At 64.3% G+C, this 42459-nt stretch carries 34 protein-coding genes and 1 tRNA gene; 20 read left to right on the top strand and 15 right to left on the bottom strand.

Going from position 1 to position 42459, the window contains the following annotated elements:
- The 3 genes from AAHM38_RS21285 to AAHM38_RS21275 all read left to right on the top strand — a co-directional run.
- On the top strand, positions 1-1654 hold a 1654-nt coding region (locus AAHM38_RS21285; RefSeq protein WP_287276969.1), incomplete at its 5' end, for an ATP-dependent nuclease.
- A 1-nt stretch (position 1655) separates the two neighbouring features.
- On the top strand, positions 1656-3377 hold the full coding sequence (locus tag AAHM38_RS21280) for a UvrD-helicase domain-containing protein (RefSeq protein WP_012762961.1): 1722 nt from the start codon (positions 1656-1658) through the stop codon (positions 3375-3377).
- A gap of 24 nt (positions 3378-3401) precedes the next feature.
- Positions 3402-4160, top strand: coding sequence for an HNH endonuclease (locus AAHM38_RS21275; RefSeq protein ID WP_012762960.1), 759 nt, complete (start codon positions 3402-3404; stop codon positions 4158-4160).
- A gap of 100 nt (positions 4161-4260) precedes the next feature.
- Here the strand turns inward: AAHM38_RS21275 and AAHM38_RS21270 are convergent, their stop codons facing one another.
- Entirely contained in the window at positions 4261-5634 is a 1374-nt protein-coding gene (locus tag AAHM38_RS21270; protein WP_146049737.1) for a hypothetical protein, read from the bottom strand.
- Between the two features lie 111 nt (positions 5635-5745).
- A complete protein-coding gene (locus AAHM38_RS21265) occupies positions 5746-6213 on the bottom strand; it encodes an HAD domain-containing protein (RefSeq protein ID WP_041668536.1) in 468 nt (155 codons plus the stop codon).
- Between the two features lie 249 nt (positions 6214-6462).
- Here AAHM38_RS21265 and AAHM38_RS21260 point away from each other — a divergent pair, with 249 nt between their 5' ends.
- On the top strand, positions 6463-8640 hold the full coding sequence (locus AAHM38_RS21260) for a DUF262 domain-containing protein (protein WP_012762956.1): 2178 nt from the start codon (positions 6463-6465) through the stop codon (positions 8638-8640).
- Between the two features lie 213 nt (positions 8641-8853).
- Here the strand turns inward: AAHM38_RS21260 and AAHM38_RS21255 are convergent, their stop codons facing one another.
- The 3 genes from AAHM38_RS21255 to ispB all read right to left on the bottom strand — a co-directional run bounded on the left by AAHM38_RS21255 (position 8854) and on the right by ispB (position 11654).
- The gene (locus AAHM38_RS21255; protein ID WP_012762955.1) at positions 8854-10449 is read right to left on the bottom strand and encodes a site-specific integrase; all 1596 of its coding nucleotides are present in this window, start codon (positions 10447-10449) and stop codon (positions 8854-8856) included.
- A gap of 172 nt (positions 10450-10621) precedes the next feature.
- Positions 10622-10698 (bottom strand) — tRNA-Pro (locus AAHM38_RS21250).
- Between the two features lie 26 nt (positions 10699-10724).
- Positions 10725-11654, bottom strand: coding sequence for an octaprenyl diphosphate synthase (ispB, locus tag AAHM38_RS21245; RefSeq protein ID WP_049779105.1), 930 nt, complete (start codon positions 11652-11654; stop codon positions 10725-10727).
- A 334-nt stretch (positions 11655-11988) separates the two neighbouring features.
- On the opposite strand from ispB, the gene rplU reads away from it, so the two are divergent.
- From rplU to proB, 4 genes are all read left to right on the top strand, one after another.
- Positions 11989-12300 (top strand): 50S ribosomal protein L21, encoded by a 312-nt coding sequence (gene rplU, locus AAHM38_RS21240; protein WP_004633023.1) that lies wholly within the window; start codon positions 11989-11991, stop codon positions 12298-12300.
- A gap of 37 nt (positions 12301-12337) precedes the next feature.
- A complete protein-coding gene (gene rpmA, locus AAHM38_RS21235) occupies positions 12338-12598 on the top strand; it encodes a 50S ribosomal protein L27 (protein WP_009241587.1) in 261 nt (86 codons plus the stop codon).
- 198 nt (positions 12599-12796) lie between these two features.
- Positions 12797-13891 carry a GTPase ObgE gene (obgE, locus tag AAHM38_RS21230; RefSeq protein WP_009241586.1) on the top strand — a complete coding sequence of 365 codons (1095 nt, stop codon included), beginning with the start codon at positions 12797-12799 and terminating at the stop codon, positions 13889-13891.
- Positions 13892-13924: 33 nt separating this feature from the next.
- Positions 13925-15049: a glutamate 5-kinase gene (gene proB / locus AAHM38_RS21225; RefSeq protein ID WP_012762953.1), complete on the top strand. Its 1125-nt coding sequence runs from the start codon at positions 13925-13927 to the stop codon at positions 15047-15049.
- A gap of 94 nt (positions 15050-15143) precedes the next feature.
- Here the strand turns inward: proB and AAHM38_RS21220 are convergent, their stop codons facing one another.
- Entirely contained in the window at positions 15144-15776 is a 633-nt protein-coding gene (locus tag AAHM38_RS21220; protein ID WP_012762952.1) for a CNP1-like family protein, read from the bottom strand.
- A gap of 5 nt (positions 15777-15781) precedes the next feature.
- Entirely contained in the window at positions 15782-16489 is a 708-nt protein-coding gene (locus tag AAHM38_RS21215) for an RNA pyrophosphohydrolase (RefSeq protein WP_012762951.1), read from the bottom strand.
- Positions 16490-16709: 220 nt separating this feature from the next.
- Between AAHM38_RS21215 and AAHM38_RS21210 the strand changes: the two genes are divergently transcribed.
- The 4 genes from AAHM38_RS21210 (at position 16710) to AAHM38_RS21195 (ending at position 20759) form a co-directional block, all read left to right on the top strand.
- Entirely contained in the window at positions 16710-18434 is a 1725-nt protein-coding gene (locus AAHM38_RS21210) for a proline--tRNA ligase (RefSeq protein WP_012762950.1), read from the top strand.
- Positions 18435-18457: 23 nt separating this feature from the next.
- Entirely contained in the window at positions 18458-19219 is a 762-nt protein-coding gene (locus AAHM38_RS21205; RefSeq protein ID WP_012762949.1) for a lytic transglycosylase domain-containing protein, read from the top strand.
- 66 nt (positions 19220-19285) lie between these two features.
- Positions 19286-20152: a 2OG-Fe(II) oxygenase gene (locus AAHM38_RS21200; RefSeq protein WP_009241580.1), complete on the top strand. Its 867-nt coding sequence runs from the start codon at positions 19286-19288 to the stop codon at positions 20150-20152.
- Positions 20153-20165: 13 nt separating this feature from the next.
- Positions 20166-20759 carry a MarC family protein gene (locus AAHM38_RS21195; RefSeq protein WP_009241579.1) on the top strand — a complete coding sequence of 198 codons (594 nt, stop codon included), beginning with the start codon at positions 20166-20168 and terminating at the stop codon, positions 20757-20759.
- Between the two features lie 65 nt (positions 20760-20824).
- Here the strand turns inward: AAHM38_RS21195 and AAHM38_RS21190 are convergent, their stop codons facing one another.
- Complete coding sequence (locus AAHM38_RS21190) at positions 20825-21373, bottom strand: hypoxanthine-guanine phosphoribosyltransferase (protein WP_012762948.1); 549 nt, start codon at positions 21371-21373, stop codon at positions 20825-20827.
- A 67-nt stretch (positions 21374-21440) separates the two neighbouring features.
- Positions 21441-22856: a signal recognition particle protein gene (ffh, locus tag AAHM38_RS21185; protein ID WP_012762947.1), complete on the bottom strand. Its 1416-nt coding sequence runs from the start codon at positions 22854-22856 to the stop codon at positions 21441-21443.
- 173 nt (positions 22857-23029) lie between these two features.
- On the opposite strand from ffh, the gene AAHM38_RS21180 reads away from it, so the two are divergent.
- Genes AAHM38_RS21180 through ampD form a run of 5 tightly spaced genes read left to right on the top strand, consistent with a single transcriptional unit; the run spans position 23030 to position 28543 of the window.
- Positions 23030-23938: a cytochrome C assembly family protein gene (locus AAHM38_RS21180; protein WP_012762946.1), complete on the top strand. Its 909-nt coding sequence runs from the start codon at positions 23030-23032 to the stop codon at positions 23936-23938.
- Between the two features lie 45 nt (positions 23939-23983).
- Positions 23984-24250 carry a hypothetical protein gene (locus AAHM38_RS21175; protein WP_012762945.1) on the top strand — a complete coding sequence of 89 codons (267 nt, stop codon included), beginning with the start codon at positions 23984-23986 and terminating at the stop codon, positions 24248-24250.
- Positions 24247-26286 (top strand): ATP-binding protein, encoded by a 2040-nt coding sequence (locus AAHM38_RS21170; protein WP_012762944.1) that lies wholly within the window; start codon positions 24247-24249, stop codon positions 26284-26286. The genes AAHM38_RS21175 and AAHM38_RS21170 overlap by 4 nt, the downstream gene beginning before the upstream one ends.
- A gap of 39 nt (positions 26287-26325) precedes the next feature.
- On the top strand, positions 26326-27954 hold the full coding sequence (locus AAHM38_RS21165; RefSeq protein ID WP_012762943.1) for a sigma-54-dependent transcriptional regulator: 1629 nt from the start codon (positions 26326-26328) through the stop codon (positions 27952-27954).
- A complete protein-coding gene (gene ampD / locus AAHM38_RS21160) occupies positions 27947-28543 on the top strand; it encodes a 1,6-anhydro-N-acetylmuramyl-L-alanine amidase AmpD (protein ID WP_012762942.1) in 597 nt (198 codons plus the stop codon). Before AAHM38_RS21165 ends, ampD begins: the two co-directional genes overlap by 8 nt.
- 72 nt (positions 28544-28615) lie before the next feature.
- On the opposite strand, the gene AAHM38_RS21155 is transcribed toward ampD, so the two are convergent.
- From AAHM38_RS21155 to AAHM38_RS21145, 3 genes are read right to left on the bottom strand one after another with little or no spacing between them, the layout of a single operon-like run.
- Positions 28616-30775, bottom strand: a complete 2160-nt coding sequence (locus tag AAHM38_RS21155; protein ID WP_012762941.1) for a phosphocholine-specific phospholipase C — start codon at positions 30773-30775, stop codon at positions 28616-28618.
- 36 nt (positions 30776-30811) lie between these two features.
- The gene (locus AAHM38_RS21150; RefSeq protein ID WP_012762940.1) at positions 30812-31012 is read right to left on the bottom strand and encodes a hypothetical protein; all 201 of its coding nucleotides are present in this window, start codon (positions 31010-31012) and stop codon (positions 30812-30814) included.
- Between the two features lie 30 nt (positions 31013-31042).
- The gene (locus AAHM38_RS21145) at positions 31043-33073 is read right to left on the bottom strand and encodes an alkaline phosphatase family protein (RefSeq protein ID WP_012762939.1); all 2031 of its coding nucleotides are present in this window, start codon (positions 33071-33073) and stop codon (positions 31043-31045) included.
- Positions 33074-33725: 652 nt separating this feature from the next.
- Between AAHM38_RS21145 and AAHM38_RS21140 the strand changes: the two genes are divergently transcribed.
- The 3 genes from AAHM38_RS21140 to AAHM38_RS21130 all read left to right on the top strand — a co-directional run bounded on the left by AAHM38_RS21140 (position 33726) and on the right by AAHM38_RS21130 (position 39282).
- Complete coding sequence (locus AAHM38_RS21140) at positions 33726-36710, top strand: ribonucleoside-diphosphate reductase subunit alpha (protein WP_012762938.1); 2985 nt, start codon at positions 33726-33728, stop codon at positions 36708-36710.
- A gap of 116 nt (positions 36711-36826) precedes the next feature.
- The gene (locus tag AAHM38_RS21135) at positions 36827-38035 is read left to right on the top strand and encodes a ribonucleotide-diphosphate reductase subunit beta (RefSeq protein WP_009241567.1); all 1209 of its coding nucleotides are present in this window, start codon (positions 36827-36829) and stop codon (positions 38033-38035) included.
- 164 nt (positions 38036-38199) lie between these two features.
- Entirely contained in the window at positions 38200-39282 is a 1083-nt protein-coding gene (locus AAHM38_RS21130) for a M14 family metallopeptidase (RefSeq protein WP_012762937.1), read from the top strand.
- Here the strand turns inward: AAHM38_RS21130 and AAHM38_RS21125 are convergent.
- The 3 genes from AAHM38_RS21125 to AAHM38_RS21115 all read right to left on the bottom strand — a co-directional run.
- Positions 39279-40178 (bottom strand): EamA family transporter, encoded by a 900-nt coding sequence (locus AAHM38_RS21125; protein WP_103519494.1) that lies wholly within the window; start codon positions 40176-40178, stop codon positions 39279-39281. The genes AAHM38_RS21130 and AAHM38_RS21125 overlap by 4 nt on opposite strands.
- Before the next feature lie 108 nt (positions 40179-40286).
- Positions 40287-41630, bottom strand: a complete 1344-nt coding sequence (locus AAHM38_RS21120) for a hypothetical protein (protein ID WP_012762935.1) — start codon at positions 41628-41630, stop codon at positions 40287-40289.
- A 118-nt stretch (positions 41631-41748) separates the two neighbouring features.
- The coding region (locus AAHM38_RS21115; protein WP_342234316.1) for a methyl-accepting chemotaxis protein at positions 41749-42459 on the bottom strand (711 nt) is incomplete at its 5' end.

Below are 42459 nucleotides of genomic sequence, written 5' to 3'. Positions count from 1 at the left end.
GCTCAACGTACTTGTTGGCCCCAACAACGCAGGCAAGACGGCGGTAGTTGATGCTTTGCGCGTGCTTCTCTCGGCAGGGGATGAGGGCGCGCTGCGGGTCAGCAGCTATGACCTTCATGTAACAGATGCAGGTGCGCAGTCGGCGCAGGCGACGTTCAGCTACGTCTTCGCTGGGCTGAGTAAGTCGGAAGAGGCGGATTTTCTGACCGCACTGAAACCGACGACCAACGCGAAGGGCGAAACGGAATACGAGGCGCACCTAACTGTTCGCTATTCGAATCCAGACGACAGTGGACGCTTGCGGGTCCGGCGTTGGTGCGGAGACCACGAGGACAATCCCATTGCATCCGAGATGCTGGAGGACCTGCGGGCCGTATATCTGCCACCCCTACGGGACCCCGCTCAAGGTCTGAGACCAAGTCGCAGCAGCCAACTTGCGCGCCTGGTGCAACGGCTGTCGGACGACGCAAGCCGTCAGGAGGTCGTCGAAACCCTCACCAAGCTGGACACTGAACTGCGTGCGAAGAAGCCCATCACCGACACCCAGGCCGCGATTACGAAGAGGCATACGGACATGCTCGGCAAGGTGTTGAGCCAAAAGCTGGCCGTTGGCTTGAGCCCGAGTGATTTCCAGCGCGTCGCGGCACGTTTGGCGTTAGCGGTTGCCGACTTCGACGTCGAGCAGAATGGACTCGGCTTCAATAACCTCATTTACATGGCGGTCGTGCTCAGCGAGCTTTCGTTGAACAAAGAGGCAGCCTACCGCGCACTCATCGTGGAAGAGCCTGAGGCGCATTTGCACCCCCAGCTTCAAGCGGTGTTGTTGCAGTATCTCAAATCAGTCGAGACACCCGCTGTCAACGAGAATCCAGTCCAGGTGTTCGTGACCAGCCACTCGCCGAACTTTGCTGCGCTCGCCGATATTGACTCCATCAGTTGCATCTATGAGGCGTCAGAAGCCGTTGGCTGTCTTGCCCCTAGGGAAATAGCTTTTGAGAAGCGGAAGAAGGAGAAGCTCCAGCGTTATCTCAACGTGACGAGAGCGGAAATCTTCTTCGCCAGACGAATCATCTTGGTTGAAGGCACTGCAGAGCTTTTTTTGGTCGAAGCCATGGCGCACAAACTCGGCATAGACTTGAGGAAGCACTCCGTCAGTGTCATCAGCACGGATGGCCTGAATTTCGATGCTTTCCTGCCGCTGTTTGGTGAGACGGCGCTAAAAGTACCAGTTGCTGTGGTCACCGACGGTGACCCCACAGGAATCTACCCTCAGCCTGGCGAGCATCATGAGCCGTCTGCAACGGCAAAGAGCATCCAAGCGCAATCAGACACCTTTGTCCGTCCGTTTCTTGCCGCGAAGACACTGGAGTACGACTTGGCAATGACTGCCACGAATCGTGCGACGATGCTTGAAGCCCTCAAAGACCTGCATCCTGGCATCGCAAAGGACTTGGCAGCGGACGTGGAAGCAGCCAAGGACGAGGATAAGGCCAAAGTGCTCTTCAAAGGAATGTTCGAGCGAGGAGAAGGCAAGGCGAACGTCCAGAAAGGTGCCTACGGTCAAGCGTTGGCCCAGGCGATTGTTTCGGACGGGCTTGATATCGAAGTGCCGGATTATCTTGCCGATGCCCTCAATTTCATTACGGCCGAATGATATGGGCTTCATCGCGACGCCAGAGCAGGAAGCCATCATTGGAGGGGACCTCGTCCCGCAATGTGTGATTGCCTGTCCGGGCAGCGGGAAGACAGTAACGGCAGTGCGCCGCTTGGTCGAGGTGCGGCGACGGCTCGGCGACAGTCATGGATATGTGGCGCTGTTTTCTTACTCGAACGTAGCCGTAGACACCTTCAAGCAAGAATTTGGCACGCTGTTGCGCACGCTGCCAGGCTTGTCGCAGCGTGTGCTTATTGGGACGGTCGACTCGTTCCTGACCACCTACGTTTTGCGACCACATGGAGCAAGGACAATGGGTGCATCAAGGAGCCCGTTCCTGGTTCATGGAACTGAGCCGTTTCTCAGGGGGTTCACCGTTTTCGACGGCAAGTATCCTCATCCCATCAGTGAGCTTCGTGTCCAATTCAAAAGCGATGGGACGCTTGAGTACTTACTGCAGGCGGCGGGCAAGCCCCCTGTACCGGTAGAGGCTTGGAAGGCTCAGGACGTTATTGAGAAACTCGGTAAAGCGGGCGCCTACACACATGAGCTTGGACGCTATTGGGCGTTGCGTGCACTGGCTGAGAAGGATTGGCTCCTGCAAGCGTTGTGCTACCGGTTTCCGCATATCTTGGTCGACGAGGCACAGGATGTCGGGCCGCTACATGGGGCTTTACTCGATGCACTCGCCGGGGGCGGTTCGACCGTCTCGCTAATCGGGGACCCCAACCAAGGTATCTACGAATTTGCTGGAGCAGATGGCAGCTTCCTGAGGGAGTACGGAACGAAGCCGAAGGTGGTGAACTTCTCCCTGTCTCAGAATCGTCGCTCGGTGAATTCTATAGTCAATGTCGCCAATCACCTCGCCGGAGCCGGCTGCACGCCGATTCGCGAACCTGGCCCGAGGAGGCATGGCGCGTTCCACCTGCCATACGATGAAGACAAGCTGGACGACCTGATGGCGACATTCGCGGGAATCCTCGAAGCCAATCAGTACGACAAGGAGGACGCGGTGGTTGTCTGTCGGGGTAACTCGACGGTTCAGCGTCTAACTGGGGGACAGAGCGATATCGGTGTCGGCGCGACGGGCCTGTTTGCGCGCGCCGCGATTTTTCGCGACCGTGGTGGCGATATTGCTGAGGCGTTCAGGTGTGTCGTTGACGCGTTCGTCAGACTTATCGAGAACGCGCCCAACGATTTCAAACAAGACGTGCTTACGTCGACTGCGGAAGGGAGCGCGCGACAAGCGCGTCGATTGCTTTGGGAGTTTCTTCGGTCGCCCGCTGAAGGGCTGCCAGCCGCCACATTGCAAGCCAAATCGACTTGGCACCCACAACTCAAGGCGCGCGTTGAGGCGTTGCTGGAAGCCGTGGAGAGTCAAACCGATATTGCACGGTCGCAGAACTGGGGGCGCAACCTTACCATCAAGGACCTCCCAGATAAGCCCTTATGGGAAACTGATTTGGTTGCGGCTGGGGGTGCAGGGATTCGCGTCGATACGGTGCATCAGGTGAAGGGGGAGGGGGTGACGGCCGTTCTCTACCTTGCTCGGACGGCTGACATCAACAAGTTGGTGGAAGGCACAACAACTGAAGACGGCCGAATCGGTTATGTCGCAGTAACACGGGCGCGAGACCTGCTCCTGCTCGCCGTTCCTAACACTGCCAAAAAGGCCTTATTGCAGGCAATCGAATCCAAAGGATTCGAGGCCTGGGTGGAATAGTCCGGTGTCGATGGGGGATGTGTGATGCTTGAACGAGTCAGAGTGGAAAAGGCGGCGGTGGATGCCGGCTTTGACATCACACCCATGGTGGAGGGGGGCTGGCTGATGTTCCGGTCCAGCGCTTTTCCATACGTTCTTGGTGTGTCCCAGGTGGTAGAAGGCAACTATTGTGTCGGGTTCTCCGATGCGGATTGGGGGAAAAAGACCGCAGCCGACTGTGCGGTTTCGTCGACGTTGCAAGAGGCGCCGCCCTGGGCCGCACGGGTAGAGGGAGTTGCCGACTATGAGGTTCTCTACCGTTTGCTGCTTCGCTCGGTTCCGATTGCCCGCGTCTTGGCCCGCGACGCGCCTGCGCGATTCGCTGCCGAAGTGAAAATGTTGCCGACATCGACGGAAGCCGAGCGGCTTGTCGTGCAGCGAGTTGGACAGAGCATCTTCCGCGATGCGCTCGTAGCGTACTGGCAGGGCCGTTGTGCGGTGACGGGGCTGGGGGTCGTGCCGCTCCTCAGAGCTTCCCACATCAAACCATGGGCGAAATGCGAGACCGACGACGAACGATTAGACGTCTTCAACGGACTCCTGCTGGCGCCGCACCTCGACGCCTTGTTTGATGGGGGTTGGATTACGTTTACGGATGCTGGTGAACTAGTGGTAAGCAGCCGATTGCCTGCTGACGCCGTAGCGCAACTTGGTATCAACCCCGCGTGGCAGCTTTCCGTCGTCTCAGCTTCTCATCAAGAGTATCTGCGGTATCACCGCACGCAGGTATTTCTCGCCGCCTGACCGAAACTGACTTGCTCCGTCGCCTTCGCCGTAGTGTTCACCGGGTTGGTGACAGTTATCGCGGATGACGGCCTCGACGCTGCGGGGGGGGGGGCCATATCTACGTCGCCGTGACCTTAGATGACCACTCAAACATTCCGCTAAAGCCGTCACACCAAAACGTGCTTTCCCGCTTGGGGAAGTAGTACGCGGTCCCTCCGGACTCGACCAAGCCACTTGTGGGTGCCCGAAGAGCGCTTCTGCTCACGAAGCCGACGCCAACGACATGGTTGCGCGTGTCAGAAGATAGGAATCGACTAGCCGCCACGCGCAGCGCAGTTGCGGGCTGAGATGAATCCTGGTCCTGTGCGGCAATGGAGCGCAACTGCTCACCATCAAGTCCATCAAAGCCGGTCAGGAGCATTCCAGCCCGCGTGCCGGTGAGTTGGTGTTTGGCGGCATCGCTCAGTGTGTTGAACACAGATGCCATGAACGCGTCGTCGCGCCGGCTTTGAATCGTCAAGGTCAACATTCCGCCTTCGCGCGTACCAATCACGATGGCCGAGCGGTTGTTGGTGCCGCTAATCGCGTCGACGGTTGCGCGCAGCTCGCTGGGGTCTGGCTGCGACCCCGTGACGGCCTGGGCGACATCAAACTCCGTCATCCTGACAGAGGTACCATCGGCCAGGTCACCCGTGCTCCCTGCGAAGATGATGTGTCCCAGCGCCTTGGCAAGGTCAACTTTCTCCCGGTGGGAACTCGGTAGACGGTCGGGAACTGTCACGACGACCGACAATCCTCGACGCAAACCGCTTGTGGTGGAACGCACGTGGGGCTTCAAGAGCGCGGCGAAGTCGATAATTTCACGGCGGTGAATTCTGCGTCCCTTATCCTCACCAATGGATTTGCACTCGACCTCTAAGGGGGCATGTCCATCACCTTCGACGAGCAGGTCGAAGGTGCCGGTACCATTGGTCTCCGGCCAAGAAATTCTCTGGCCACGCCTCGCAAAATGTGTCGCTGCGACCAATTCCAATCGAAGTCCCCGCATATCTGCAGGGTTCTTGAAGGCCCCGTGCAGGCGGCGACGAAAGCGCTCTGCATCGTCCTTCTTGGATGCGTCGAGGACGGATAGCGTCTGCGCCACCAGAGCCAAGGCTGGGTAAACATGATGATTCTCCGCTTCAGCCAGCGGGATACGCCCAAACCGGTGGACGAGTTCGCTCAAATGGTCGAGCTGAAACGCCATGTCGTTCTCGCGAACCAGATAGTCGTGTAGGAACACGTTTCCCTTCATCTCCTGTTTGCATTGCCGAACTCGCTTGCGCCAATGCTCTTCCCCAATGGCAGTGCAGAAGCGCTGAAACATCTCGGGAACCTGAGAGGTATGAACGTCAAGGGCGAGCATGAGAAATTTCTGTATTTGACAGGGATGTTCACCAGCAACATTGCCGGTCTCGGCGACGCCAGCGGTCGGAACTCGTGGCTGCTCCATGGTTTGTGGCGACAGGCGGGCTGATGTCACGCCATACGAATTATCTTCGTTTGAATAGTTATCCGGGGCCTGTATAGCGCGCCTCGCGTTAGCCGCCGCCGGGTGGGCGAACTACAACCGGTCGACGAGGTTTGTCAGCGCTGCGCGCAGTCTCGCCTGTACCGGCAGGGCGCTCAGGCCGGTATCAGACTCGCAGGCAATGAAGCGGACGTCGCGTCGGCTGGCCGCAACCACCGTGGGGTGGTCATCGACGGCAAGCCACGTCGTCAGCTTGCGGCGCCGTGCCTTGGTGAGAATCTCGTCGACCCGTGACGCACACCAGCGCTCCACCACACCGGTGAAACGGGGCGCCAACGGGCCGAGCGCACGCTTTAGGTTGTCATCGTCGAGCAAGCGCCGCCAGTCTGAACTGACGATGATGCGAACTTTGGGGTACGGCGCAAGGATGTCTTCCAACACTGGCCGCCAAGCGAACAGGCGCGGGTTTGCCATCAGGCGGCCGCCGCCATTGAGCGGCGGCTCGTCAACTGCGTGCAGGACACCATCGAAATCGAGGAATAGGACGCGAGACTCGGGCAAGGTGTCCCCGTGGTCGCTGCTATGCAAGCGGTTGGAAGTGAGACCTTTGCAGCGTACACGACCCCGGCGTTGCTATAAGTCGGTACGTGCGGCTCTTATTGGCCGTATCGGGGGCTGGCGCGCCGGGCTGCCGGGGCCCATTGGAATTGATGGGCCTGCTTTGAAAGTGCTAATCTGCCTTCCGGCGCCCGGGGGAGCCGTCGGGGCGGCGGCCGTTTTCCACAAAGCTAAACGAGGGGGAACATCGTCATGAGCACTGAGGTTAAGGTGTACACGCCGACACTCGTCGACCTTTGCTCGTGCCAGGCGCTTCGAACGCCCATCTTTCAGCGGCCGTACGGCTGGACCCCTGAAAAAGCGGTGGAGTATTTCCGAGATTTTCTGGCCAACCCCAAGGCCAATAACCTGTTTGGCTCGGTCTTCGGTTATTGCCAGACGCCCTGGAGCCGGGCTGCACCGAGTGCCAACGAGATGTTCGTCACAGACGGACAGCACCGGCTGGTGACGTCGACCGTAGTCGCGGTTGCCTTGCTAGCCGAGCGTGAATCGCGGCTCAAAGCCTACGAAGCGAAGTCAGAGCTGTCGGACGACACGCAGGACATACTCGGGGAGCTGAGCCGCAACCAAGACCACGTCGACGCGCTCGCAAAGATTGCCAACGCCAACATCGAGTTCATGGTCGATGAAGATGGGACGGTGGCAAACCTGCGCACGTTCCTCGTCGAGTCGGATGCCCGCATCAAAGCCCTCGAGGCCGAGATTGAAAAATCTCACGCGCACCTACTTGAAGTACGGAGCCAACGGACTACGAGAAACATCCCGCACCAAGCTCGCGAAAGGCTGCAGAGCAAACAGCGTACCGAGGGGTTGTCCGAGGCGGAAGAAAGGGAGCTTGCGCAGCTGACCAGTCTCACGCAGGAAATCCTCGCCGAACGGGCGGTGGTTGCGGAGGCGGTGCGGGAGACGCGTAACGAGGAGGCAAACCTCCGCGCCAAAATCGAGCAGATTGCCACCATCCCGCTGTACGCCGCGTTCGTGGGCATTCGGGAGCATCTCGATGCGCTTTCCCTGTCGGCGCTGTATCGACACTTCTCGCACTACGCCGAGCGTCAAACAACGTTCAGCCTTGCCCTACTGATTCTCGAGCCCAAGGGCAATAACGACGTTGACCGCATTGTACTGGATGACCAGGCGGCAGAGATTTTTGCGCAAATCAACGGCCAAACACGCCCGCTGACGTCGCCCGAACTCTTGAATTCGCTGTTCCGCAGCTTCAAGGGCTTCAAGACGGACAACCCGGGTGAAATCGCGGAGCGCGTCAAGAAGAGCGAAATTGTGGCGTTTGATGGCGAAAGCCTGTGTGACTATATCGCCCGCTACGAGAGCAAGGACGGTAACACCAAGGCGTCGCAATGGGTACGTCACCTCCTCGCCAAGGTGCGCTCTGTCGGCCGCAGCACGGCCAATGACGCTCAGCAAGCGGTGCTGAACAGTCTGCGCGCCCTCGACAGTTTTCAGAGTTATGTGCTCGACACGAGCAACCCCTCCCTGACGGGCTACGTCGACCTGTACAGGATGCTGGTGCGGATTCCCGTCTCGTCGTTATGGGTCTTGGTGGCACGTGTCTGGGAAGCCGAACAGGCGAATCCTCACCCCTTGGCCAAGAGCAATGCGGTCAAGGATTTGTTCAAGATGTTGCTGCTGCTGCGGGTAGCGAGCTATTCGAATCGCTCGACCATCAACCTCACGCGGGACCTGGCAAGCAAGCTGTCCCTGCAGGAGGCGTTTCTATATGTGGCGAATGGCCTCGGTTACAAGGCGCGCGGCGAGGCCGCCGGCGGTCATGCGATTACGCCGGACCTAGTCGCCTACGTCCGCACGGAGCTCCATGACACGCTGGTGGCCGGCGAATTTGGCTTGTCTCGCCAGCGAAATTTCGCCCGCGTGCTGCTGGCGGTCGCGGATTTTAGGTCCATGGGCGTCAAGCTCTCGTATACGCAGGTCGCCCAGTTCGAGTTCGAGCATGTGCTGCCCCAAGCTGTGGAAAGCATGCAAATTGGGCCCGGCGCAGAGAACGATGCTGACGTGCTGCAAGCCCAGACTGAAATTGAGCAAGTCTTGACGCTGGATGAGAAGGCGCGCGTGAGCCTCATCAATCGACTTGGCAATGGCGCCTTGCTCGAGAAGAGTTCCAATGGTTCGCTCGGCAAGCTTGCACCGTTGGAAAAGCTGCGCGCTATCGACCAGAAGGGCATGCACAACGGGTACTGGCCGTCCCACTTGCAGGCACTGCGCGACAGCAAGGGGATTGTGGGGCAGCGCTATATCGAGCAGCGCTCGCGCGATTTGGCCGAGCAAATCGTGGCATTCCTGTTGGACCTGAGCTTCTTGACGCAGGGGCAAGCGCCGGCCTTGGCGGCCGCCTGACCAGCGCGCCGCGCCAACTACCCAAAGCCAGGCCCCAGTGAGTGGCCGGGCGGTGTCACGGGCGCCCGGTTTGCCTAGACGCCATAGGCGCGAATCTAGTAGCCGACGACGGCTTCGGCGCTTCGCCACGCGACGTGCGCTCGTGGTGCTGGCGGCGCATGGCGCTGAGTCCTCCGGCGCAACCCGGGCCGATGCGCAGCCCGGGAACCCGCCTTAGCGGCCCGCGTGGATGCCGCCGGCGGCACGTGCGCCGGGGAACGTAATCACGTTGCTCACCAGTGCCGGCTTGCTGCGGGCCGGCTCAACCGGCTTCGGCTGCGCGGCTTCCGGCGCATCGGCCAGGATGGTGGCCACCGACAGCTCCTGGCCGGCCCGCAGGCGCAGGCGGCCACGGTGGACCTGGGTCGTCGAGCGCTGGCCACCATCGGCGAAGGCGGCGTCGAGCCGGTGCGCCAGCTTGGTGGTGCACAGGTGCGAATAACGCAGCAGCATGCGCACGTCGCGGTGCCCGCTGAACTCCTGCAGGTCGACCAGCGAGAACTGCCCGGTTTCGGCGGTTTGGCTGATGCCTTCGTGGCGCAGGTCGTGGATGTGCAGGTCCTCGATGGCAGCGCGCACGTAGATGCGCTTCCACGCCTTCTTGAGCGCGTCTTCGGACAGCGGAAAGACCCGGTCGTCGGTGCGTGGCAGGGCCTCCAGCAGTGCGACCAACTCCGCGCGCAGCGGCAGCTTGCGCGGGCGGCCGTTCTTGGTCTCCGGCAGATACACCGTGCGCGCTTCCAGGTCGACGTTGTCCCACGTCGTACCCAGGGTTTCGCCCCGGCGCGCGGCGGTCATGACTTGGAACTGGACGAGGGTCTCATACAGCGCGACGTGTTCATAGTCCTGCTCGGCCTGCGCGCGGCACTCGGCCAGGGCGTCCTTGATGAGGCCTTTCTTCTGATAGACCGTCGGGCGCAGCGCAGCCTGTGCCCGGGCGTCGCCCATCAGTTCCTGCGCCCGCAGCTCGATGGAGCGCAGGCGGTCTTCCTCGATGGCGGCAGCCAGCAGCCGCTCCCATTCGCCAGACTTGAGGCGCCGGTCACGTTCGTTGAAGTAGCGCGGGCGGCGCACGCCGGTCATCGGGTTGTCGTCGACGCGGTATTTCCAGACCTTGACCGCGACGTTGCAAATCGCCGACAGCACGTCGATTTCGCGGTCGACGGTGGCATCGGCCACCACGTCCAGGCGGTCGCGGATGTAGCCCTCGATATCCATCGTCTCGACCTGCGCGAACGGCTTTTCCATCCACTGCAGGCCGGTGGCCGGCACGCGCATCGCGCGACGGGCTGTGCCGGCGCGGCCGGTGGCGACTATTTCCGCCGCGCGCTGGGCGTCGCGTTGCGCCAGGTTGCCCGCCAGGTCATCGAGCCAACCCTGGCACTTGTAGCGCTCGACTTTGTGCCAGCCCTTGTGTTGCGGCCCCTCTTCTTCCATGTAGCGGCGAATCAGGTCGGCGAAGGTAACGTTGTGCGCCCGGGTGTAGTCGCGAAACAGGCCCGCGCGGCGTTCGGCTTCGATGCGGGCGACGGCGGACTCGGCCTCGGCCAGCGAGTCGACGGTGAACTGCTGTGCCTTGTGGCCCTTCTGGCGAATGCGCACGAGGAAGGTGTCCTCGAGCTGGCCTAGCTTGGGTTTGTAGCCCTGCTCGCGCAGCTCTACGCAGTACGCCTTGGCACGCTGGAGCTCGCTGAACGGAAAGGTGCGTTGCAGGGCGTCGTTGTTTTTGACGGAGACGACGTACTTGCTGCGGTTCTCGATGGTGGCCACGATGCGGTTTCCTAGTGAATGGATGGAAACCTGTGAAGCGAATGTTTTTAGCCATTCGCCCGGAGAGCCCGAAACGACGCGGTCGTGGCACAGAATTGGCACAGATGGCGACCAGAAAGCAAAAAGCCCAGCGATTGCTGGGCTTGATGTCCTTGATTTACAAGGAAAATTCTGGTCGGGGTGAGAGGATTCGAACCTCCGGCCTCTACGTCCCGAACGTAGCGCTCTACCAGGCTAAGCTACACCCCGATGCTTCTTCGCAGATCTCGTGCGTGTCAGGACTGACGTTGCAGCGAGAAAGCACACAAGTCTATCAGCGTCTGACGGAAAAGGGAAGGGGGTAATGCGTTTGCTGCAGCTTCGGCCGCTGCGGCTTCGCGCTCGGCGGCCTGACGCGTGTACTCCAGCGCGCCAGAAGCCTGAATCGCAGCGAAGATGGCGTCGAAATGTTCCGTGCCGCCTTGCTCGATGGCCTGGCGCACCAGCGCGCGCTGCTCTTCCGTGCCGTTCGATAGCAGATGGATCAGCGGCAGCGTCGGCTTGCCTTCGCGCAGGTCGTCTCCGGCGTTCTTGCCCATCTGGTCGGCGGTGGAGGTGTAGTCGAGCAGGTCGTCGATGATCTGGAACGCGGTGCCGATGCGGCGGCCGTATTCAGCAGCGGCTTCTTCAATGGCGGCGCCCGCGCCCGAGAGCACCGCGCCGATCTGGGCGGCTGCCTCGAACAGTTTGGCGGTCTTGTAGCGAATGACCTGCAGGTAACGCTCTTCCGTCACGTCCGGGTCGTGCATGTTCAGCAGTTGCAGAACTTCGCCTTCGGAAATGATGTTGGTTGCGTCGGCCAGGATCTGCATGATGCGCATGCTGTTCGCCTGCACCATCATCTGGAAGGCACGCGAGTACAGGAAGTCGCCCACCAGCACGCTGGCCGCATTGCCGAACACGGCGTTGGCGGTCTTGCGGCCGCGGCGCAGGTCCGATTCGTCAACCACGTCGTCGTGCAGCAGCGTGGCGGTGTGGATGAACTCGACCACGGCGGCCAGCTCATGCTGATGTTCACCCTTGTAGCCCAGCGCATTCGCCACCAGCAGCAGGATCACCGGACGCAGGCGCTTGCCACCGGCGCTGATGATGTACTCGCCAATCTGGTTGATCAGTACCACCTCCGAGCCAAGGCGGCGGCGGATCACGGCATCGACGGCGCGCATGTCTTCTGCGACAGGGGCGAGCAGGACGGAGGCGGAGGTCTGGGTCAAGGCGAATTCCGACAGAAAACGTGTGGCTGATGGTCGACTTGCGCGCGGACAAACAGCGCAAAAAACCGCGAGATTATAGAGCAACAAGGCGGTTTGCCCGATGGCGGGGCGCCCCACGCTTGACGTGGCGGGCCGTTGCGCAGGCGCAGCACACGTGCCAGGTATTAGTCTTTGATTTGCTTGGGTTTTTCTTGTATAGTTGCGAGTTCTCTGTGTCCGTTGTCCGCGCATGTGGGCGGCGAGTGGCACAAGAGTCACGTTTTAGTTCTTTTATCGAGGTCCGACAATGTACGCGGTCGTAAAAACCGGCGGTAAGCAATACAAGGTTGCTGCTGGCGAAAAACTGAAAGTAGAACAGATACCGGCGGACGTTGGCGCAGAAATCACGCTTGACCAGGTGCTCGCAGTGGGCGCCGGCGACCAACTCAAGGTTGGTGCGCCGCTGGTGAGCGGGGCTGCCGTCAAAGCCACCGTCATCTCCCACGGTCGTCACGACAAAGTGCACATCTTCAAGATGCGCCGTCGTAAGCACTATCAAAAGCGCCAAGGGCATCGTCAAAATTACACCGAGTTGCGTATCGACTCGATCGTGGCCTAAGGCTGCGTCGTCTACGTAACCGGATAGGAGTTCAGTCATGGCACAGAAAAAAGGCGGCGGTTCCACACGGAACGGCCGCGATTCCGAGTCGAAGCGCCTGGGCGTGAAGGTGTACGGCGGTCAAGCCATCAACGCTGGCGGTATCATCGTCCGCCAACGCGGCACCCGCACGCACGCTGGCGTGAACGTGGGCATGGGCAAGGACCACACCCTCTTCGCGCTGGTCGATGGCCACGTGAAGTTCGCCACCCGCGGCGAAGGCAAGAAGCAGTTCGTCGACGTTGTTCCGGCGGCCTGATTCAGCCTTGTAGTAGAAAGGCCCCGCACCCGTGCGGGGCTTTTTCGTTTCTGGCTGCTAACAAAACCCGACCTTGATCCTGGGCGGTACGCAGCTTCTTGGTGCGTGTTTCCAGGCGCGTTCTGTTAGCAATGGCGCGAGTGGCGCCGATTTCTTTTTTTTACCTGCCGTGCGCACGCCGCACGGGCGGAGACCTCCATGAAGTTCATCGACGAAGCCCGGATTGAAGTGATCGCTGGAGACGGCGGCAACGGCAGCGCCTCGATGCGCCGCGAGAAATTCGTCCCGTTCGGCGGGCCGGATGGCGGCGACGGCGGGCGGGGCGGCAGCGTGTGGGCCGTGGCTGACCGCAACATCAACACCCTCATCGACTACCGCTTCGCCAAGAAGCATCTGGCGCGCAACGGCGAAAACGGCCGGGGAGCCGACTGCTACGGCGCTGCAGGCGAGGACATCACGCTGCGCATGCCCGTGGGCACGGCCATTTACGATGCCGACACGGAGGAGCTGATCGCCGATCTGACCGTCGACGGCCAGCGCCTGTGCCTCGCGCAGGGCGGCGAAGGCGGTTGGGGCAACATCCACTTCAAGTCGAGCACCAACCGCGCGCCGCGCCAGAAGACCGACGGCAAGGCCGGTGAGCGTCGCAACCTGCGCCTGGAGTTGAAGGTGCTGGCCGACGTGGGTCTGCTCGGCATGCCGAATGCCGGCAAGTCGACGCTGATCACGGCCATCTCAAACGCGCGCCCGAAGATTGCCGACTACCCGTTCACGACGCTACACCCGAACCTGGGCGTGGTCCGGACGGGCCCGTCGAAATCGTTCGTGGTGGCGGACATTCCCGGCCTGATCGAAGGTGCCGCGGAAGGTGCGGGTCTGGGGCATCAGTTCCTGCGCCACCTGCAACGCACGCGCGTGCTGCTGCACGTCGTGGATCTTGCGCCGTTTGATGAGAGCGTCGATCCGGTGGCTGAAGCCAAGGCGATTGTCGGCGAGCTGAAGAAATACGACGCTGAACTGTTCGATAAGCCGCGCTGGCTCGTCCTGAACAAGCTCGACATGGTGCCCGAGGACGAACGCGAAGCGCGCGTGAAAGACTTCGTGAAGCGCTTCAAGTGGAAGGGCCCGGTGCACCGCATTTCTGCGTTGACGCACGATGGCACGCAGGCGCTTGTTCATGCGATTCAGGAGTACCTCGACGAGCTGCGCGCCGAAGAGGATGCAGCCGCCGCCGCGCCCGACCAGCGTCTGGACCCGAGCCTGCACAACGTCGGCCACGACGATCAAGCGTAAACACAACAAACTTCCTTCGGAGACACGCCCACCATGGCCCTGCATTCGCTGATCGCCGATGCGCGCCGCCTTGTCGTCAAGGTCGGTTCCAGCCTGGTTACCAACGACGGCCGTGGCCTCGACCAGGCCGCCATTGCCCGCTGGGCTGCGCAGATCGCGGCGCTACGGGCGGCGGGCAAGGAAGTTGTGCTGGTCAGCTCCGGTGCCATCGCCGAGGGCATGCAGCGCTTGGGCTGGGCCAAGCGTCCGAAAGAAATTCATGAGTTGCAGGCCGCCGCCGCCGTCGGGCAGATGGGGCTGGCACAGGTGTACGAATCCGAGTTCGCGCGACACGGCATCCGCACGGCGCAGGTGCTGCTCACGCATGGCGACCTGGCTGATCGCGAGCGCTATCTCAATGCACGTTCCACACTGCTCACGCTGCTGAGCCTCGGTGTCGTGCCGATCATCAACGAGAACGACACCGTCGTCACCGATGAAATCAAGTTCGGCGACAACGACACGCTGGGAGCACTCGTCACCAACCTGATCGAGGGCGACGCGCTGATCATCCTGACGGACCAACGTGGCCTGTACACCGCCGACCCGCGCAAGGAGCCGGGCGCCCGCTTTGTCGACGAGGCGCAAGCCGGCACGCCGGACCTTGAGCAGATGGCCGGCGGTGCCGGTTCGAGCATCGGCAAGGGCGGCATGCTGACGAAGATTCTGGCGGCCAAGCGTGCTGCAAAATCGGGCGCGCACACCATCATCGCGTCGGGTCGCGAGGCTGACGTGCTCGCGCGGCTGGCAAGCGGCGAGGCCATCGGCACCCAGCTCCGCGCCCCCACCGGGCGAATGGCGGCGCGCAAGCAGTGGATGATCGACCACCTGCAGTTGCGCGGTCGCGTGGTGCTTGACGCCGGCGCGGTCGAGAAGCTCACGGCCGGCGGGAAGTCGTTGCTGCCGATCGGCGTGACGGAAGTGCAAGGCGAATTTGCGCGCGGCGAAGTGATTTCCTGCGTGGACGCGGCGGGCCGCGAGGTGGCGCGTGGTCTGACGAACTATTCCTCCGCCGAGGCCCGGCTGATCGCGCGCAAGGCATCGTCCGAGATTGAGGCGGTGCTGGGCTACGTCAGCGCTGCCGAGCTGGTGCATCGGGATAACCTGGTGCTGCTCTGATCCAGCCGCTCGGCGTGCATGCAAACAAAAGGCCAACCTCGCGAGGTTGGCCTTTGTGTTTGGGGCGTGCATACAGCACGCCGGTATCTGCCGCTCAGGGCCCGTAATACCTTCCGCCCTGCCCGCCGAGCCGCCGCACCAGCGTCGAGGCTTTCCCGTCCCCCGCGACTGACCGGACGTCGCAGAAGTACGAGCGCATCAGTGCCGACGCATAGTCCGTCGGCCCGCCATTGCCAACGCGTTGCCAATCGGTCGCGGGCTTGTAGGCATTCATGCTTGCCGATTCGGCATTCGCTGTTTCGTTCATATCGACCGCGCGGTTGCCGACCCACTGGTTGGTGTCGTTGCGCAACGTCGCATAGATGCGTCGTTCCGCCGTGTCGCAGCGCAGGCCTTCATAGTTGACGTTGCGCGCGCCGGTCTTGCTGGTGATCAGCACCGTGTAGCGCACCACGTTGTCCTTGCCGATCGACACCGATTTCGGATCGATTGCAAAGCGCAGCGGCGATTCATCACGGCCGCCCACATCGAACGGCACGGCATCACGATCGACCGGCGGGGCCGGGAAAGTCACGGCGTCTTCCGTGAAGGGCTTGTCGATGAACGGGTCCATCAACAGCTTGTCTTCGAGGTCGCCGGTGCGGTTATGGCCACATGCCGTCAACGCCAGCGCAGCCGCCAGCGCGAGCGGCACGAGAGCGCTGCGCGCTCCACGTGTCGTCATCATCAGATTCACGAATTGTCCTTGGGAGACGTGTCGTCGGGGTTGGGAGAGGAAGGGGCCGGTGCGGATACGCTCACCGTTTCGACGATGACCGTCGTGGTGGTGACGGCCAGGGCCGGCTGGGCGTACTGCTCGTTCCGGCCGCCTTGGCCGCCGGATCGCTCACGGCTCTCGCGCCCATCGCGTCCATCGCGCTCGCGGTGCTGGCCGCCGCGCCCGTAGGGTGACAGCGGCGCACGGGTCTGACGCTGCACGAAGCGGGAAAGCTCCGACAGCGCCAGCTGATACACCTCGCGCTTGAACTCGATGACGGCTTCGAGCGGCACCCAGTACTGGCTCCACCGCCACGCATCGAATTCCGGATGCTCGGTGGCACGCAGTTGGATGTCGCAGTCGCGACCGACCATGCGCAGCAGGAACCAGATCTGTTTCTGGCCCCGATAGTGGCCGCGTATTTCGCGGCGGATGAACTTGTCCGGCACCTCATACCGCAGCCAGTCGCGCGTGCGACCGACGATCCGGACGTGTTCTGGCAACAGGCCGACTTCTTCGTGCAGTTCGCGGAACATCGCTTGTTCGGGCGTTTCGCCGTATTTGATGCCGCCTTGTGGAAACTGCCAGGAGTGCTCGCCAATGCGCTTGCCCCAGAACACCTCGTTTCTTGCGTTGATGAGGATGATGCCGACGTTCGGGCGGAAGCCTTCACGATCGAGCATGACTGCACCTCGAATACTTTAGAATTACGCCGATTATAGAGCGGCCCGTCGCTCGGCTGTCACAGAAGCCGAAATGTTGCCGCTCACTCGCGCCTCCTGGGGGAGGGGTGCCGATTGCGCGAATGTGCGCCTGGCGCCTCGTCTCATCTCCTGATTCCGGTGGCTTTTGCCCTTGTTTTCGCGGCTTTGATTGGCCGCGTCATCCCTTATTGTCAGTCGCATGAAAGCGTCCCAATTCTTCATTTCCACGCTCAAGGAAGCGCCCGCTGACGCGGAGATCGTCTCGCACAAGTTGATGATGCGTGCCGGCATGATCAAGAAGCTTGGCGCGGGCCTCTATACGTATATGCCCGTGGGTTTGCGCGTCATCCGCAAGGTCGAGCAGATCGTGCGTGAGGAAATGAATGCCGCCGGCGCGGTGGAAGTGCTGATGCCGGTGGTGCAGCCGGGCGAGCTGTGGCAGGAGACCGGCCGCTGGGACAAGATGGGCGACGAACTGCTGCGCTTCAAGGATCGCCACGAGCGCGACTTCGTCATGCAGCCGACGTCGGAGGAGGTGGTGACCGACATCGCTCGCACCGAAATCCGCTCGTACAAGCAGCTGCCGGTCAATTTCTACCAGATCCAGACCAAGTTCCGGGACGAGCGCCGGCCGCGTTTCGGCATCATGCGCGGCCGCGAGTTCACGATGAAGGATGCGTACTCCTTTGATCGCGACGCCGAAGGCCTGAAGCTGTCGTACCAGAAAATGTACGACGCCTACACGCGCATCTTCCAGCGTTTCGGCCTGGAATTCCGCGCCGTGGCGGCTGATAACGGCGCTATCGGCGGCTCGGGCTCGCACGAGTTCCACGTGATTGCCGATACGGGCGAAGACGCCATCATCTACTGCCCGGATTCGGACTACGCCGCCAACATCGAGGCTGCGGAAGCCGTTGCCCCGGCCGCGCCGCGTGGCGCTGCCACCGAGGCCCTCACCAAGACGCATACACCCGGCCGCTCCAAGTGCGAGGCTGTGGCCGAGCAACTGGGTATTCCGCTGCAGCGCACGATCAAATCCATCGTGCTGGCCACCGAAGTCGAGGGCGGCGAGCCCCAGATCTGGTTGCTGCTGCTGCGCGGCGACCATGAACTCAACGAGGTCAAGGCATCGAAGGTGCCGGGTCTGGCCGACTTCCGCTTCGCAACCGAGGGCGAAATCCTCCGCGCATTCGGCACGCGCCCTGGCTATCTCGGCCCGATCGGCACGAAGCTGCCCGTGAAGGTGGTGGCAGACCGCACGGCGGCCGCCATGAGCGATTTCGTGGTCGGCGCCAACGAAGAGGATTACCACTTCACCGGCGTGAACTGGGGCCGCGACTTGCCCGAGCCCGAGGTCTACGACCTGCGCAACGTGGTGGCCGGCGACCCCTCGCCGGATGGCAAGGGCACGCTGGCCGTTTGCCGCGGGATCGAAGTCGGTCACGTCTTCATGCTGGGCACGCGCTACTCCGAGGCGATGAACGCGACGTTCCTCGACGAGAACGGCAAGACGCAGCCGATGGTGATGGGCTGCTACGGCATCGGCATCACGCGGATTCTGGGTGCGGCCATCGAGCAGAACTACGATGCGCGCGGGATTATCTGGCCGGCATCGATCGCGCCGTTCCAGGTGGTGATCTGCCCCGTGGGTTACGACCGCTCCAACGCCGTGCGCGAAGAAGCCGATCGCCTGCACGCCGAGTTGGTTGCCGCCGGCATCGACGTGATGCTGGACGACCGCGGCGAGCGCCCCGGGGCGATGTTTGCCGACTGGGAGCTGATCGGCGTGCCGTTCCGCGTCGTGGTGGGCGACCGCGGCCTCAAGGAAGGCAAGCTGGAATTTCAAGGCCGCCGCGACGAAGCCGCCACCGCTGTGGCCCCGGCCGATGTGTTGGCCACGCTGAAGGCGCGTCTCGCGCAATAACGCAACAACAGGACCGACCCCGCATGCGCCGCTTGTATTCAGCCCGCCTGATCGCCACTGCGCTGTGCGCGGGGACGTTGCTCGCGGGCACGCAGGCGGCGTGGGCGGGCGCCCAGAAAGAGGAATATCTGGCGGACTCCGTGCGCAGCGCGCTGTCTGCCGCCGTGGCCGACAGCCGCCCGTTGCGCCCGGTATTTGCCAGCAACGACGAGCAACTCGGCTACCTGCGCTGGCTGGCCGAGATGTCTGTGCGCATGTCCGGCAAGATTCCGCAGGCGTCGGTACGTGTCGAACTGATCGAGACGGCGTATTACGAGGCCAAGCGCGCCGGCCTGGACCCGGCGCTGGTGCTCGGCCTCATTCAGGTGGAGAGCGGTTTCCGCAAGTACGCCATCAGCAGTGCCGGTGCGATGGGCCTCATGCAGGTGATGCCGTTCTGGACGCGCAGCATCGGCGACAACGACTCGCGCAAGCTCTTCCATCTGCAAAGCAACCTGCGGTATGGCTGCACGATCCTGCGTCATTACCTCGACATGGAAGGCGGCAATCTGTACCTGGCGCTAGGCCGTTACAACGGCAGCCGCGGCCAGCCCCAATATCCGAATGCCGTGCTGGCCGCCTGGAAGCGCTGGCAATATCAGGAGTCGAGCGCGATGACGGTATCGGCGCCGGTGCCTGCGGAATCCACTGCTCCCACGCCCCGTGCCAAAGCGCTGCCGGAAGTGCCCGCGCGCAATCCGTTCTCGCCGCTGCGTATTGCTGGCGGGCCGGCTGGCGGTTCGTGATCTTCCGTCGGCGAACCGTCGGCCTACAATAAGGCCATCTTTCCCTCGCCCGCATCTCCATCCCGCATGTCCACCACCCAACCGTACGCGACCATGTCTGACGCGCTGCGCGACTGGCTGCAGCGTCACGTGACCGAAGGTTTCGAGGCCGAATCCCTGGTGGCTTCGATGGTGCAATCCGGCTACGACCGCGCCTTCGCGCGCCGCGTCGTCGATGAGGCGCTGACTGCCCGCGCGCCCGCCCCCGTCGTGGCGCCCGCGCCGACGCCTGCCGCCGACGAGGCGGTCGAAAACAGCAATGCCGTGCATACCGCCGATGGTGACATCCCGATCCTGTTCGCAATCGAGACGCCGCGCATCGTGCTGTTCCAGCACTTTCTGTCGGACCAGGAGTGTGACGAGCTGATCGCGATCGGGCGCAACCGCCTCAAGCGTTCGCCCGTCGTGAACCCCGATACGGGCGAGGAAAACCTGATCTCGGCCCGGACCAGCCAGGGCGGGATGTTCCAGGTCGGGGAGCATCCGCTGATCGCCAAGATCGAAGCGCGTATCGCGCAGGCCGTGGGCGTGCCGGTCGAACACGGCGAGGGCTTCCAGGTGCTGAACTACCAGCCCGGCGGCGAATACCAGCCGCACTTCGATTTCTTCAACCCCGGACGCAGCGGCGAGGCGCGCCAGCTTGAAGTCGGCGGTCAGCGCGTGGCGACCATGGTCATCTACCTCAACAGCGTGCAGGCGGGCGGCGCGACGGGCTTTCCGAAGCTCGGGCTGGAGGTGGCGCCCGTCAAGGGCAACGCCGTCTTCTTCGTCTACAAGCGGCCCGACGGCACGCTGGATGAAGACACGTTGCACGCCGGCCTGCCGGTCGAGCGCGGCGAGAAGTGGATCGCCACCAAATGGCTGCGGGAGCGCCCTTATCGTCGCGGCGCCTGATCGACGTCAGGCGATGGAATATACATTCCTCTCGGCGACCGTCCTGCTGGTGCTGATCACCGATCCGCTCGGCAACATTCCCATCTTCATCTCCGCGCTGCGGCAGGTCGCCCCCGAGCGCCGCAGCCGTGTCGTGCTGCGCGAGGTCGGCATTGCGTTCGTGCTGCTGCTCGTCTTCATGTTCTTCGGCGAGAGCTTTCTGCGCATGATGAGCCTGACCGACATGTCGCTGCAGATTGCAGGCGGCATCGTGCTGTTCCTGATCGCGCTGCGGATGATCTTCCCGCGTGAAGGCGCTGCCGAGTCGCAGCCCACCGGCGAGCCCTTCATCGTGCCGCTGGCGATTCCGGCCATCGCAGGCCCGTCGGCAATGGCCACGGTGATGCTGCTTGTATCGCAGGCGCCGGGGCGCATGTGGACGTGGGTTGGCTCTTTATGCGCGACGATGGCCGTGTGCGCCGTGGTACTGCTGAGCGCCACGCACATTCAGCGCCTCGTCGGCGAACGCACGGTGATGGCCTTCGAGCGTCTGATGGGGCTGATTCTGGTGGCGATTTCGGTGGAGATGCTGCTCAAGGGCATCCGCACATTCGCGCATCAACTCTGAACCACGCGCGGGCAACAAAAAAGGGCGACTGAGGTGTGGCCCTTTTTGCTTGCCGCGGTGCTGCGTCAGGTGTTCTTGAGCGCGCGGATGGTCGGCAGGTTGCGCCAGTAGCCCTTGGCGTCCATGCCGCAGCCGAACACGTAGCGGTCAGGCACGTTGAAGCCGCAGAAGTCGGGGTACAGCGGCTTGGACTTGCTGAGCGTCTTCTCGCACAGCACGGCGGAGTAGAACTCGGCGGCGCCCATGTCGATGATGCGCGAGCGGATGGCGGCCATCGTCTCGCCTTCGTCGAGGATGTCGTCGAGCACCAGCACCGTGCGGCCCTTGACCGACTCGCGCGGCGCCACGCGCCACTGCATCTCGCCGCCCACCGTCGTGTTGTTGTAGCGCGAGAGGTGGATGTAGTCGAACTCCAGCGGGAAGGCCAGCTTGGGCAGCAGCATGCCGGTAAAGACGGCCGCGCCGCCCATCACCGACAGCACCATCGGGAACGTGTCGCCGATCTTCTCGGTGATCTCTTCGGCCATGCGGTCCAGCGAGCCGCGCACGGCGTCTTCGCTGACGATTTCTTCGGAGTTGGCCCAGAGTTCGCGGGCCTGTTCTGCGCTCAGCATCTTTTCGGTTCGGTGAAACGGTTCGGTGTGTCGATCAAAAGTGCGATTCAGGAGGGGGGTAGCCCGCTCAGCGGCCGCCGAACAGCCCCTTCATGCCGCCTTTCATGCCGCCCATGGCGCGCATCATCTTCATCATGCCGCCGCCTTTGAGCTTTTTCATCATGCCTTGCATCTGCTCGAATTGGTTGAGCAGACGGTTGACTTCCTGCACCTGCACGCCAGCCCCCGCGGCAATGCGGCGCTTGCGGCTTGCCTTGATGAGCTCGGGCTTGGCACGCTCGGCAGCCGTCATGCTGTTGATGATGCCTTCCATGCGGCGAACCTGCTTTTCAGCTTGGTCCATGTTGGCACCCTGCGCCTGTTGCGCCAGCTGGGCAGGGAGCTTGTCCATCAGGCTGCCCAGGCCGCCCATCTTTTTCATCTGGCCGATCTGGGCCTTGAAATCTTCGAGGTCGAAGCCGCCGGTCTTCTTGATCTTGGCCGCAAGTTTTTGCGCCTCTTCCATGTCGACACCGCGCTGGGCTTCTTCCACCAGCGCAAGGATGTCGCCCATGCCCAGAATCCGCTGGGCCATGCGATCGGGATAGAACGGCTCCAGCCCGTCGAGCTTTTCGGCCACACCGACGAACTTGATCGGCTTGCCCGTGATGTGACGCACCGACAGCGCCGCGCCACCGCGCGCATCACCGTCGAGCTTGGTCAGCACCACGCCGGTCAGCGGCAGGGCGTCGTTGAAGGCCTTGGCAGTGTTGACGGCATCCTGGCCGAGCATCGCATCGACCACAAACAACGTTTCGGCCGGCTTGAGCCGGGCGTGCAGCGCGGCGATCTCCTGCATCATCGCCTCGTCGATACCGAGGCGGCCGGCCGTATCGACGATCAGCACGTCGTGGTAGTGCTTCTTGGCCCAGTCGAGCGCCGCGGCGGCAATGTCTACCGGCTTCTGGTCGGGCTGCGAGGGGAAGAAGTCAGCGCCGACCTGCTCCGAAACGGTCTTCAGCTGCGCGATGGCGGCGGGGCGATACACGTCGCACGACACCGTCAGCACTTTCTTCTTCTTGTTCTCTTTGAGCCACTTGGCGAGCTTGCCGACCGTGGTGGTCTTGCCCGCGCCTTGCAGGCCGGCCATCAGGATGATCGCGGGCGGCGTGACGTTGAGGTTCAGCTCGGCGGCGCGGCCGCCCATGATGTTGCTGCCGACGCCTTCCAGCGCTTCCTGGCCGCCGATGATGGCCGTCAGCTCGCGCTGCACGATGCCGACCAGCGCCTGGCCCGGCGAAAGGCTCGTGATGACGTCTTCGCCGAGCGCCTTTTCCTTGACGCGGGCAATGAATTCGCGCACGACCGGCAGCGCCACGTCGGCTTCGAGCAGCGCCAGGCGGACTTCGCGCAGCATCTCGGCGGTGTTGGCTTCGGTCAGGCGCGCTTCGCCGCGCATGGTCTTGACCACGCGCGCGAGCCGTTGGGTCAGGTTATCCAGCATGACAGTGACAGGGATCCGGAATTGGGGACGGGATGAAGAGGCGGCCGGCGCGCGTGCGACTTGCGCCGGCTGGGAATGTGCTCAATGTGCGCATGTTGCGTTGCCGCCCAACGAGGCTTTCGGCGGGGGCGGGCCCCAGCCAAAACTGGGGTGCGCTGCGGTAAACTGTGCAAATGGCAATTGTACTGTATGCGCTGACGGCGCTTCTCTACGGCATCCTCGCTTCGGTAGCGTGGGCGCGACGCGGTGGACTGGGTGCCCGGGCGCCGGCGGGAGCCATGGCGGCAGGCGGTCAGTCGCCGGGTGCCACGGTGCTCGTTCCGCCGCCTCCGGGGGCTGCCGACACTGTTCCGGGCTGGTGGCGCTGGGGTCTGCTGGCCGCCTTGATCGCGCACGGGTTCCTGCTGCACGAGACGATCTTCCCGGCCAGCGCCATGGTATTTGGCTTTGCCTATGCGTTGTCGGCCATGCTGTGGCTGGGCGTGGGCATTTTCTGGATCGAAAGCCTCTTCTTTTCGCTGGCCGGCCTCGGCCTGCTCGTGATGCCGGTGGCGCTGGTCGGAAGCCTGCTGCCGTTGGCCTTTCCGGGTACGCAAATTCTCGGCTATGCGGCCAGCCCCCTGTTCAAGCTGCACTTCGCTATTGCCAACGTCGCCTACGGGCTGTTCACGCTAGCGGCATTCCACGCGATCCTCATGCTGGCTGCAGAGCGTCGCCTGCACACCATCAACCGCCCGGAGGCAAGCGGGTTCGGCCGTTGGCTGGATCTGCTCCCGCCGCTGCTCACGCTCGAAAAACTGCTGTTCCGGCTGATCGGGGCGGGCTTCGTTCTGCTGACGCTGACGATCGCCTCGGGCGTGCTGTTCTCCGAGCAGCTGTTTCACAGCGCCTTCCATTTCGATCACAAGAATATCTTTGCCGTGCTGTCGTGGGTGATGTTCGGCGGCATTCTGATCGGTCGGCGTTTTCGCGGCTGGCGCGGACGCGTGGCGCTGCGCTGGGTGATGGCGGCCTTCGCGATCCTGATGCTGGCGTATGTGGGCAGCCGCTTCGTGCTCGAAGTCATCCTGCATCGCGCCTAGCGTGTTCCTGGCGCCTGCGCCGTTACTTGTCCTTGTCAGTTCCCCATGTCCCGTCCCGTCCTGCTGATCCTGATGCTGCTCGCCGGCTGGTGGTGGTTGAGCCGCCTGGGGACGCGTTCGTCCCGCTCCTCGGGGCAGGGCCAGACAGCCTCGGGCGGACAGGGCTCAGCCAAGCGCCCTGCTGAGCCCGAGGCCTCCCAACCCATCGAGCAATGTGCCGTGTGCGGCGTGCACGCGCCGCGCACCGGCATGGTCGCGCTGGCGGGTGGCCGCTATCGCTGCCCCGAGCATGCTGACCGGGGCAACGCATGACGCCCGAAGCGTCGGGTGCCGCGCGGGCAACGCCGTCCGGCGCCCGTAGCTTGCTCTCGCGCCTGAACGCCTGGCGCGCACTCCGATCGGTCTGGCTGGAGCCTGATCCGCCTGAGTTCCAGTGGCGGCTGCTGCGCTATTTCGCCTTCAGCCGCGCCGCCGTGGCGCTGGTGCTGTTGCTGTTCGTGATGGTGCCGCGCGAGCACAACGAAGCAGCCGGCCTGCCCAATAGCGAAGCGCTGCTCAGCCTGACGCTGCCGTATCTGGCGATGGCCCTGCTCATCCTTGCCGCAGCCGGCTGGTGGCGCACGCGATTCCAATTCCGCGTCCGGCTGGATGTGGTGCTCGATCTGCTCTTTCTGGGGCTGGCGTACGCCACGCTCTCGCGGCTGTCGGCGAGCGTGGCAATGGTGCTGCTCGTGCCGGTGCTGGCCGCCGGTGCGCTCACGAGCCTGCTCTTCGCGCTGTTCACGGCGGCAGTGGCATCGATCGTGGTGCTGACCGATCCGTTCCTGCAGATGCTGAACGACGGCGTGATTGCGCCGGGCCTGGCATCTGCCGGGCTGTACGGCCTGGTCTACATGATGGCCGCGTCGATGATGTACGGCCTGTCGCACCGTCAGGTTGCGCAGGAACGGTTGACGATAGCCCGCGAGCGCGAGTTGCGCCTGCAGCAGCTCGTCAACCGGTTGATGGTCTACGACATGCAGGACGGCGTGATGCTGGTGCGTGCTGACGGCCGCGTCGTTGCCGCCAACCCGGCCGCAGCCATGCTGCTGGGCGTGCCGCAGAGCGCGTTTGTCGGCAGCGGTGCGATGTTGTTCGACCTGAAGGACGTGCCGCACCTGCGTCCACTGCTCGAAACGCTGCGTCAGTGGCTGCGCCGCAAGAGCCGCCCCGCCGATGGCACCGGCGACGACGATGCACCGCGCATCCTCGACCTGCTGCCCATCGCTGCGGGCGGCCGCGCAGGCGGCGCCATGTTGAGCGCCCGCTTGCGCCTGCGCTTCATCCTGCCGAGCCTGGCCAACCTGCGCAGCGTCTACATGGACAGCCTGGTCAGCTCGATCGGCCTGGGCCTGCCGGGCGAGGGCGGCGAGATGCGTCCGCGCATTCCATCGGCCGATGCGATCACGCAGGGCTGGTCGGCGGATGACGAAGCGTTCTTGCGCCACGAGTTGCACGACACCGTGCTGGTCCACGTGGAAAGCTGGGAGCGTGTGGCGGAGCAGGCGCAGCAGGAAAAGCTGGCGTCGATGGGGCGGCTGGTGGCGAGCGTCGCGCATCAGATCCGCAATCCGCTGGCGGCGATCAGCCAGGCCGCCGAACTGCTGGACGATCCGGGCGATGGCCAGGAGGGCGGCGCACACATGCGGCCGGAAAGCGGCGGCGTAGAGACGCGCCTGCTGCGCATCATCCGCGACAACGTGCGGCGGCTCGACCAGGTGGTTGCCGACGTGCTGATGCTTTCGCGCCGCCCGCGCGGCGAACGCGTGCGCGTGCAACTGGCGCAGGTGCTGCCGGAGGTCGTTGACCGCTGGCGCGCCGAGGCCGTGCGCCGCGCAGGCGAAGCCACCGAGATCAACCCGAACCTCGTGCGCGTGGCGGTCGACCTGGACAAGCCCGTGCTGTTCGACCCGGCGCAGTTGCAGCAGGTGGTGGGCAACATGCTCGACAACGCGTTGCGTTATTGCCGCCGCGTTCCCGGCTCGATCCAACTGGCCGCCTATGCGCTTGACGACGCCCACGCCGAACTCGTCATCTGGAACGACGGCCCCGAGGTGCCCACCGAGCAGCAGCGCAGCCTGTTCGAGCCGTTCTTCACGAATGACGCACAAGGCACTGGCCTCGGGCTCTACATGGCCCGCGAGTTGTGTAGCGCCAACGATGCGCAGATCCGTTACGGCGCCATCGCACTGGAATCCTTGCTCGATCGCACCGGAGCGTTGACCATGGAGGCGCGCGGCACCTTGCCACGCCGCGCCTTCGTCATCACCCTGATGTTTGACCAACCTGCCGGGCCGATCGCGGAATGATCCGCCGGCCGTGAATTTCCGCCGATCTTCTGCTGATCCATGCCTAAAGCCGCCATCGTTCGCGAACCCATTCTCGTCGTCGATGACGAAGCCGACCTGCGCGAGCTGCTGGAGATTTCCCTGCGCCGCATGGGGCACGACGTCGTGCTTGCCAGCGGGCTGGCCGAGGCGCGCGAAGCGCTGTCCCGGCAGCGCTTTGCACTGGTGCTGACCGACATGCGCCTGGGCGATGGCCTGGGCATCGAACTCGTGCGTCAGCTGTCTGCTACGGCCGACCGCACGCCGGTTGCCGTCATCACCGCTTATGGCAGCGCAGAGAACGCGGTCGAAGCGCTTAAGGCGGGCGCGTTCGATTACATCGCCAAACCGCTCTCGCTCGACCAGCTTCGCAGCCTCGTGCTGAATGCGCTGGGCCGCCAGCAGCGCGATCCCGATCCCGGTAATGCCGACTTGGCCGAACGCACCAATGATCTGCTGCCCGGCCACTCCGCCGCGATGCAGGAAGTGCGCCGCTCGTTGATGCGCCTGGCGCGCAGCATGGCGCCGGTGGTGATCAGCGGCGAATCCGGCAGCGGCAAGGAGCGTGCGGCCCGCGCCATCCATGCGCTGTCGGCGCGTGCCGCGCGCCCATTCGTGGCAGTGAACTGCGGCGCGATTCCCGAGAACCTGATGGAAGCCGAGTTTTTCGGTTACGTAAAGGGCGCTTTTACCGGCGCCGACACCGATCGCCAAGGCTTCTTCCAAGCGGCCAACGGCGGCACGCTCATGCTCGACGAGGTGGCCGACCTGCCGCTCACGATGCAGGTGAAATTGCTGCGCGCGCTGCAGGAGCGCCGCGTGCGCAAGATCGGCGAGAGCCGCGAAGATCCCGTCGACGTGCGCGTCGTGTGTGCGAGCCACCAGAATCTGGCACGGCTGGTGGCCGCCGGCCGTTTCCGCGAAGACTTGTTCTACCGCCTGAACGTGCTCGAGCTGCGCATGCCCACGCTGCGCGAGCGGGCCGAAGACGTGCCCGTGCTGGCCGGCGTGCTGCTCGAACAACTCGCCAGCCGCTACGGCGATCCGCGCCCCAAGCGCCTGACGCGTCCGGCGCTTCAGCAACTGTGCGCATATCCCTTCCCCGGCAACGTGCGTGAACTGGAGAACCTGCTGGAGCGTGCGTACGCGTTTGCGGAAGGCGAGTCGATCGACGTGGATGACCTTGGCGCTCTCGGCGCCGAGATCGAGCGCTCGCCGCTGTTTCACCGCACGCGCGAGGCGCAGCAGGCCGCTGCGGCAGGCAATCACGCGTTGGCGCCGTCGCCAATGGCGGGCTGGCCTGATGCTGTCTACATGCCGGCCCCCGTGCCAAGCCCGATGGGGATGCCGCAACCGCTGGCACCGTCCGAGCCGGCACCGGTTGCGCGGCCGGCTGAACCCACCCTGCCGAACGTTGCGCTGCCGATCGATCTGCCGGCCTACCTGGAGTCGGTCGAGCGCAACGTGATCCTTGCCGCGCTGGACCAGACGGGTTTCAACCGCACCGCAGCGGCCAAGTTGCTTGGGCTGTCATTCCGTCAGTTGCGCTATCGCATGCAGCAACTTGGCATTCGTGACCCGCGAGACATTGAAGCGTCGCCGGGCAGCGTCGGCGAACCGGCCGGAAATGGGCTGAACGGCGATGCCTGAGCGGTTGCATATCGGAGCCGACGGATGGGTCGATGGCGGACGTCGGCATCCGTCGCCGAATATCGACGCGCGGCCCGAGGGCATGCCGATCGACCTGATCGTGCTGCACAACATCAGCCTGCCGCCTGCGCAATCCGCGGTGGACTTCGGCACCGATCACGTGCTGGACTTGTTTACCAACACGCTCGACTGCGACGCGCATCCGTACTTCGATCAGCTGCGCGGCGTGCGCGTGTCGGCCCACTTCTTCATCCGCCGCACGGGCGAATGCGTGCAATTTGCGTCGTGCGACGCGCGCGCCTGGCATGCCGGTGCGTCGGACTTTTTCGGCCGCACGCGCTGCAACGATTTCTCCATCGGCATCGAAATCGAGGGCACGGACGATCTGCCCTTTACGCCCGAGCAGTACGCCACCACGGCATCGCTTGTGCGGGCGATCTGCGCGGCGTATCCGATTGCAGCGATCGCCGGTCATTCGGACATTGCCCCGGGCCGCAAAACGGACCCCGGACCGCATTTCGACTGGGCGCATCTGCGTGCGCTGGGCGGATTCAATGCGGCGTTGTTCCCGTATCAGCACGCGCTCTGAAATGAAAACGGGCGGCCCGTTGCGAGGCCGCCCGCGTTTTCCCTGCTGATCTTTCTACTTCAGAGCCCTACCTCACGTGCCCATCGCCGGGTCGGACACGCCGTCCTTGCCCGTTTCCATGCGACCGGCAAAACGCCGCGTGAAGCCGCCTTGCGGCACCGTCACCGTGAAGTCGTACCAGTTGCCCTGGCGCGCGATCGGCCAGTGCTGGTCGAGCTGCTTGCCGGCCGGAATGTCGAACGTCCACGGGCCGTCATTGCGGTAGGCGTTCGGCTTGACGGTGAACGTGCAGCCGGCGGTGCCGGTGTTCATCATCGTCACGTAGACCTCGGCGCTGGTTACGTCGTAGCACACGCGAATTTCCGGCGCGCTCGAACCCGCTGCCGACACGGCGCTCACGTCGCCCGAGAAGGCGCGGTGAAAGCCGTTGGGCCCGAGCACCCACAGGTCGTATTTACCCTTGTCGGCGGTGAACACGTCCCAGGTGTCGTCGAGCATCTTGCCGGGCTCGACCGCATAGCGGCGCGGCACGCGGTCCAGATGCAGGCGGTCGTACACGTGGAAGACAGCGGCCGCCGTGCCGGTGTTGCTGAAGATCAGGCGCAGCGCGCGGTTGGTGGCGTCTTCGCGCGCGCTGACGTGCAGTTCGTACGGCAGGGCGCGCGAAGGGCGGGTGCCGGTGGCTTGTTTCGGCATCTGCTGCGCCGAGACGGCGGGCAGCGGCACCTGCGGCTTCAAGCCTTGCGCCGTGCGGATCGAGTCGGCCGTTGCCTTGTCGCGGCTGGGCAGCGTGGGCAGCGTTTCGGTGTTCGGGTTGACGAAGTTGAAGGCGCTGGTCAGGTCGCCCAGCACCGCGCGGCGATACGCGCTGATGTTCGCCTCCTTGACGTTGAAGCGCAGCTCCAGGAAGCGCAGCACCGAGGTGTGATCGAACGCTTGCGAGTTGACCCAGCCACCCCGGCTCCACGGCGAGACGACGTACATCGGCACGCGCGGTCCGGGTCCGTACGGATTCTTGTCGCTGTGATACTCGCCGGCCGTGCTGATGGTCGATTTGCCGGCCAGCACGCCGTTGTCATAGGCAGGCGCCGCGGGCGGCGGTACGTGATCGAAGAATCCGTCGTTTTCATCGAAGTTGATGAACAGCACGGTCTTGCTCCACACGGCAGGGTTGGCGGTGAGCGCGTTGAGCACTTCCTGCGTGTACCACGCGCCCTGCACGGGGCTCGACGGGCCAGGGTGCTCGGAATACGTGGCCGGTGCGACGATCCACGAGACCTGCGGCAGCTGGCCGGCGGCGATGTCGTCTTTCAACGCCTGCAGGAAGCCGCCGTCGGGCATGGTGTTGCCGACGCCCTTGATGAGCGGGCTGACGGTTTCGTCGGCCGGCGTGTACGGCGGGAACGGGCTGCCGTCGGCCAGGTTGCCGCGCGCGGCGTTGGCATCGCGGTAGGCCTTGAACCCGGCGAGCGGGTTGTCGGTGAAGTTGTCCGGCATGTTCTGGTAGACCTTCCACGACACACCGGCGGCCTGCAGGCGCTCGGGATAGGTCTTCCAGTTGTACGTGACGCCGGCGTCGAGATGGTCGCCGCTGTTGTCGATGACCGGGCCGCCTGCGGCGCCCGTCGGGTCGTTCGTGCCCGTCCAGTGGAACAGGCGGTTGGTGTTGGTGCCGCCGTGGAACGAGCAGTGGTACGCATCGCACAGCGTGAAGGCGTTGGCTAGCGCGAACTGGAAGTCCAGCTCGGCCTGCTTGTAATAGCCCATCGACTGCGTCTGCTTGTAGGTCGGCCACTTGCTCATGCGGCCCAGGTCCCACGCGTTCTGCGCATCGGGGTAGCTGTGCGGCGTGCCAGACACGCGCTGCGCGTTGCCGGCGCTGCTGTCGAGGTAATACGGCAGCACCGTGCGGCTCGGCCCGCTGCTTGGCACGTAGGTCTGCTGCCAGACGTTCAGGCCACCGGCCAGCGGAATGGGGAAGCGGTCGCCGAAGCCGCGCACACCTTGCAGCGTGCCGAAGTAGTTGTCGAACGAGCGGTTCTCCTGCATCAGGATCACCACGTGTTCAACGTCGCGCATCGTGCCGGTGGCGTTGTTGGCGGGAATCGCCAGCGCACGGCGGATCGATGGCGGGAACGCGGCGAGCGCAGCAGCGGAAATCGCGCCCGTGCTGGCCATCTTGAGGAAGTTGCGGCGGCTGCCGTTGTTGGCGTGGTTCGTGTCGGAAGTCATGTCGGTCTCAAGCGCAAGTCGAAGGGAAGCCGCGCGTTACGGAGCGCAGTGCAGGGTCGGCTTGTTGGCCGGCGGCTGGCCGGGTTGATCGGGCTGGGCGGTGCCAGGGCCGGTACCGGTGCCGGGCGTGCCGTCGTTCGAATCGCCGCCGCAGGCCGACAGCGACAAGGTGACGGCGCACAGCAGCACGGCGGCCAGCCGGTGCGGCCGTGCGAGAGGGTGGATGCAAGGCTTCATGAGCGGTCTCGTTCGGGTTGGGGGAGGGGGTCAGGGGTTCAGCGACGACAGCGGCTGGTGCGAGCCGTTGATCGTCTTGAGTTCATCCAGCGTCAGCCGGCGCGTCCACATGGCGAGGTCGTCGTAGGCCATCACGCCCTTGAGCGAGCCCGGGTTGTTGGGCACGTAGTTGTGCGTGGCGTCGTCGTTCAGGCCCCAGACCTTGGTGGCCAGGCCGCCCAGCTTGGTGACGTCGGTATTGGCGATGGCCTTGTCTTCCACCTTCTGCACGCCCAGTACCGGATCGAGGATGTAGGCGCTGAAGCGCTTGGCCTGCGTGTCGACCGAGAGGGCGAGATACGCCCACTGGTTGGCGCTGAACTTCATGCCCTGGATGTCGTCGCGCTTGCCGCCGCTGCCGAGGTTGAAGCGCACTTCGCAGCCGCCCCACAATCCGATGGCGATGCCCGCATTGGCGCCGGAGTAGTAGTCCTTATTGGCGAGGATGGGCTCGCCGGTGCCGTTGCCCTGTGTGCAATCCGACCTGAACCAGAAACCGATGGTGAATTGCGGGCTCAGTGCGATGTCTGCGCCGTTCTGCGTGAGCTTGTAGGCGTCGATGCGCGAATCGACCGACAGGGCCGTGCCGCCAAACGGGTCGGCCGCAGCAGAGCCGCCGTCGGTGCCGGCCACCCACGGGCCGATCGTCGAATTCGCTTTACGGTCGGTCGGGGGCAGTGGATCGAAGCTGTAATACGCCGCCAGGCCGGTGGTGAGCGAGGTGGCCAGCGGCGTCGGCACAACGTAGGCGATCTGCGCAAGCATCGACACCGGCACGTTGTTGCGCACCAGCGTGTAGTTGATGCGGTAAATGCCGCTGGCGGCAGCGATGTTGCTGTCGGTGTACTGCGTGGCCGTGGCGGGCAGCGTGGCGACCGGCTTGCCGTCGCGCAGCACGGTGATCGGGCCGCTGGCTGGGGTCGGGTTCTGCCAGTTCAGCACCAGCGAGGCGTTGTACGCGCCGACCGTGCTCTGGATGTTGCGCACGCCGACGGCACTGGCCGTGAGCGCTGCACCGTCGAGCTGATGCGCCGTAGCCGGTACGGCGGCGTTCAGTTGCGCCAGGACGGTCGGCACGATGTCGGCCTCGCTCGGCAGCGCGGCCAGCGTGGCTTCCGACGTGGGCGCCGCCATGCCGGTCTTGCCGAGCACGCCGTTGACCGGCTTGTTCAGGGCGATGAAGGCGGTGCGGTTTTCCAGCGTCGGCGCCGACGTGGTGGCGCCTGTGCCGTCCAGCCCGTGGCTGGTGGTGACGACGACAAGCCAGTCTTCGTTCGGGTTGGCGGTGCGGCGCCGGGCGATGGCGGCCTGCAGCGTGCCGAGCGCCTGGTCGACGTTGGCCAGCGCAGCGGTGTACGCATCGCTTTGCAGGCCCGAGGCCAGCGCGGCGGCGGCCGGCGCGGTGTATTGCGCGAAGACGACGTCGTAGCCGGACTGCACGAGCTTCACGCTGTTCTGCGTCACGCAGGTGTCCACCTGGGCGCAGTCGACCAGCGTGTCGAGATTGCCGGCTTGCTGATCCGCCTTGAGCAGCGCCGGCAGCGCGGCCGAGCTGACGGCGGCGCCCAGCCGTTGCGTGGTGCCGGCAGCCTTGGCGGCGCTGCGCGCGTAGCTGAACACGCTTGGGGCGGCCAGGGTGGTGACGGTGTCGTCGGTCACGCCGTGGCGGTTTTGCCAGGCGCCGGTCAGCACGGTGGCCCAGCTGGGTGTGTCCAGCGGTGGCTGGGCGGTGGTGGTGCCGAGCGTGCCGCCGGTCGATGCCGGCATCACCGCCAGCGCGCCCAGGTTCGGCAGGCTGTGCTGCAAGAGCGCACTCTGTACCTGCGCATAGGTGGCGCCGTCCACGCCGACCATCAGCACCTTCTTGCTGGCGCTGGCGGAGGGCGCGTCCGTGCTGCCCTGGTTGGCGACGGGGCCGCTGTCGCCCCCGCCGCATGCGGTCAATGTGGTCGCCAGCGTCGCTGCCACGGTCGTGCTCAGCGCGGCCCTCAGCAGGCGCCGGGCGGGGTGATTCCAAGCCATGTCGATTTCCTCGGTCGTTGTGCGCGGCGCTCGGTGTGTCGCCGCCGTGATTGCGCTCCCTGCAATGCGACCGAAGCGTAGGGTTGGGGCCTGTCGCTCAGGTGACAGCCGCGGCAAGAATGCTGATGCCGTTATTCGGATTTCTTGAGCGAGGGGAAGGTCGAAGTCGGCACGGCCCGCAGTACGCCTGCACCAGTGCAGTGCGCCGCACACATACCCCTACCGCAGATGAGGTGACGTCTATTGAACTTGCGGCGTCGATAGAAAGAATTATTCTGAAGAGACGGTCATTGCGACGCCGCACGTCAGTGCCGCCGACCCGTTGTGCTGCCTGGGGTGGCGGGTTTGCGGCACTGCATTTGGGTTGAGAAAACCCCCCTTCGCCGCCATCTGTCAAGACTGGTCTTGTTTGATCGATCCACTATACTTAGGGCCAATCCCGGGGTAACACACTACATATAGTGGTGGCCTCCCGGGATTCTTATTTCGGCGCCACGCGGGGGGCGGGCGTACGGCAGGTCAAGCCGACGCTTGGGAGCTGAGAAAAGGCAAGGGTCTTTTCCGTCTCATTTCTCCGCATGGCGCAAGGGTGCGCCAAGGGTCTTCCACCCAGCGGCGAGCCAATAAAACGAACGGTTCAACAGGAGTCCACATGCAGACGGCCCAATCCGAAATCCACTCCGGCACCGCCAATCCTTCGCAATTTGCGCAAAGCGCTGGCGGCACGGCCGTGGCCCCCGGCACCGCTTCCGGCGTCAATCTTGCCGACTACAAGATCATTCGCCGCAACGGCGCCGTGGTGAGCTTCGAGCCTTCGAAGATCGCCGTGGCCATGACCAAGGCTTTCCTCGCCGTGAATGGCGGGCAGGGTGCTGCTTCCGCGCGTGTGCGCGAGCTGGTCGACCAACAAACGCAGAACGTCGTGCGCGCACTGCTGCGCAGCCGCCCGAACGGCGGCACGTTCCATATCGAAGACGTGCAGGATCAGGTGGAACTGGCCCTGATGCGCTCGGGCGAGCACGACGTGGCCCGCGCCTACGTGCTGTACCGCGAGCGCCGCGCCCAGGAGCGCGCGCAAGCCGGTGAAACCCAGCAGCAACCGGCCTTCATCGGCCTGAACGTGACCGACGGCGGCATCAGCCGCCCGCTGGACATGGTGGCGCTGCGCAACGTGATCGTCTCGGCCTGCGAAGGCCTGGGCGACGCGGTGGACCCGGAGCCGATCCTCAAGGAAACGGTCAAGAACCTGTATGAAGGCGTGCCGATGACGCAGGTGTACGACTCGGCCATCCTGGCCTCGCGTACCCTGATCGAAAAGGACCCGGCGTACAGCCAGGTCACGGCGCGCATCCTGCTGCACACGATCCGCCGCGAAATCCTCGGCGAAGAAGTCACGCAAGCCGAAATGAGCACGCGCTACGTCGACTACTTCCCGCAGTTCATCAAGCGCGGCATCAACGCCGAGCTGCTGGACGACAAGCTGGCCCAGTTCGACCTGGCCCGCCTGGGCGCGGCGCTGGACGCCTCGCGCGACTTCCAGTTCAACTACCTCGGCCTGCAGACGCTGTACGACCGCTACTTCCTGCACATCAACGAAACCCGCATCGAGATGCCGCAGGCATTCTTCATGCGTGTGGCGATGGGCCTGGCGCTGAACGAAATCGACCGCGAAGCCCGCGCCATCGAGTTCTACCAGCTGCTGTCGTCGTTCGACTTCATGTCGAGCACGCCGACGCTGTTCAACTCGGGCACGCGCCGCTCGCAACTGTCGTCGTGCTACCTGACCACCGTGTCGGACGATCTGGACGGCATTTACGAAGCGCTGAAGGAAAACGCGTTGCTGTCGAAGTTTGCCGGCGGCCTGGGCAACGACTGGACCAACGTGCGCGCACTTGGCTCGCACATCAAGGGTACGAACGGCAAGAGCCAAGGCGTGGTGCCGTTCCTGAAGGTGGTCAACGACACGGCCGTGGCCGTGAACCAGGGCGGCAAGCGCAAGGGCGCCGTCTGCGCGTACCTGGAAACGTGGCACCTGGACATCGAAGAATTCCTGGAGCTGCGCAAGAACACGGGCGACGACCGCCGTCGCACGCACGACATGAACACGGCCAACTGGATTCCGGACCTGTTCATGAAGCGCGTGATGGAAGGTGGCGAGTGGACGCTGTTCTCGCCGTCCACCTGCCCGGACCTGCACGACAAGGTCGGCAAGGCATTCGAACAGGCCTACCTGGCCTACGAAGACAAGGTCGCGCGCGGCGAGATCAAGCTCTTCAAGAAGATGCCGGCGCTGCAACTGTGGCGCAAGATGCTGGGCATGCTGTTCGAAACCGGCCACCCGTGGATCACGTTCAAGGATCCGTGCAACATCCGCAGCCCGCAGCAGCACGTGGGCGTGGTGCACAGCTCCAACCTGTGCACGGAAATCACGCTGAACACCAACGACAGCGAAATCGCCGTGTGCAACCTGGGTTCGGTCAACCTGGTTGCCCACCTGGTCAAGCAGGCCGACGGCAGCGTGGTGCTCGATCACGAGAAACTGAAGAAGACCGTGCGCACGGCCATGCGCATGCTCGACAACGTCATCGACATCAACTACTACGCCGTCAAGAAGGCGCGTGATTCGAACCTGCGCCACCGTCCGGTCGGCATGGGCATCATGGGCTTCCAGGACGCGCTGCACGTACTGCGCGTGCCGTACGCCAGCGAGGCAGCGGTGCAGTTTGCCGACACCTCGATGGAAGCCGTGTGCTACTACGCCTACTGGGCGTCGACCGAGCTTGCTGAAGAGCGCGGCCGCTACAGCAGCTACAAGGGCTCGCTGTGGGATCGCGGCATCCTGCCGCAAGACTCGCTCAAGCTGCTGGCCGAAGAGCGCGGCGGCTACCTGGAAGCCGACATGTCGTCGACGATGGACTGGGACAGCCTGCGCGGCCGCATCAAGCAGTACGGCATGCGCAACTCGAACTGCGTGGCGATCGCCCCGACGGCAACGATCTCCAACATCATCGGCGTGTCGGCCTGTATCGAGCCGACGTACCAGAACCTGTACGTCAAGTCGAACCTGTCGGGCGAATTTACGGTGGTCAACGACTACCTGGTGCGCGACCTGAAGGCACGCGGCCTGTGGGACGAAGTGATGGTCGCCGACCTGAAGTACTTCGACGGCTCGCTGGCCCGCATCGACCGCATCCCGCAAGACCTGCGCGACCTGTACGCCACGGCCTTCGAAGTGGAACCGCAATGGCTGGTGGAAGCGGCATCGCGTCGCCAGAAGTGGATCGATCAGGCCCAGTCGCTGAACATCTACATGGCCGGCGCATCGGGCAAGAAGCTGGACGACACGTACAAGCTGGCGTGGTTGCGTGGCCTGAAGACCACGTATTACCTGCGCACGATCGGCGCCACGCACGTCGAGAAGTCGACCGTGTCGCGCGGCACGCTGAATGCGGTGTCGTCGGGTAGCGATGTGGGTGGTGTGTCGGCTGCAGGTGCGTCCGGCGTGACTTCAGCCGCGCCGACCAGCGCACTGGACGCCGCTGCTGCCACCGCCCAGGCCATGCCGGAAGCCGAAGGCGCCGTGTGCACGATGCGCCCGGGCGACCCCGGTTTCGAGGAATGCGAAGCCTGCCAATAAGTCAAAACAGTGTCTGAGGTTGCTCCCGCGCAAGCTGGGGCGCCCGGATCTGCACGACACTGGACTCGCGCTCCGAAAGAGCGGGAGCGACGAGCAAAGAATCAGGAGAAACACATATGCTGAGCTGGGACGACGACGTCAAACCTGCCGCACAACCTTCGGCTGCACCGCAGCCGGTGTATCAACCGCAGCCGCAACTGCAAACGGCCACCGCCGACCAGGGTGGCGTGCTGCCCCCGTCGGCCACGCAGGCCGCCGGCACGGGCATCCTCGGCAACAATCCGAACGCCGCTGCCGCACAGAACAACCGCCGCGTAAATGCCGCCGACAAGCGCGTCATCAACGGCGCGACCGACGTCAACCAGTTGGTGCCGTTCAAGTACAAGTGGGCCTGGGAAAAGTACCTGGCCGGCTGCGCTAACCACTGGATGCCGCAGGAAATCAACATGTCGCGCGACATCGCCTTGTGGAAAGACCCGAACGGTCTGACCGAAGACGAGCGCCGCATCATCAAGCGCAACCTGGGCTTTTTCGTGACGGCCGACTCGCTGGCCGCCAACAACATCGTGCTCGGCACGTACCGCCAGATCACCGCGCCGGAATGCCGTCAGTACCTGCTGCGCCAGGCGTTCGAAGAGGCGATCCACACGCACGCGTACCAGTACATCGTTGAATCGCTGGGCCTGAACGAGGCCGAGATCTTCAACGCGTACCACGAAGTGCAGTCGATCCGCGACAAGGACGAGTTCCTGATCCCGTTCATCGACACGCTGACCGATCCGTCGTTCAAGACCGGCACGCCTGAGAACGACCAGAAGCTGCTGAAGTCGCTCATCGTCTTCGCCTGCATCATGGAAGGCCTGTTCTTCTACGTCGGCTTCACGCAGATCCTGGCGATGGGCCGTCAGAACAAGATGACCGGCGCCGCCGAGCAGTACCAGTACATCCTGCGCGACGAGTCGCTGCACTGCAATTTCGGTATCGACCTGATCAACCAGATCAAGCTGGAGAACCCGCACCTGTGGACGGCCGAGTTCAAGGCCGAGATCACGGAGCTGTTCAAGAAGGCTGTCGACCTAGAGTACCGCTACGCAGAAGACACCATGCCGCGCGGCGTGCTGGGCCTGAACGCGCCGATGTTCAAGGGCTACCTGCGCTTCATCTGCAACCGTCGCTGCCAGCAGATCGGCCTCGACGCGCTGTTCCCGAACGAGGAAAACCCGTTCCCGTGGATGAGCGAGATGATCGACCTGAAGAAGGAACGCAACTTCTTCGAGACGCGCGTGATCGAGTACCAGACCGGCGGCGCGCTGTCCTGGGAGTGATCTGAGCTAGCCGCTCGACGCTCGTTCGACCCGGCATCAACGTAGACAGGCGACGCACCACGCGTCGCCTGTTTGCATTTGGGGCGGTCGATTCACGTGCGTGCGATTGCGCCGCGCCTGTCAGACATGGCAGGCTGCGGCAATCACTGCCCCGGATTCCCGCCATGACGGTCGAAGCCTTCTTCTCGCAGACCTACGATGAAGCCCGCGGCAAGTTCCTCGCTGCTGCGCAGGCCCGGGGGCTCCGCATCGAGCGCCATCTGCATCCGGATGCGGTCGGGCCATCCGGCGAGCAGCTTTCCATCGACACCGCACTGCTTGCGCCCGCGCAGGCTGAAGCGCTGCTGATCGTCACCTCGGGCGTCCATGGCGTGGAGGGGTTCTGCGGCTCCGGTTGCCAGACCGGTTTGCTGCAAGACGACGAACTGTTCGCGCGGCTGGCAGGCGCCGACGTAGCGCTGCTGCTGGTGCACGCGGTCAACCCGTACGGATTTGCGCACCTGCGGCGCGTGAATGAAGACAACGTTGACCTGAACCGCAACAGCGTCGACTTTGCGGAGGCCGCATCCGCCAATCCGGCCTACCTCGAAGTCGATCCGCTCCTGCTGCCGCACACGTGGCCGCCCAGCCAGGCGGACCAGGCCGCGTTGCAGCACTACATGGTCACCCGCGGCGAGAAAGCCCTGCAAGACGCCGCCACGAGCGGCCAGTACCGCGTGCCGGACGGCATGTTCTACGGCGGCAGCGCGCCGTGCTGGAGCACGCTGCAGATGCGCGGGATCGTGTCGCGGCATGCGGCCGGCATGTCGCGCCTGGTGTGGATCGACCTGCATACCGGGCTCGGTCACTACGGCCACGGTGAGAAGATCTTCAACAGCCCCGATCCTGCCGAACTGGAGCGCGCCATGCGCACGTGGGGCGCCGATGTCCGGCCGATTGCCGCCGCCGGTTCGGTCTCTTCGGTGGTCAAGGGCGATCTCGTGGGTGTCGCCTACGAACTGCTGCCCGGCATCGAAAAGACCTGCGTCACGCTGGAGTTCGGCACGCTCGCGCCGCTGGTGGTGCTGCAGGCGCTGCGGGCCGACCATTGGCTGCATCGCCATCCGGAGCAGGGCGCCGCGCAGCAGGCTGGCATCCGCCAAGCGCTACGCGATGCCTTCTATTGCGACGTGCCGGAATGGAAGGGAATGGTCTACGCGCAGACGCGCATGGCTGTATTGCAAGCCGTGGCGCGGTGTTCCGGCTAGCTTTGGACGGGTTTGGGAGCCCGCACCGTCAGCGCGCACCCCGCCGACGCAGCGATGATGGCCAGGATCGCCACCCACTGGCGCCCGGTCAGTTGCTCCTGCAGCACGATCCCCCCGGCCAGGGCGCCGATGGCGGGCTCGAGGCTCAGCAGCACGGAGAACGTCTTGCCCGGCAGATGCTTGAGCGCCACCATCTCGAGCGAATACGGAATCGCACTCGACAGCAGCCCGATCCCGAGTCCCGCCAGAATGAGCGAAGGTGCGAGCAACGCCGACCCCGCCTGCGCCACGCCAAATGGAATCGCAAACAGCGCACCGACCACCATGCCGATCGACGTCGCCTGGCCCGCATGCAAGCCACCGAGGTTCTTGCCCGTCAGGATGTAGAGCGCCCAGCACACGCCGGCGGCCAGCGCATACACAGCGCCCAGGTGGTCGACCTGCCCGACCGACTTGTCGGCCACCGTCAGCATCAGCAAGCCAGCCACCGCCAGCCCGATCCACACGAAATCCAGCGCGCGGCGCGACAGCAGCACGGCCAGCACCAGCGGCCCCGTGAACTCGATGGCGATCGCGATGCCGATCGGCAACCGCTGCAGCGACAGGTAGAACAGCAGGTTCATGCTCGCCAGCGTGACGCCGTACAGTGCGATGCGGCCGGCATCTGCGCGGCTCAGGTGCAGGCGCCACGGCCGCCAGAACGCCAGCAGGATCACCGCGCCGATGGTCACCCGATACGTGACCGTGCCCGCGGCGCCCAGCACCGGAAACAGCGTCTTGGCAAACGAGTTGCCGAGGCACACGGAGGCCATCGAGCCCATCAGCGCGAGGATGGGCATCCAGGGGGAGGTCGTCGTTGTGGAAGCGGTGGAAGCGGCGGAGGCGGCGGAAGACATGAGCGACAGCGGAGGCGCGGCAGAGAACGCCACAGCATAGCCGCGCACCGCCGAGAAATCGTTGCGTTCTCGGCGGCGTGGGCGTCGCTTTTTATCGAATTGACGAACTTACAGGGCGGCAGCGCTGGGGCGGATCACGTCGATCAGCAGCACGCGCTGGCCTTCGCGTTCGCCGTCGGGGCGCGGGGTCACGCCACGCTGCGGGCGCGGTGCAGCGAGCGGTGCCGGATCTTCGGCGCTCATGCCGAAGACGGCCAGCTTGGACGCCGCAATACGCTGCAGCGTGCCGCGCACGCCGGGCACGTCGAGGTCTTCGGGGTCGAAGCCGGTGGTGGCCGTCCAGTCGTCCCGGGCGATGTCCTGCAGGCCGTTGGCCATCTCGAACTGCAACGACGCGCCAAAGCCCTTCTGCAACGAATGCGAGCCGAGCAGGTATTCCGCCGTCAGGAAGCCGCGCAGCCGCGTCCAGAACGCCAGCGAGCTGATATTGCCGCTCTTGAGCGCGTGGCTCGGGGCGACTTCCCAGCTGTGGTCGAGCAGCTTGTTGATGAGGCGGCCCCACGTAGGCACGTCGGTGCCGGCGGAGCAGTCCTCGCCGGGGCCTTCCGGGCGGGCGAGCTGGCGCAGCAGGCCGGTGAACGAACCGGAGCTGGGCCGCGCGCCGCCGGCTTGCGGGCCGGAAGGCCAGCGCCATTGCAGCGGCGAGGCCGGCCTGGCGCCCGGCCATTGCGCGTACTGCTGCAGGCCCGTGCAGGGCGTCAGGTAGCGCCACTGTCGCTGGTCGCGGCCAACGCGGCGCAGCGGGTCCAGCTCAGCCGACAGGTCGAACCTGCCCAGGAAGGTTGCGTTGCGCGACTTGATCGGCGAACGCGCATAGACGTTGAAGTCTGGCCAGCCTTCATACAGGTTGATCTGCGGCAGCGCATGGTGCTTGTCGAGCGCATCGTCGGGCTGTTCGATGCGGCGGCTGGTGAGAAACAGCGCGCGGCAATCGAGCGTGGGCACCGCGCCGCGCAGGCGCAGCAGCACGAGCAGATCGCCGAATTCCGCTGGGCGGGCTTCCGTGCGAGCCGGGTACGCGTGCGGCTGTTCTTCGGGCCAGAAGGTGGTCAGGCGCAGGGCCGAACCCGGGAACGCACTGCGCAATCCTTGCCTGAGCAGGCGCAGGCCATCAGCGTGGCGCAGGATGCGCAGGACGGACAGATCGTCGCGCAACGTGGCGTCGGGGTGGGGCGCTCGGCCACCGTGCTCTGCGGCCAGCGCAAAGCGCCACAGCGCGGTGTCGCTGGCCAGATCTTGTGCGGCGACATCGCGCACCGCACTGGGGCGGCCGCCGGACATCGGCTCATGGGCGTCGCCGGCAGTGTCTCCTGCTGCGGCATAGGCGCTGGTGGTCGACCCGGCAATCGCGCCAAAAAGGCCCCTCAATGGCGGCCGGTTGCGCTCGGGCATGGCTATTCCAACTTTGTTTTGTCAACTCTCTGGCGCGCAGCATAGCACCATGCGACACACCAGAGAACGGCGCGGCGCCCCTCCCATCGTTGGGGAATAGCGCATGAAATCTCGGCGATCAGGCGGTACGGAACGACGCTACCGCGTCGCGCAGCACCTGCGCCTGTTCTTCCAGCGACAGCGCAGCGGCGGCCGCTTGCTCGACCAGTGCGGCGTTCTGCTGCGTCACCTCGTCCATCTGGTTCACGGCCTGGTTGACCTGCTCGATGCCGGCGCTTTGTTCTTCGGAGGCCGAGCTGATCTCGCCCATGATGTCCGTCACGCGTTTGACCGCGACCACCACCTCGTCAATCACGTTGCCCGCTTCGGCCACCAACGTGGTGCCGTTTTCCACGCGGCCGACCGAATCGCCGATGAGTTCCTTGATCTCCTTGGCCGCCCCGGCCGAGCGCTGCGCCAGGTTGCGCACCTCGCCGGCAACAACGGCAAAGCCGCGGCCCTGTTCGCCGGCGCGCGCGGCCTCGACCGCCGCGTTCAGCGCCAGGATGTTCGTCTGAAAGGCGATGCCTTCAATCACGCCGATGATGTCCGCGATCTTCTTGCTGCTTTCGTTGATGCCGGCCATGGTGTCGATCACGCGGCCGACCACCTCGCCGCCCTTGGCTGCGATGTCCGACGCGTTGACGGCCAGCGTGCTGGCCTGGCGCGCGTTGTCGGCGTTCTGACGCACGATGCTCGTCAGCTCTTCCATGCTCGACGCGGTTTCTTCCAGCGACGAAGCCTGCTCTTCCGTGCGTTGCGACAGGTCGGCGTTGCCGGCGGCGATCTG

Origin of the sequence: Ralstonia sp. OTU4908, assembly GCF_038440115.1 — a bacterium.
GTDB classification, from domain to species: Bacteria; Pseudomonadota; Gammaproteobacteria; order Burkholderiales; family Burkholderiaceae; genus Ralstonia; species Ralstonia pickettii.
This window is presented reverse-complemented; position numbering and strand designations above follow the sequence as displayed.

Excerpts from the sequence above, each read along its gene's own strand:
- AAHM38_RS21280 (WP_012762961.1), top strand. The coding sequence starts at position 1,656 with ATGGGCTTCATCGCGACGCCAGAGCAGGAAGCCATCATTGGAGGGGAC.
- AAHM38_RS21275 (WP_012762960.1), top strand. The coding sequence starts at position 3,402 with ATGCTTGAACGAGTCAGAGTGGAAAAGGCGGCGGTGGATGCCGGCTTT.
- AAHM38_RS21270 (WP_146049737.1), bottom strand. The coding sequence starts at position 5,634 with ATGGAGCAGCCACGAGTTCCGACCGCTGGCGTCGCCGAGACCGGCAAT.
- AAHM38_RS21260 (WP_012762956.1), top strand. The coding sequence starts at position 6,463 with ATGAGCACTGAGGTTAAGGTGTACACGCCGACACTCGTCGACCTTTGC.
- ispB (WP_049779105.1), bottom strand. The coding sequence starts at position 11,654 with ATGCGCGCCGTCGATGCCGTGATCCGCCGCCGCCTTGGCTCGGAGGTG.
- rplU (WP_004633023.1), top strand. The coding sequence starts at position 11,989 with ATGTACGCGGTCGTAAAAACCGGCGGTAAGCAATACAAGGTTGCTGCT.
- rpmA (WP_009241587.1), top strand. The coding sequence starts at position 12,338 with ATGGCACAGAAAAAAGGCGGCGGTTCCACACGGAACGGCCGCGATTCC.
- obgE (WP_009241586.1), top strand. The coding sequence starts at position 12,797 with ATGAAGTTCATCGACGAAGCCCGGATTGAAGTGATCGCTGGAGACGGC.
- proB (WP_012762953.1), top strand. The coding sequence starts at position 13,925 with ATGGCCCTGCATTCGCTGATCGCCGATGCGCGCCGCCTTGTCGTCAAG.
- AAHM38_RS21220 (WP_012762952.1), bottom strand. The coding sequence starts at position 15,776 with ATGATGACGACACGTGGAGCGCGCAGCGCTCTCGTGCCGCTCGCGCTG.
- AAHM38_RS21215 (WP_012762951.1), bottom strand. The coding sequence starts at position 16,489 with ATGCTCGATCGTGAAGGCTTCCGCCCGAACGTCGGCATCATCCTCATC.
- AAHM38_RS21210 (WP_012762950.1), top strand. The coding sequence starts at position 16,710 with ATGAAAGCGTCCCAATTCTTCATTTCCACGCTCAAGGAAGCGCCCGCT.
- AAHM38_RS21205 (WP_012762949.1), top strand. The coding sequence starts at position 18,458 with ATGCGCCGCTTGTATTCAGCCCGCCTGATCGCCACTGCGCTGTGCGCG.
- AAHM38_RS21200 (WP_009241580.1), top strand. The coding sequence starts at position 19,286 with ATGTCCACCACCCAACCGTACGCGACCATGTCTGACGCGCTGCGCGAC.
- AAHM38_RS21195 (WP_009241579.1), top strand. The coding sequence starts at position 20,166 with ATGGAATATACATTCCTCTCGGCGACCGTCCTGCTGGTGCTGATCACC.
- AAHM38_RS21190 (WP_012762948.1), bottom strand. The coding sequence starts at position 21,373 with ATGCTGAGCGCAGAACAGGCCCGCGAACTCTGGGCCAACTCCGAAGAA.
- ffh (WP_012762947.1), bottom strand. The coding sequence starts at position 22,856 with ATGCTGGATAACCTGACCCAACGGCTCGCGCGCGTGGTCAAGACCATG.
- AAHM38_RS21180 (WP_012762946.1), top strand. The coding sequence starts at position 23,030 with ATGGCAATTGTACTGTATGCGCTGACGGCGCTTCTCTACGGCATCCTC.
- AAHM38_RS21175 (WP_012762945.1), top strand. The coding sequence starts at position 23,984 with ATGTCCCGTCCCGTCCTGCTGATCCTGATGCTGCTCGCCGGCTGGTGG.
- AAHM38_RS21170 (WP_012762944.1), top strand. The coding sequence starts at position 24,247 with ATGACGCCCGAAGCGTCGGGTGCCGCGCGGGCAACGCCGTCCGGCGCC.
- AAHM38_RS21165 (WP_012762943.1), top strand. The coding sequence starts at position 26,326 with ATGCCTAAAGCCGCCATCGTTCGCGAACCCATTCTCGTCGTCGATGAC.
- ampD (WP_012762942.1), top strand. The coding sequence starts at position 27,947 with ATGCCTGAGCGGTTGCATATCGGAGCCGACGGATGGGTCGATGGCGGA.
- AAHM38_RS21155 (WP_012762941.1), bottom strand. The coding sequence starts at position 30,775 with ATGACTTCCGACACGAACCACGCCAACAACGGCAGCCGCCGCAACTTC.
- AAHM38_RS21150 (WP_012762940.1), bottom strand. The coding sequence starts at position 31,012 with ATGAAGCCTTGCATCCACCCTCTCGCACGGCCGCACCGGCTGGCCGCC.
- AAHM38_RS21145 (WP_012762939.1), bottom strand. The coding sequence starts at position 33,073 with ATGGCTTGGAATCACCCCGCCCGGCGCCTGCTGAGGGCCGCGCTGAGC.
- AAHM38_RS21140 (WP_012762938.1), top strand. The coding sequence starts at position 33,726 with ATGCAGACGGCCCAATCCGAAATCCACTCCGGCACCGCCAATCCTTCG.
- AAHM38_RS21135 (WP_009241567.1), top strand. The coding sequence starts at position 36,827 with ATGCTGAGCTGGGACGACGACGTCAAACCTGCCGCACAACCTTCGGCT.
- AAHM38_RS21130 (WP_012762937.1), top strand. The coding sequence starts at position 38,200 with ATGACGGTCGAAGCCTTCTTCTCGCAGACCTACGATGAAGCCCGCGGC.
- AAHM38_RS21125 (WP_103519494.1), bottom strand. The coding sequence starts at position 40,178 with ATGTCTTCCGCCGCCTCCGCCGCTTCCACCGCTTCCACAACGACGACC.
- AAHM38_RS21120 (WP_012762935.1), bottom strand. The coding sequence starts at position 41,630 with ATGCCCGAGCGCAACCGGCCGCCATTGAGGGGCCTTTTTGGCGCGATT.